The 56875-nt window shown below is 72.2% G+C and carries 54 protein-coding genes and 4 tRNA genes (1 of these 58 cut by a window edge); 43 read left to right on the top strand and 15 right to left on the bottom strand.

The annotated features are described in order from the left end of the window. The 3 genes from ACYVJ4_RS11045 to ACYVJ4_RS11055 all read right to left on the bottom strand — a co-directional run. The coding region (locus ACYVJ4_RS11045; RefSeq protein WP_460460184.1) for an alpha/beta hydrolase at positions 1-557 on the bottom strand (557 nt) is incomplete at its 3' end. A gap of 34 nt (positions 558-591) precedes the next feature. After that, positions 592-1875 carry an alpha-hydroxy-acid oxidizing protein gene (locus ACYVJ4_RS11050; protein ID WP_460460185.1) on the bottom strand — a complete coding sequence of 428 codons (1284 nt, stop codon included), beginning with the start codon at positions 1873-1875 and terminating at the stop codon, positions 592-594. Positions 1876-1882: 7 nt separating this feature from the next. After that, positions 1883-2371, bottom strand: coding sequence for a YajQ family cyclic di-GMP-binding protein (locus tag ACYVJ4_RS11055; RefSeq protein WP_460460186.1), 489 nt, complete (start codon positions 2369-2371; stop codon positions 1883-1885). A gap of 109 nt (positions 2372-2480) precedes the next feature. On the opposite strand from ACYVJ4_RS11055, the gene ACYVJ4_RS11060 reads away from it, so the two are divergent. Next, positions 2481-2561, top strand: a tRNA-Tyr gene (locus ACYVJ4_RS11060). 101 nt (positions 2562-2662) lie between these two features. Here ACYVJ4_RS11060 and ACYVJ4_RS11065 read toward each other — a convergent pair. From ACYVJ4_RS11065 to ACYVJ4_RS11080, 4 genes are all read right to left on the bottom strand, one after another. Next, positions 2663-3643, bottom strand: a complete 981-nt coding sequence (locus ACYVJ4_RS11065) for a TolB family protein (protein ID WP_460460187.1) — start codon at positions 3641-3643, stop codon at positions 2663-2665. A 259-nt stretch (positions 3644-3902) separates the two neighbouring features. Continuing rightward, positions 3903-4997 carry a S66 family peptidase gene (locus ACYVJ4_RS11070; RefSeq protein ID WP_460460188.1) on the bottom strand — a complete coding sequence of 365 codons (1095 nt, stop codon included), beginning with the start codon at positions 4995-4997 and terminating at the stop codon, positions 3903-3905. Further along, complete coding sequence (locus ACYVJ4_RS11075; protein ID WP_460460189.1) at positions 4994-5731, bottom strand: hypothetical protein; 738 nt, start codon at positions 5729-5731, stop codon at positions 4994-4996. Before ACYVJ4_RS11075 ends, ACYVJ4_RS11070 begins: the two co-directional genes overlap by 4 nt. Before the next feature lie 138 nt (positions 5732-5869). Continuing rightward, a complete protein-coding gene (locus ACYVJ4_RS11080; protein WP_460460190.1) occupies positions 5870-9058 on the bottom strand; it encodes an ATP-binding protein in 3189 nt (1062 codons plus the stop codon). A 128-nt stretch (positions 9059-9186) separates the two neighbouring features. Here ACYVJ4_RS11080 and ACYVJ4_RS11085 point away from each other — a divergent pair, with 128 nt between their 5' ends. Then, positions 9187-10005, top strand: a complete 819-nt coding sequence (locus tag ACYVJ4_RS11085) for an Fpg/Nei family DNA glycosylase (RefSeq protein WP_460460191.1) — start codon at positions 9187-9189, stop codon at positions 10003-10005. A gap of 7 nt (positions 10006-10012) precedes the next feature. On the opposite strand, the gene ACYVJ4_RS11090 is transcribed toward ACYVJ4_RS11085, so the two are convergent. Continuing rightward, complete coding sequence (locus tag ACYVJ4_RS11090; RefSeq protein ID WP_460460192.1) at positions 10013-10600, bottom strand: TetR/AcrR family transcriptional regulator; 588 nt, start codon at positions 10598-10600, stop codon at positions 10013-10015. Between the two features lie 136 nt (positions 10601-10736). Here ACYVJ4_RS11090 and ACYVJ4_RS11095 point away from each other — a divergent pair, with 136 nt between their 5' ends. Beyond that, the gene (locus ACYVJ4_RS11095) at positions 10737-12248 is read left to right on the top strand and encodes an MFS transporter (RefSeq protein WP_460460193.1); all 1512 of its coding nucleotides are present in this window, start codon (positions 10737-10739) and stop codon (positions 12246-12248) included. Here ACYVJ4_RS11095 and ACYVJ4_RS11100 read toward each other — a convergent pair. Further along, positions 12223-14109 (bottom strand): AfsR/SARP family transcriptional regulator, encoded by a 1887-nt coding sequence (locus ACYVJ4_RS11100; RefSeq protein ID WP_460460194.1) that lies wholly within the window; start codon positions 14107-14109, stop codon positions 12223-12225. The genes ACYVJ4_RS11095 and ACYVJ4_RS11100 overlap by 26 nt on opposite strands. Positions 14110-14207: 98 nt before the next feature. Beyond that, on the bottom strand, positions 14208-14459 hold the full coding sequence (locus ACYVJ4_RS11105) for a DUF4242 domain-containing protein (protein ID WP_460460195.1): 252 nt from the start codon (positions 14457-14459) through the stop codon (positions 14208-14210). Between the two features lie 102 nt (positions 14460-14561). Here ACYVJ4_RS11105 and ACYVJ4_RS11110 point away from each other — a divergent pair, with 102 nt between their 5' ends. The 15 genes from ACYVJ4_RS11110 to ACYVJ4_RS11180 all read left to right on the top strand — a co-directional run bounded on the left by ACYVJ4_RS11110 (position 14562) and on the right by ACYVJ4_RS11180 (position 26652). Next, positions 14562-15779 carry an alpha-hydroxy acid oxidase gene (locus ACYVJ4_RS11110; RefSeq protein WP_460460196.1) on the top strand — a complete coding sequence of 406 codons (1218 nt, stop codon included), beginning with the start codon at positions 14562-14564 and terminating at the stop codon, positions 15777-15779. Between the two features lie 239 nt (positions 15780-16018). After that, entirely contained in the window at positions 16019-16780 is a 762-nt protein-coding gene (locus tag ACYVJ4_RS11115; RefSeq protein WP_460460197.1) for a DeoR/GlpR family DNA-binding transcription regulator, read from the top strand. A gap of 100 nt (positions 16781-16880) precedes the next feature. Continuing rightward, positions 16881-18236 carry an ABC transporter substrate-binding protein gene (locus ACYVJ4_RS11120; protein WP_460460242.1) on the top strand — a complete coding sequence of 452 codons (1356 nt, stop codon included), beginning with the start codon at positions 16881-16883 and terminating at the stop codon, positions 18234-18236. Positions 18237-18246: 10 nt separating this feature from the next. Beyond that, complete coding sequence (locus ACYVJ4_RS11125) at positions 18247-19209, top strand: carbohydrate ABC transporter permease (RefSeq protein WP_460460198.1); 963 nt, start codon at positions 18247-18249, stop codon at positions 19207-19209. Continuing rightward, positions 19206-20078 (top strand): carbohydrate ABC transporter permease, encoded by an 873-nt coding sequence (locus tag ACYVJ4_RS11130; protein WP_460460199.1) that lies wholly within the window; start codon positions 19206-19208, stop codon positions 20076-20078. The genes ACYVJ4_RS11125 and ACYVJ4_RS11130 overlap by 4 nt, the downstream gene beginning before the upstream one ends. Then, entirely contained in the window at positions 20075-21079 is a 1005-nt protein-coding gene (locus ACYVJ4_RS11135; protein WP_460460200.1) for a zinc-dependent alcohol dehydrogenase family protein, read from the top strand. The genes ACYVJ4_RS11130 and ACYVJ4_RS11135 overlap by 4 nt, the downstream gene beginning before the upstream one ends. A 133-nt stretch (positions 21080-21212) precedes the next feature. Beyond that, positions 21213-22307 (top strand): LLM class flavin-dependent oxidoreductase, encoded by a 1095-nt coding sequence (locus ACYVJ4_RS11140; RefSeq protein WP_460460201.1) that lies wholly within the window; start codon positions 21213-21215, stop codon positions 22305-22307. Beyond that, positions 22304-22915, top strand: coding sequence for a CE1759 family FMN reductase (locus ACYVJ4_RS11145; protein WP_460460202.1), 612 nt, complete (start codon positions 22304-22306; stop codon positions 22913-22915). The genes ACYVJ4_RS11140 and ACYVJ4_RS11145 overlap by 4 nt, the downstream gene beginning before the upstream one ends. A 46-nt stretch (positions 22916-22961) precedes the next feature. Continuing rightward, positions 22962-23034, top strand: a tRNA-Thr gene (locus tag ACYVJ4_RS11150). 44 nt (positions 23035-23078) lie between these two features. Continuing rightward, a tRNA-Met gene (locus tag ACYVJ4_RS11155) sits at positions 23079-23155 on the top strand. A 93-nt stretch (positions 23156-23248) separates the two neighbouring features. Further along, positions 23249-23419 carry a 50S ribosomal protein L33 gene (gene rpmG / locus ACYVJ4_RS11160; protein ID WP_460460203.1) on the top strand — a complete coding sequence of 57 codons (171 nt, stop codon included), beginning with the start codon at positions 23249-23251 and terminating at the stop codon, positions 23417-23419. Between the two features lie 86 nt (positions 23420-23505). Continuing rightward, positions 23506-23946 (top strand): FAS1-like dehydratase domain-containing protein, encoded by a 441-nt coding sequence (locus ACYVJ4_RS11165; protein WP_460460204.1) that lies wholly within the window; start codon positions 23506-23508, stop codon positions 23944-23946. Beyond that, on the top strand, positions 23946-24395 hold the full coding sequence (locus ACYVJ4_RS11170; protein ID WP_460460205.1) for a MaoC family dehydratase: 450 nt from the start codon (positions 23946-23948) through the stop codon (positions 24393-24395). The genes ACYVJ4_RS11165 and ACYVJ4_RS11170 overlap by 1 nt, the downstream gene beginning before the upstream one ends. Continuing rightward, positions 24392-25600, top strand: a complete 1209-nt coding sequence (locus tag ACYVJ4_RS11175; protein ID WP_460460206.1) for an MFS transporter — start codon at positions 24392-24394, stop codon at positions 25598-25600. Before ACYVJ4_RS11170 ends, ACYVJ4_RS11175 begins: the two co-directional genes overlap by 4 nt. Further along, positions 25597-26652, top strand: a complete 1056-nt coding sequence (locus tag ACYVJ4_RS11180; RefSeq protein ID WP_460460207.1) for a UDP-N-acetylmuramate dehydrogenase — start codon at positions 25597-25599, stop codon at positions 26650-26652. The genes ACYVJ4_RS11175 and ACYVJ4_RS11180 overlap by 4 nt, the downstream gene beginning before the upstream one ends. On the opposite strand, the gene ACYVJ4_RS11185 is transcribed toward ACYVJ4_RS11180, so the two are convergent. Both ACYVJ4_RS11185 and ACYVJ4_RS11190 read right to left on the bottom strand, forming a co-directional pair. Beyond that, a complete protein-coding gene (locus tag ACYVJ4_RS11185; protein ID WP_460460208.1) occupies positions 26642-27343 on the bottom strand; it encodes a sirohydrochlorin chelatase in 702 nt (233 codons plus the stop codon). The two genes, ACYVJ4_RS11180 and ACYVJ4_RS11185, sit on opposite strands and share 11 nt — an antisense overlap. Positions 27344-27350: 7 nt before the next feature. After that, a complete protein-coding gene (locus ACYVJ4_RS11190; RefSeq protein WP_460460209.1) occupies positions 27351-27818 on the bottom strand; it encodes a cupin domain-containing protein in 468 nt (155 codons plus the stop codon). Between the two features lie 108 nt (positions 27819-27926). Between ACYVJ4_RS11190 and ACYVJ4_RS11195 the strand changes: the two genes are divergently transcribed. Both ACYVJ4_RS11195 and ACYVJ4_RS11200 read left to right on the top strand, forming a co-directional pair. Further along, the gene (locus ACYVJ4_RS11195) at positions 27927-28109 is read left to right on the top strand and encodes a hypothetical protein (protein ID WP_460460210.1); all 183 of its coding nucleotides are present in this window, start codon (positions 27927-27929) and stop codon (positions 28107-28109) included. Between the two features lie 75 nt (positions 28110-28184). Further along, positions 28185-28775, top strand: a complete 591-nt coding sequence (locus tag ACYVJ4_RS11200) for a dienelactone hydrolase family protein (protein WP_460460211.1) — start codon at positions 28185-28187, stop codon at positions 28773-28775. 9 nt (positions 28776-28784) lie between these two features. On the opposite strand, the gene ACYVJ4_RS11205 is transcribed toward ACYVJ4_RS11200, so the two are convergent. Genes ACYVJ4_RS11205 through ACYVJ4_RS11215 form a run of 3 tightly spaced genes read right to left on the bottom strand, consistent with a single transcriptional unit; the run spans position 28785 to position 31881 of the window. After that, positions 28785-29609, bottom strand: a complete 825-nt coding sequence (locus ACYVJ4_RS11205; RefSeq protein WP_460460212.1) for a serine/threonine protein kinase — start codon at positions 29607-29609, stop codon at positions 28785-28787. Continuing rightward, entirely contained in the window at positions 29606-30619 is a 1014-nt protein-coding gene (locus ACYVJ4_RS11210) for an adenosine deaminase (protein WP_460460213.1), read from the bottom strand. The genes ACYVJ4_RS11205 and ACYVJ4_RS11210 overlap by 4 nt, the downstream gene beginning before the upstream one ends. A 23-nt stretch (positions 30620-30642) precedes the next feature. Continuing rightward, positions 30643-31881 carry a pyridoxal phosphate-dependent aminotransferase gene (locus tag ACYVJ4_RS11215; protein WP_460460214.1) on the bottom strand — a complete coding sequence of 413 codons (1239 nt, stop codon included), beginning with the start codon at positions 31879-31881 and terminating at the stop codon, positions 30643-30645. A 155-nt stretch (positions 31882-32036) separates the two neighbouring features. Here ACYVJ4_RS11215 and ACYVJ4_RS11220 point away from each other — a divergent pair. The 23 genes from ACYVJ4_RS11220 to fusA form a co-directional block, all read left to right on the top strand. Further along, a tRNA-Trp gene (locus tag ACYVJ4_RS11220) sits at positions 32037-32109 on the top strand. Between the two features lie 121 nt (positions 32110-32230). Then, positions 32231-32488, top strand: coding sequence for a preprotein translocase subunit SecE (secE, locus tag ACYVJ4_RS11225; RefSeq protein ID WP_460460215.1), 258 nt, complete (start codon positions 32231-32233; stop codon positions 32486-32488). A gap of 89 nt (positions 32489-32577) precedes the next feature. Beyond that, positions 32578-33408, top strand: a complete 831-nt coding sequence (gene nusG / locus ACYVJ4_RS11230; RefSeq protein ID WP_460460216.1) for a transcription termination/antitermination protein NusG — start codon at positions 32578-32580, stop codon at positions 33406-33408. Positions 33409-33493: 85 nt separating this feature from the next. Beyond that, on the top strand, positions 33494-33925 hold the full coding sequence (rplK, locus tag ACYVJ4_RS11235; protein WP_460460217.1) for a 50S ribosomal protein L11: 432 nt from the start codon (positions 33494-33496) through the stop codon (positions 33923-33925). A gap of 90 nt (positions 33926-34015) precedes the next feature. Further along, positions 34016-34738, top strand: a complete 723-nt coding sequence (gene rplA / locus ACYVJ4_RS11240) for a 50S ribosomal protein L1 (protein ID WP_460460218.1) — start codon at positions 34016-34018, stop codon at positions 34736-34738. A gap of 329 nt (positions 34739-35067) precedes the next feature. Then, a complete protein-coding gene (gene rplJ / locus ACYVJ4_RS11245; protein ID WP_460460219.1) occupies positions 35068-35595 on the top strand; it encodes a 50S ribosomal protein L10 in 528 nt (175 codons plus the stop codon). Positions 35596-35682: 87 nt separating this feature from the next. Beyond that, on the top strand, positions 35683-36072 hold the full coding sequence (gene rplL / locus ACYVJ4_RS11250) for a 50S ribosomal protein L7/L12 (protein WP_460460220.1): 390 nt from the start codon (positions 35683-35685) through the stop codon (positions 36070-36072). 230 nt (positions 36073-36302) lie between these two features. After that, positions 36303-37274 carry an ABC transporter ATP-binding protein gene (locus tag ACYVJ4_RS11255; RefSeq protein WP_460460221.1) on the top strand — a complete coding sequence of 324 codons (972 nt, stop codon included), beginning with the start codon at positions 36303-36305 and terminating at the stop codon, positions 37272-37274. Further along, the gene (locus ACYVJ4_RS11260) at positions 37271-38044 is read left to right on the top strand and encodes an MlaE family ABC transporter permease (RefSeq protein WP_460460222.1); all 774 of its coding nucleotides are present in this window, start codon (positions 37271-37273) and stop codon (positions 38042-38044) included. Before ACYVJ4_RS11255 ends, ACYVJ4_RS11260 begins: the two co-directional genes overlap by 4 nt. Before the next feature lie 5 nt (positions 38045-38049). Continuing rightward, positions 38050-38892 carry an MlaE family ABC transporter permease gene (locus ACYVJ4_RS11265; RefSeq protein WP_460460223.1) on the top strand — a complete coding sequence of 281 codons (843 nt, stop codon included), beginning with the start codon at positions 38050-38052 and terminating at the stop codon, positions 38890-38892. 12 nt (positions 38893-38904) lie between these two features. Then, positions 38905-40236 (top strand): MCE family protein, encoded by a 1332-nt coding sequence (locus ACYVJ4_RS11270; protein WP_460460224.1) that lies wholly within the window; start codon positions 38905-38907, stop codon positions 40234-40236. Next, complete coding sequence (locus tag ACYVJ4_RS11275; RefSeq protein ID WP_460460225.1) at positions 40233-41285, top strand: MCE family protein; 1053 nt, start codon at positions 40233-40235, stop codon at positions 41283-41285. The genes ACYVJ4_RS11270 and ACYVJ4_RS11275 overlap by 4 nt, the downstream gene beginning before the upstream one ends. Continuing rightward, positions 41285-42268, top strand: coding sequence for an MCE family protein (locus ACYVJ4_RS11280; RefSeq protein ID WP_460460226.1), 984 nt, complete (start codon positions 41285-41287; stop codon positions 42266-42268). Before ACYVJ4_RS11275 ends, ACYVJ4_RS11280 begins: the two co-directional genes overlap by 1 nt. Continuing rightward, positions 42265-43527, top strand: a complete 1263-nt coding sequence (locus tag ACYVJ4_RS11285; RefSeq protein ID WP_460460227.1) for an MCE family protein — start codon at positions 42265-42267, stop codon at positions 43525-43527. The genes ACYVJ4_RS11280 and ACYVJ4_RS11285 overlap by 4 nt, the downstream gene beginning before the upstream one ends. Further along, the gene (locus ACYVJ4_RS11290) at positions 43524-44888 is read left to right on the top strand and encodes an MCE family protein (RefSeq protein WP_460460228.1); all 1365 of its coding nucleotides are present in this window, start codon (positions 43524-43526) and stop codon (positions 44886-44888) included. Before ACYVJ4_RS11285 ends, ACYVJ4_RS11290 begins: the two co-directional genes overlap by 4 nt. After that, the gene (locus tag ACYVJ4_RS11295) at positions 44888-46138 is read left to right on the top strand and encodes an MCE family protein (protein WP_460460229.1); all 1251 of its coding nucleotides are present in this window, start codon (positions 44888-44890) and stop codon (positions 46136-46138) included. Before ACYVJ4_RS11290 ends, ACYVJ4_RS11295 begins: the two co-directional genes overlap by 1 nt. Then, a complete protein-coding gene (locus ACYVJ4_RS11300; RefSeq protein ID WP_460460230.1) occupies positions 46135-46626 on the top strand; it encodes a hypothetical protein in 492 nt (163 codons plus the stop codon). The genes ACYVJ4_RS11295 and ACYVJ4_RS11300 overlap by 4 nt, the downstream gene beginning before the upstream one ends. Before the next feature lie 8 nt (positions 46627-46634). After that, complete coding sequence (locus ACYVJ4_RS11305; RefSeq protein WP_460460231.1) at positions 46635-47393, top strand: hypothetical protein; 759 nt, start codon at positions 46635-46637, stop codon at positions 47391-47393. 317 nt (positions 47394-47710) lie between these two features. Beyond that, positions 47711-51187 carry a DNA-directed RNA polymerase subunit beta gene (gene rpoB / locus ACYVJ4_RS11310; protein WP_460460243.1) on the top strand — a complete coding sequence of 1159 codons (3477 nt, stop codon included), beginning with the start codon at positions 47711-47713 and terminating at the stop codon, positions 51185-51187. Between the two features lie 69 nt (positions 51188-51256). Next, complete coding sequence (locus tag ACYVJ4_RS11315; protein ID WP_460460232.1) at positions 51257-55132, top strand: DNA-directed RNA polymerase subunit beta'; 3876 nt, start codon at positions 51257-51259, stop codon at positions 55130-55132. A gap of 300 nt (positions 55133-55432) precedes the next feature. Next, positions 55433-55807, top strand: a complete 375-nt coding sequence (gene rpsL / locus ACYVJ4_RS11320) for a 30S ribosomal protein S12 (RefSeq protein WP_056675708.1) — start codon at positions 55433-55435, stop codon at positions 55805-55807. Further along, the gene (gene rpsG, locus ACYVJ4_RS11325) at positions 55807-56277 is read left to right on the top strand and encodes a 30S ribosomal protein S7 (RefSeq protein ID WP_460460233.1); all 471 of its coding nucleotides are present in this window, start codon (positions 55807-55809) and stop codon (positions 56275-56277) included. The genes rpsL and rpsG overlap by 1 nt, the downstream gene beginning before the upstream one ends. 102 nt (positions 56278-56379) lie before the next feature. After that, positions 56380-56875, top strand: the start of a protein-coding gene (fusA, locus tag ACYVJ4_RS11330) for an elongation factor G (protein ID WP_460460234.1). The gene runs 1607 nt beyond the window's last position; 496 of the gene's 2103 nt are visible here — the first part of the coding sequence; it begins with the start codon at positions 56380-56382; its stop codon lies off the right edge, out of view.

A 56875-nucleotide genomic window follows, 5' to 3' on the forward strand; every position in this document is an offset into this window, starting at 1 on the left:
ACCGTCGTCGTCGACTCGATCGGCGACCTGCGCGGCGCGCTCGGCAACCTGGCCTTCTCGCGCACGCGCGGTGCGGCGCCGACCGAGCCGGCCGGCAGCCGGGGCCGAGCGGCGAGCCACAGCGCCAGGGTGCCGCCGGCCGAGTGCCCCACCGCCACGACGCGGTCGAGCGCCAGGTCGTGGTCGCGGGCGGCGTCGGCGAGACGGTCGGTGCCGGCCGCGACGTCGGCGAAGGTCGTGGGCCAGCCGCCGCCGTCGCCCACCGCGCGGTAGTCCAGGTTCCAGACCGCCCAGCCCGCGGCCACCAGGTCGGCGGCCACCTCGTCCTCCAGGTGCCGGTCGTAGCCGGCCTGCCAGTACCCGCCGTGCACCAGGACGACGACACCGGACGTCGACCCCGCCGGCACGAGCAGCTCGGCGACCTGGGCCGAGGCGTCGCCGTACCGGTACAGCTGCCGCGTCGAGCCGGTCGGGGTGCGGGCGGCGCGGGCGCAGCCGGTCAGCGCGGCGACCCCGGCGAGGGCAGCCCCCAGGGCCGCACGGCGGGTGATGATCACGTCAAGGTTCGGCGCCGCGGCGACGACGGACGGGTCACGCGCGCTGCAGGACGTCGGGCGCCAGCTCGCCGACGGACGCGTGCCCGGTCAGCCCCAGGGTGAGCTCGAGCTCGGCCGCGACGTGCTCGACCACCGCGGTCACGCCGGCCTCGCCCGCCAGCGCCAGCCCGTAGACCCACGGCCGGCCGAGCCCGACCGCCGTGGCCCCCAGCGCCAGCGCCGTCAGAACGTGCGCACCGGACCGCACCCCGCTGTCGAAGACCACCGGCACCCGGCCGTCGACGCGCTCGACGACCCCGGGGAGCGCGTCCAGCGAGGCGATCGCCCCGTCGACCTGTCGGCCGCCGTGGTTCGACACCCACACCGCGTCGACCCCGGCATCGACGGCGCGCTGGGCGTCGTCCGGGTGCTGGATCCCCTTGAGCACCAACGGCAGGCGCGTCCGCGAGCGCAGCCAGTCCAGCTCGTCCCACGTCAGCGACGGGCGGGGGAACACGTCGAGGAACGTCTCGACGGCCGCCCGCGGCAGCGGCGAGCGCAGGTTGTCGCGCGTGCTGCCCGGGTGGTGACGCGCCATCGAGAGCAGTGCGCGCACGGCGGCAGGTGTCGGTCGTGGCTGATCCCCCTGCGGCGCAACGGAAGCACCCGAGACGCGCCGCTGCACCAGCTCGGCGAACACCGGGTCGGACGTGTACTGCGCGATGCCGAGCCCGTGCGCGAACGGCAGGTAGCCCAGGTCGAGGTCGCGCGTGCGCCAGCCCAGCGTGTGGGTGTCGAGGGTGACGACGAGCGCCTCGCACCCGGCGGCCTCGGCGCGGTGCACGAAGCTCTCGGCCAGCTCGTCGACGTTGCTCCAGTACAGCTGGAACCACTGCGGCGCAGCGTCTCTGACGGCGGCGACGTCCTCCATCGGCACCGACGCCTGGCTCGACTGCACCATCGGCAGACCGAGGCCGGCGGCCGCGCGCGCCACCGCGAGGTCCGCGTCGTCGTGCGCCATCTCGAGCACGCCGACGGGGCAGAGCAGCAGGGGAGCGGGCAGCCGTCGTCCGAGCAGCTCGACCTGGGTGTCGACCGTAGCCACGTCGCGCAGCATGCGCGGCACGACCCGCCAGCGGTCGAAGGCCGAGACGTTGGCCGAGGCCGTGCGCTCCATGCCGGCCGAGCCCGCGACGTACGCGAAGCCCCGCTCGCTCATCCGGCGTCGCGCCGCCGCCTCGAGCGCCGCCGGGCTGGTCGGCACGACCGGACGACGGCCGAAGACGCCGGCCCGGTAGATGGCGACCTGCACGGCCCGGCCCGCGCTGACGGGGCTCATCGACGGGTCAGCGGCGGTTGGTGAACTGCAGGGCCACGTCGAGGTCGGCCTCCCGGAGCAGCCGCTGCACCTCCTGCAGGTCGTCGCGCGACTTGCTCGACACCCGCAGCTCGTCGCCCTGGATGTGGGCCTTCACCGACTTGGGGCCCTCGTCGCGGATCAGCTTGGCGACCTTCTTGGCGTTCTCCTGGCTGAGCCCCTCCTTGAGGGTGGACTCGATGCGGAACTCCTTGCCCGAGGGCTTGGGGTCGTCGGTGTCGAGCGCCTTGAGCGAGACGCCGCGGTGCACGAGCTTGGTCTGCAGGACGTCGAGCACGGCCTTGGCGCGCTCCTCGCTGTTGGCCTTGATGAGGATCGTCTCGCCGCTCCAGGCGACCGAGGCGTCGGTGCCCTTGAAGTCGTAGCGCTGCGAGACCTCCTTGGCGGCCTGGTTCAGCGCGTTGTCGACCTCCTGGCGGTCGACCTTGCTGACCACGTCGAAGCTGGAGTCGGCCACGGGTCCCTCCTCGGGGTTCGGAGTGCTCGGTTTCAGCACTGCTCGGCGTCCTTGCTATCCTTCCATCCGCCGGAATCCGGGGCACCTCTGGTGCGCTCGGGCCTGGCACGGCAGGTTGCCCGAGCGGCCAATGGGAGCGGACTGTAAATCCGTCGCGAAAGCTTCGAAGGTTCGAATCCTTCACCTGCCACCGACAGGCCCCGGCCGGCGCGATGCCGACCGGGGCCTTCGGCGTCCTGGCCTCTGCGCACCTGGGCTCGGACGCTGCCCGAGCTGCCCGCGCCTCAGCGCTCAGAACGACCACGCGGGGGAGAACTCGTGTCCGCTGGTCGTGACGCGCCGCTCGTGGCTGCCGTCCCACCGGCTGGTCCAGATGTCGACCAGGCCGCTGGTGTCGGGCTCCTGTGCGTAGGCGAGCTGTCGTCCGTCCGGTGACCAGGTCGCCGCGAAGCTGCTGCGGGCGCTGCCGGCGTTGTGGGTGACGAGCCGGGTGGCACGCGTGCAGGCTGCCAGCGATCGGCAGCTCAGCGGCAGCAACGCGATGTCGCCGCGGCCAGGGTGCCCGCCACCGAAGGTCTCGAACGAGACGAGCCCGGCGGTCGGGCCGTGCCGCGCTGGTGAGACGGACGGACGGTCGGCATCCAGCTCCCACGGCGTGAGCTGCTGGACTGCGGTGCCGTCGACCTGCATCCGGAACAGCGCGAAGTGCAGGACGCCGTCGACGTACTGGTCCCGGACGAACACGACGGTGTGGCCGTCTGGTGCGAACCGCGGACCGTTGTCCTCGGTCGTGCCGTGGGTGCCCGGTTCGGAGAAGCGGCGCGCGCCGGACCCGTCCAGCCGGGAGATCATGAGCAGTGCGGAGCTGGCGTCACCGGTCACCGGGTCGAAGGGACCGAGGACCCGGGTGAACAGGACGTGGCGGCCGTCAGGAGCCCAGGTCGGGTTGACGTCGTCGACGCAGTCCGGGATCGCGTCGCAGCCGGTGGTGATCACCTGGACGCCGCCTCGGCCGTCGATGCGGGCCCGGACGATGTCCACGCCGGTGGCGGACTCCCGGTTGAACAGCACCGAACGGCCGTCCGGTGACCGCACCGGTGCGGTGTCGAAGGACCCGGCGTCCGGCCGCGTCAGAACGCTCGAACGGCCGGTTCGGATGTCGCCCACCACGAGGCGGTACAGGGGCGCTGAGAGGTCGTAGCTGTTCCACACCAGCTGGGTCGCGTCGTGACCCAGCTCGGCAGCGCTGGCTGCTGGCGCTCCGGCGAGCACCGCGACCGCCGCAGCGGCTAGGGCGAGCGCGTGACGCCGCCGTCTGCCGCGCCTCGTGCTGCCCTGCGACGGGGGCGTCCTGCGATCGTTCATGGTGGGCTCCAAAGGTCGGCGTCGGAGGTCGGAGCCAGCGTGACGACCCGCTCTGGAGAAGGTCTGGACCCGACGAGATCGGTGGTGCTCGGTCGGTGGGAGTCCGTCCGAGCGGGGATCGACCCCGATCAGGCGGGTTCGCCGGCCGGTCCTGACGTCGACTCCCTCAGTAGTGCGCAGTGATGGTGCGCGCTGGGCCGTCGACCGTGAGCAGTCCGCCGTAGGGCAGGACCCATTGGGGGTCGGTGTGCCCGAAGTCGGGGCCGATCACCAGCAGAGCCCCGGGGTTGTACCGGGCCATGGCTCGCAGGACGGCGGCCGCCTGGTCCTCGCGGTAGCGCGTCCGGTCGGCGGCCGTGCGGGGCGTCTCCGTGCTGCTGGCCTTGGCGCACGCCACGACGACGGCCGCTGCCTGCGCGAGGATGCCCCGCTCACCGACGTTGCGGAGCATCCGGTGGACCTCGCGGGCGGAGGGCATGTCCGCGGAGGTCTCCAGCAGCAGGATGCACCCCGCGTACGCGCGGGCGGGGGCTATCCACCGCCCGGCGGCCAGGTTCCAGTGGAGCACCTCGAGGTTCCCGCCCCAGGTCTGTGCTGTGACCGTGGTGTCCGCGTTCACCCACCGCCACGGCGCGTGGGCGATCGCCGGGATCGTCGTGGTGGCGTACTCGGGGCTGGCCCAGTCACCGTCGTCCTCGCGGAACTCCGGCAGCGGCAGGACGGGGAGATCGACGCTCTCGAACAGCGCCGCCTGCAACGAGCGCACGGACACGGCGTCCGTGGAGCCGGCACGGCCGAGGTGGACCTGCGTCGAACCGCCGTGGTAGCTGGGCAAGCCGTGGAACCAGAGCCAGTTCAGGAGGTTGGTGTTGTCGCTGTAGCCGAAGAAGGGCTTCGGGTCCGCGAGCACGACCGCCGGATCCAGGTGGGGCAGCACCGTGATCTGGTCCTCGCCCCCGATGGTGGCCATGACCGCCCGGATCGTCGGATCGGCGAACGCGTCCATCAGGTCCTGGGCGCGGTCGCGAGGGTCCGCGTCGAGCTCTCGAGTGGTCGGGTACTCGACGGGGAGGACGCCGATCTGCTCGCGAAGCCTGTCCATGGCGATCTCGTGGACGGCGGGGAACCTTGCAGGGGCTGCCCAGGACGCAGACACCACGGCGACCCGGTCACCCCGCTTCAGCTTCGGCGGCATCCGCAGCGGTCGCGTCGGTCCCGCCAGCCGCGGGAGCGCTGATGGCCGTCGGCCGGTGGCCGTCATGACCCGGCGAGCCGCGGTGCGACCGAGGTCTCGGTCGCCGGGGCGGCGGAGGTCTCGGGCCCAGCGGCACCAGTGCGCACCAGCCGATGGCCGACCACCGCGAGGCCGACGGCCTGCCCGACCGCACCGAGGACCTCACCCCAGCTGCCGCCGAGGACGTGCAGGACCGGCCAGGCGATGACAGCCAGTCCCGCCCAGCGGGGCACGGCTCGGGACCGGAGCAGCGCCAGGCCGAGCAGGAGGGTGCCGACGATGTTGCCGAGCACGAACGTCAGGGCGACAGCGATGAAGAACGGCTGGTTGACGGTCAGGTCCAGGACGGCCACGTGGTCGGCCGTCGCACCACCGTGCTCGGCCAGCGCGATGGTCGCGAAACCCTGGAAGAGCATCCCGAAGTAGCACACGTACCCGGCGATCGTCAGCACGCCACCGATCAGGCCGAGCCTGGCGGCGCCCACCCGGACCAGGTTCATGGCACCGAGCGCTGCCGGGATGAGCAGCAGGCAGCCGAGCATCGCGGCGAAGGTCAGCCACGAGTCTGCGCGTGGGTGCGCCGCGGAGACTTCCAGCGCGCCGCGCGGGGTGGTGTCGTCCAGGCCGTCGCGGCTCATGAGCGCGTGGCCCGCGTTCGCGGCGACGAAGCACCAGGGGGCGACGAACAGGGCCAGAGCCTGTCCGACGCGCCGGGAGCTGGCCGTGCCGGTGTCTTCGGCGGCACTCGTCGTCCGGTCCATGTCGGGGCCTCCAGCGCTGGAAGTGTGCGGTCGAGACCCAGGCTGCGGTGGAGCTCTGGAGAAGCTCTGGAGCCGCGATGTCCACGCGTCGTCGGTGACCCGCGACCGGCGATCGGTACCCGGCGAGTCGGCCGGAGCTCAGATCGGCGGTCGTGGCCCGTGGGTGGTCCCGGTCAGGCACTGCCGGACGGCATCGAGGTAGCGGCGCTCGGGCAGGGGCAGCCCCAGCCCGGCGGCGTCGGCGGCCCGGCGGAGTGCGTCCACCATGTCCTGCGCGTGGGCGTTGTCGCCTCTGTGCCAGGAGCTGTACGCGGCCTCGACCAGGTAGACGACGCGATCTGGCAGCAGTCCGGTGGCCAGCGCCAGGTGGCCGACGAGCTGCAGGTGTCGCTCGGCGTCGCCCGGTCGACCGGACAGCCGAGCCAGCCGAGCCCGTCTCGGCGCCGTCTTCTCCTGGGTGAGCCGCGCGGATCCGGAGGCATCGGCGGTCTCAGCCTGATCCAGGAGGGAGTTGGCGCGCTCGAGGTCGCCGACCTCGAGCGCGATGTCGGCAGCCAACCCGGCGCACCGCACGAGGTTCAGCCTGTGGCCTGTCTCGCGAGCCAGCCGGGTCGCCGCGTCCGCCGGTCCGGCAGCGGCGCCGACCTCGCCTCTGCTCCACGACAGCCGAGCGAGCTCCTCGAGGCTGCGGGACTGGCTGCGCAACGAGGCCGCCCGGTTGGCCAGTGCCAGTGATGCGGTCAGGCGCTGCGTGGCCCGCTCCCAGTCCCCGGCGTCGGCGTCGAGCGATCCCGCGGCGCGCAGCACGAAGGAACCGGTGTAGGCGTCTGCGTCCGGGTCGCAGATGTCCAGCAGTTCCGCCATGTGACGGCGGGCCCGGGGGGCGTCGCGAAATCGGAGCAGGTCGGACAGCGTCAGCAGCGTCATCACCCGGACCGCGGAGCGGCTCGCCCAACCCCAGCGAGCCGGCTGCTCGGGCGCCCGCTCAGCCAGGGCCAACGCCTGCTCGAACATCTCGAGGTCGTGCTGGGTGGGGCCGTCCGGACGCAGCCAGGACTGCGAGTTGGCCCGCACGCACAGGCAGAGGGCCTGCAGGAGCCCTGAGCCGGCCCGTGCAGCCCAGCGGGCCGCTTCGGTGCCGCGGTGCAGCGCCGTCTCCGGTCGGCCCACGGCGTCGGCCAGGAACACGGCGACGAGGTTCGCGGCGGTCCGCAACTCAGCGGGGGTGTCGACCGGTGCTGCCTCCAGGGCGTCGGTGACGAGGTCGTAGCCCTCTCGCGTGTATCCCAGGTCCCACCACAGCGGGAGGCAGTCGACGACCAGCGAGAGCAGCCGGGCAGGGTCACCGCCACCGTGTCGGTCGGCGAGCCGGGCGAGCACGCTGCGTACCTCGTCCTGCTCCTCGCGCAGTCGCTCGACGAGTGCAGCCGCGGCGGCGGTCCGCGCCGCTCGTGAGACCTGCTCGGCCAGCTCGCAGACCAACCCGGTGTGGCGTTCGAGGGCGGCAGCGCGAGCGGTGGGACTCTCTGCCAGTCGCTCGGCCGCGTAGTCGCGGATGGTCACCAGCTGGCGGTACCGCGGAGCGTCCTGGCTGCCGGACCGGTAGAGCATGTTGCGCTGGTGGAGCTGGGCCAGCACCACGGCGGTGTCCGAGCCCAGGTCGCCGACCTGCTCGACGTGCTCGAGGCGCGCACCCGACACGAAGACGGAGAGCTGCTCGAACAGGCTGCGCTGGCTCGCCGTCAGCGTCCGGTAGCTCCAGTCCAGGGCCGCCCGCAGCGTCTGGTGTCGCGCGGGCTGGTCCCCTCCGCGGCGACGACCGCCGAGCAGCGCCACCGGGCGGTCGAGGCGTTCCAGGAGGGCCTGCAGCGTCAGCGTCGACGTGAGCGGGGCGGCGAGCTCGATGGTCAACGGCAAGCCGTCCAGGCTCCGACACACGCGTGCCAGCACAGCCACGTCCGGATCGCGCACGGCGAAGCCCGGGTCGGCGTCCTTGGCTCGCTCGACGAAGAGACGGACGGCAGGGCTACCCAGCACCCCCTCGCGACTGTCTCCCGCCTCGGGGGTGGCCAGCGGTACCACCGGGACCAGCTGCTCACCGGAGATGCCCAGCGGCTCCCGAGACGTGGACAGGACCGTCAGCAGCGGGACCCGAGCGAGAACCTCGGCAATGGTCGGGGCAGCACCGAGGAGGTGCTCCAGGTTGTCCAGGACGAGCAAGGTCGCCGGCAGGGCGTTCAGGATGCGCGCGACCGCGTCGGCCTCGGACGTGGCCGGCGTCGGCCTGCCCAGGACGCCGATCGCGGTCTGCCAGAGCAGGTCCGCATCGCGGACGGGCGCGAGGTCGACGAACGCCACCGCCCGGTCGCCCGCGGCTACGACGGCGGCTGCGACCTCGACAGCCAGCCGCGTCTTGCCGCTCCCTGCAGGCCCGGTGAGGGTGACCAGCCGATGGGTCATCAAGAGCTCGCCCACCTCGGACCGCAGCTGGTCGCGGCCGATGAACGAGGAGAGCCGCGACGGCAGCACGGGGGGATGCGGCCGGGCTGCTCCCGCGCCAGCAAGCCTCGGGCTCTGCTGCAGGATGTCCAGGTGCAGCCGGCCCAGCTCGGGGTTGGGGTCGACACCGAGCTCGTCCGCCAGGGCGTGCCGGGCTCGTTCGTAGGTGTCCAGCGCCTCGGCCTGCCGGCCCAAGCGGTAGAGGGCCAGCATCCGCAGGGCCACCAACGACTCTCGCAGCGGGTTGGCGTCGACCAGCGGATCCACCTGCGCCAGCGCGGAGTCGGGTCGACCTAGCCGCAGCTCCACGTCGGCCGACGCCTCCATCGTGGTCAGCCACTCGGCCTCGACGGTGGCTGCGGCGTCTGCCAGGACGGCCTGGGAGAACTCGACCAGCGCCGGCCCTCGCCGCTCGCCGATTGCAGCGTGCAGGAGCCGGCGAGCGCCGTACAGATCCCCGATCGCTGCGGCGTCGAGCCCTTCGCGAGCGCGGGCGCGGAAGCGCATCAGGTCGCAGTCCTGCTCGCTGACGTGCAGGCAGTAGCCCCCGCCGGTCGAGGTCAGCCGGTCGCCGGAGTCGCGACGACCGCGGCCGGGGTCGAGCACCGTTCGCCAGTGCGAGACATAACCCTGGACCAGGTTCGCGGCCGAGCTCGGTTGGTGCTGGCCCCAGAGCCCGGTCGCCAGGCTGTCGGCGCTGACGGCTCGGTTCGCCGACAGCAGCAGCATTGCCAGCAGTGCTTGTCGGCGACCCGCGCCAGCTTCGAGCACCCTGTCGGACCGGCGCACCTCGAACGGCCCCAGCACCCGGAACTCCGTGGCCTCCATGGCACCGCCTCAGGCAGCCGGTCGCGTCGAGACAACGTACCAAGCCGTAGCGAGGACTTCTGGTCGCGCGGGTGGCTCCAGAAGGCTTCCAGGACGACGGCTCGCCGCTGCGCGCCTAGGCTCGGACCGTGCCCGAGCTGCCCGAGGTCGAGTCCGCGCGCCGGGTGGTCGAGGAGCACGCGCTCGGACGACGGATCGCCGACGTCGACGACAGCGACACCTACGAGTGCCGCCCGCACCGCCCCGGTGACATCCGGGCCGCGCTGCTCGGCCGACGGCTCACCGTGGCGCACCGCCGCGGCAAGAGCATGTGGTGCGACACCAGCGGCGTCGGCCGCTCGCGCCAGCCGGGTCCGACCCTGGGGATCCACCTCGGCATGTCGGGCAAGGTCGTGGTGGTCGAGGCCGACGGCACGAGCACCGACGGCGGCGACTACTGGGCGCGCGGTCGTGCGGCGGGCGACGAGCGGTTCACCCGCTTCGCCCTGACCTTCGCCGACGGCGGGCGGATGCTGCTGCTCGACCCGCGCCGGCTGGGCCGGGTGCGCCTCGACCCGGACGTCGACGCGCTGGGTCCGGACGCCGCCGAGATCACGCTGCCCGAGCTGCGCGGCGCGCTCGCGCGCGGCACGGCAGCGGTGAAGGCCCGGCTGCTCGACCAGCACGCCGTCGCCGGAATCGGGAACCTGCTGGCCGACCAGGTGCTGTGGCAGGCGCGCGTCGACCCGCGGCGCCGGGTCGACGCGTTGGACGACGACGACGTCCGGCGGCTGCACCGCGCGGTGCGCTCGGCGATCACCGCCGCGCGCAAGGGCGGCGGCGTGCACACCTTGCGCGTGGTGCCGTTCCGCACGGCCGGCGCGCGCTGCCCGCGCTGCGGTGCCCCGATGGTGCGCGGCACCGTCGGCACCCGCACCACGTGGTGGTGCTCCGCCGAGCAGCTCTGAGGCAGGTCTAGGCGCGGATGCCGGCGAGCACGATGGTGACCACGCGCCGCTGCTGGGCGGCGTCGAGCTCGCCCATCATCGAGCACCCGCCGACCAGCCGGACGACGTCCGCGCTGTCGACGTCCGCGCGCACGTCGCCGGAGTCCTTGCCGTTCTGGACGACGCGCTCGGCCGTCCCGCGGATCACGGCCCGCGAGTGCGTCAGCAGCTCGGAGTCGCGTCCGGTGGCCTCGACCAGCTCGGCGAACAGCGCGCGCTTGGTGGCGGCATAGGAGATGAAGGCCTCGACCCAGCCCTCGAGCGCGGCCCAGGGGGTCTCGCGCTCGACGAGCTCGTCGGTGGTGACGCGCAGCGCGTCGACGTCCTCGCGGTAGACCGCCTCGAGCAGGGCCAGCCGGCTGGGGAAGCGGCGGTACAGCGTCCCGATGCCGACGCCGGCCCGGCGGGCGATGTCCTCGAGCGAGGCCGCGGCGCCGTGCTCGTGCAGCGCGTCGCGCGCGGCCGTGACGATCGCGTCGTAGTTGCGGCGCGCGTCGGCGCGCAGCGGGCGCTGGGGCCCGGCCGCAGCGGCCGGGTCGACCTCGACCGTGGACACCTCGACCTCCTGGAAATGACACGACGTGGAACCGACTTGCTAAGTGGAGGCACCCTCCGTATATTAACCGGAGGCGCCTTCCACTTCTGGAACCACCGTACCACCCCGACTCTTCCCAGGGAGCACACCTGTGTCCGTGCAGACCCTCACCCCACCGCAGTCCCCGGCCGGGCGCTCGTCCGGCCGCCCCGGACGACGCACCCTCCGCTCCACCAACCCCGCCGTGGCCCTCGGCACCGTCCTCGTGGCGCAGCTGATGGTCGTGCTCGACGCGAGCATCGTGAACGTCGCGCTGCCCGACATGGCGCAGGTGCTGCACCTGAGCCAGACCGGCCTGTCCTGGGTCATGAACGCCTACACGCTCGCCTTCGGCGGCCTGCTGCTGCTCGGCGCCCGCGCCGGCGACCTGCTCGGCCGGCGCCGCGTCTTCATCGCGGGCATGAGCGTCTTCGTCCTCGCCTCGTTCGTCGGCGGTCTGGCCACCACCGGCGAGTGGCTGATCGCCTCGCGCGCCGTGCAGGGCGTCGGTGCCGCGCTCGCGGCCCCGGCCGTTCTGGCGATGCTCACCGCCACCGTGCCCGAGGGCCGCGAGCGCAACCGCGCCCTCGGCCTGTTCACCGCCGTCTCCATCGGTGGCGCGGCCATCGGCCTGGTCGCCGGCGGCATGCTCACCCAGTGGGTGTCGTGGCGCTGGGTGATGTTCGTCAACGTGCCGATCGGCCTGGCCGTCGTCGTGGCCGCCTTCCTGGTCCTGCCCGAGACCCCGCGCCACACCGGCCGGGTCGACGTCGAGGGCGCGATCGCCTCGACGCTGGGCATGACCTCGCTGGTCTACGGGTTCGTGCACGCGGCGGACGCCGGCTGGTCCGACCCGGTCACGGTCGGCTCGTTCGCCGCGGCCGCCGTGCTGCTCGCGGCGTTCGTCGTGATCGAGCGCCGCGCCGCCGCCCCGATCACGCCGCTCGGCCTGTTCGCGGACCGCACCCGCTCGGCCGCGTACCTCGGCCGGATGCTGCTGGTCGCCGGGATGATGGGCATGTTCTTCTTCATGACCCAGCTGCTGCAGACCGAGATCGGCTACTCGCCGCTGAAGGCCGGGCTGGCGTTCCTGCCCGTCACCGCCGGGGTCTTCATCGCCTCGCAGGTGGCGGCCCGCCGGCTGGTCGAGGCCATCGGCCCTCGCACCACCATGGTCCTCGGCGCGCTCGTCTCGTCGTCCAGCGTCTTCTGGCTGAGCCACACCTCGGCCCACCCGGCGTACTGGACGATCGGCGTCCCGCTGTTCCTCATGGGGCTGGGCAACGGCACGGTGTTCGTGCCGATCACCGCGGCCGCGCTGCAGCAGGTCGAGCCCCAGCACGCCGGGGCCGCTGCCGGTCTGGTCAACGTCGCGCAGCAGGTCGGCTCGACGCTCGGCCTGGCCGTCCTGGTCACGGTGTTCGGCACCGCCAGCCGGCACGCGCTCGCCGACGGCGGCACCGGCTCGGCGGCCGAGCAGGCCCGGCAGGCGTTCGTCAGCGGCGCCGACACCGCGCTGCTCGTGGCGGCGGGCTTCATCCTGCTCACCGCCCTGGTCGCCAGCACGATGCACCGCCCGCCGCGCACGCGGCAGGCCGAGCTGGTCAGCCCGGCGGTCGTGGCCGACTGACCGCCCTGACCGCCCGGACGTCGAGGGCCCGCTCCCGCACGGGGGCGGGCCCTTCGTCCTGCCCGGGGAGCCCGGCGACGGCCACGAGCGCGGCGAGCTCGGGGTTGTCGACCTCGGCGGCCAGCAGCTGCGCCGTCTCGAGGTCGCCCGCCCGCCCGAGGGCGGCCCCGTGCACCAGCGCCCGCACCACGAGCTCCTTCATCCCGGTGCGGGCGGCGAGCACCCGCAGGTCCTCGACCCAGGTCGCGGTGCGGGGGTGGCCGTGGCGCCGTCCCAGCAGGCACTGGGCGTCCAGGATGTACGCGTCCAACCAGACGTAGGGGTCGCTGACCCGCCCGGCCCGCTGGCGGGCGTCGGCCAGCACGGCGAAGGCGCGGTCGGTGTCGCCCCCTTCCTCGGCGACCAGGGCCAGCCCGCGGGCCGACAGGCCCTCCCAGCACGGGTCGGCCAGCTGGCAGGCGCGGGCGAACGCGTGCCCGAGCACGAGCCCGGCAGCGGCCGCGTCGCCGCGCGCCAGGTGCACCTCGCCGAGCAGCGCCTGCGGCCACGGCAGGAAGGCCAGCCAGTGCGCGGCCTCGGCCAGCTCGACGGCGGCCGTCAGCTGCTGCTCGGCCCGGTCGAGCTCGCCGCGCAGCAGGTGCACCCGGCCGAGCATCGACGTCCCGTAGGCGTGCAGCCGGTCCTGCCCTCCCGCCCGGGCGGCGCTCGTCCCGCGCGCGAGGTGCTCGACGGCCTGCGGGTAGGCGGCCCGGTCGCTCGCGACGCACCCGAGGTAAGTAGCGGCCCGCGCCTCGACCAGCCCGCCGGCGTCCAGCGCCTCGGCGAGCCAGCGCTGCGCGCGGTCGTAGCGGGCGCGCAGGAAGTCGACGTACCCGAGCTCGGCCCGGGCCTGGGCCGCGTCCTGCACCTGTCCCTGCGCGACCGCGATCTCGTCGGCCTCGTGCAGGATCGCGACGCCCTCCTCGTCCAGCCCGCGCACCGAGTGGACGAGGGCCTCGGCCAGCTGCAGCCGCGCCGCCACCCGCCAGCGGGCGTGGTCGGAGCGGTCGGCCATCTCGACGCCGGTGCGCAACGAGCCGATGCCCGCCTCGGCCGCGCCGGCCTGCACCGCCGCCGTGCCCGCCTCGACGACGGCGGCGAGCGTGGTCTCGTCGGTCACGGTGCCGGCCTCGTGCGGCGCCTCGCGCAGCGCCGCCTGCACCGCCTGGCCCGGCCGGACGCCGAGCTCGTCGCCGAACCGGGCGACGCAGGCCCGGTACTGACGGGCGGCGGCCTCGTCGTCGCCGCGAAGCCGGTAGACCCGGATCAGCAGCGCCTGGTGCGTCTCGTCCAGGTCGTTCATCGCGGCCGCGCGCACGGCGAAGCCGAGGGCCGCGTCGAGGTCGCCCCGCGACGCGCAGCGCAGGGCCGCCTCGTGCAGCACGGCCTCCGTGGCCGCGGCCACCTGCTGCTGCTGCGCGAGCAGCCAGGTCTCGAAGCCCGCGGCGCCGCGCACGACCGTGCCCTCGAGCAGGCCGGCGCCCAGCCCGGGCAGGTCGACGGCGTCCTGCCACTGGCCGCCGAGCACCGTGCGCACGTCGACCCGCGCGTCGACCGGCAGGCGCAGCACCACCGGGTCGCCCTCGACCTCGACGCCCGCCCCGAGGCCGCGGCGCAGCTCCGACAGGTGCCAGCGCAGCGTGCGCAGCGGGTCGTCGGCCTCGGCCAGCAGCAACCCGGCGAGCTGCGCGCGGCTGGGGGCGCGCTCGCCGAGCAGCAGGTAGGTCAGCAGCGCCCAGCTCTTGCGGCTGCGGAGCTGGTAGCCGTCGCCGTCCGGCCGCTCCACGTGGGGGCGGCCGAGCAGGTGGATGGTCAGGCTCATGGTGGCTCACATCGTCCCGCCGGCCGGCCCGCCGGCCAAGGGGGTTGTCGCAGGGGACCGCCCCACCGCACGGCGGGTGCCGTGGGTGGGGCGGCCGCTCACGCGTGCTCGCTGACCGGGTAGATCTCGTCGGCGACCAGGCCGTGCGCCTCGCGGTGCACGACGTTGGCCGACTCGGCGTCCGGGGCCTCGACCAGGCAGAAGATCTTGCCGGCCTGCTCGTCGACCCAGTAGCGGCGGTAGTTGACGCCGTAAGCACCCTGCGTGGCCAGGTCGGCCTGGTGCGCGCCGGCGACGTCCGCCTCGGTGACCCCACCCTCGATCGTGTGCACGTCCATGAAGAGCGGCATGGTTCCTCCTCCGTGGTGGGCCGACCGCTCGTGGCCGGCCCGGTGAGCAGAGCCAACGCCCTCGCCGTGTGACGGCGCGTGTGACGCGGCATCATCGGTCCGGTGAAGCGCCAGCTGCCCCGACCGCGCGACCTCGCGCCGCTGCTGCGCTTCCAGCCACCCACGCTCGACGCCACGACCCGCCGGCTGCGCCGCGCGCACACGATCGCCGACCTGCGCGCCATCGCCCGTCGGCGCACGCCGCGCGGCCCGTTCGACTACACCGACGGCTCGGCGGACGGCGAGCTGACGCTGGCCCGCGCCCGGCAGGCCTTCCGAGACATCACCTTCCACCCGGACGTGCTGCGCGACGTCTCGGACGTCGACCCGTCGGTCGAGGTGCTCGGCGCGACGTCGGCCCTGCCGTTCGGCATCGCCCCCACCGGCTTCACGCGGATGATGCAGACGCAGGGCGAGATCGCCGGTGCGACGGCGGCCGAGGCCGCGGGCATCCCGTTCTCGCTGTCGACCATGGCGACGACGTCGATCGAGGACGTGGCCGCCGCCGCTCCGCACGGCCGGCACTGGTTCCAGCTCTACCTGTGGAACGACCGCGAGCGCTCGATGGCGCTCGTCGACCGCGCGCGGCGGGCCGGGTACGACACGCTGCTCGTCACGGTCGACACCCCGGTCGCGGGCAACCGGCTGCGAGACGTCCGCAACGGCCTCACCATCCCGCCGACCCTCACCCTGCGCACGCTGCTCGACGCCGCGCCGCGCGCCGCCTGGTGGTTCGACTTCCTGACCACCGAGCAGCTCTCGTTCGCCTCGCTCGACCGCTGGCCCGGCACCGTGGCCCAGCTGATCGACACGATGTTCGACCCGTCGGTGACATTCGAGGACCTCGCCTGGGTGCGCGAGCAGTGGCCGGGGGCGCTGGTGGTCAAGGGCGTGCAGGGCGTGGCCGACGCCCGGCGCTGCGCGGACGTCGGCGCCGACGCCGTGCTGCTGTCGAACCACGGCGGCCGCCAGCTCGACCGCGCGCCGGTGCCGTTCCACCTGCTGCCGGACGTGGTGCGCGAGGTCGGGCGCGACGTCGAGGTGCACCTCGACACCGGCATCACCAGCGGCCAGGACGTCGTCGCGGCGCTCGCGCACGGCGCCCGCTTCACCTACGTCGGCCGGGCCTACCTGTACGGCCTGATGGCCGGCGGGCGTCCCGGCGTCGACCGCGCGATCGAGATCCTGCGCACCGAGCTGGTGCGCACGATGCGGCTGCTCGGCGTCCGGTCTGTCGCCGAGCTCGAGCCCGGCCACGTCACGCGGCTGAGCCGCGGCTGAGCCCTGGCTGAGCCCGGCCGTTGACCGGACGGGCACCCGGCCCGTGCCCGGGTGGGCCGGTGCGGGCACCCGCTTGCCCGACCGAGCGGGCAGGTCACGCACAGCAACGCCGCGAACCGGGCACGAAGCGGGCACGGGCCAGCACCCGGTCGGGCTTTACGGATCGAGGGACGTGGGGTGGACTGTGACCACCGTCACAGCGAGGTGAGGGGCTCCGGCCCCGTCGGAGGGAGGCTGCCGTGGAGGCCACCGAGCGTCACCAGCGACTGCTCTCCCGTGCCCGCACCGAGGGCCGGGTGGACGTGTCGGACGCCGCCGAGGAGCTCGCGGTGGCGCCCGAGACGATCCGTCGCGACCTGCGGCACCTCGCCGACCGGGGCCTGCTGCTGCGCACCCACGGCGGCGCGTTCCCGGTCGAGAGCGCCGGCTTCGAGTCCAACCTCGCGCACCGCACGACGTCCTGGCTCGCCGAGAAGCACCGGATCGCCGCGGCCGCGGCGGACCTGCTCGACGACGCCGAGACGGTCTACGTCGACGAGGGCGTGACCCCGCAGTTCGTCGCCGAGGCGCTGCGACCCACCCACCCCATCACCGTCGTCACCTCGTCGTTGCTCACCGCCTGCGCGCTGGGCGACGCGCCCGACATCACGGTGCTGCTGCTGGGCGGACGCGTCCGGCCGCGCACCCTGGCCACCGTCGACCACTGGGCGATCAAGATGCTCAGCGAGTTCGTCATCGACCTGGCCTACCTCGGGGCCAACGGCATCTCGCGCGACCACGGGCTCACCACGCCCGACCCGGTCGTGGCCGCCGTCAAGGGGCAGGTCATGTCCGGCGCGCGCCGCAAGGTGTTCGTCGGCATCCACACCAAGTTCGGGGTGTCGAGCTTCTGCCGCTTCGCCGGCGTCCCCGACTTCGAGGTCGTCGTCACCGACACCGGGCTGCCGGCGTCGGAAGCCCACCGCTACTCGGCCCTCGGGCCGCACGTCCTGCGCGTCTAGCCCTTCTGCTGCAACCGATCTGATCCCTCACCCCTCGAGCACGTCCACCACGGCCGCGCCGCGATGCCGTGCACCCTCCGGGAGGAACGCCGTGTCCGCTCTGCCCAAGTCCGTGGTCCTCGCCGTCACCGGCCTGGCCGCCCTGTCGCTCGCCGCCTGCGCCGGTGCCGGCGGTGGTGGTGGGTCCGGCGACTCCGCCGGTGGCGGCAAGTCCGTCAACGTCCTGATGGTCAACAACCCGCAGATGCTGGCCCTGCAGAAGCTGACCGCCGACAACTTCACGAAGCAGACCGGCATCACCGTTAACTACACGGTGCTGCCGGAGAACGACGTCCGCGACAAGATCAGCCAGGAGTTCTCCAGCCAGGCCGGCCAGTACGACGTCGCCTCGATCAGCAACTACGAGGTGCCGTTCTACGCCAAGAACGGCTGGCTCGCGCCGCTGGACGACTCGGTCGCCAAGGCCGACGGCTTCGACCAGGCCGACATCCTCAAGCCGATGACGGAGTCGCTCACCGCCGACGACGGCAAGCTCTACGGCGAGCCGTTCTACGGCGAGAGCTCGTTCCTCATGTACCGCAAGGACGTCCTGGCCGCGAAGAACATCACGATGCCCGAGAAGCCGACCTGGCAGGAGGTCGCCGACATCGCCGCGAAGGTGGACGGCGCGCAGCCCGGCATGAAGGGCATCTGCCTGCGCGGCCTGCCCGGCTGGGGCGAGGTCATGGCGCCGCTCACCACGGTGGTCAACACCTTCGGCGGCACGTGGTTCACCAAGGACTGGCAGGCCTCGCTGAACTCCCCGGAGTGGAAGCAGGCGCTGCAGTTCTACGTCGACCTGGTGCAGAAGCACGGCGAGTCCGGCGCTCCCCAGTCCGGCTTCGCCGAGTGCCTGAACAACCTCGAGCAGGGCAAGGTCGCGATCTGGTACGACGCGACGTCCGCCGCGGGGTCGCTGGAGGCGCCCAACTCGCCGGTGGCCGGCAAGATCGGCTACGCGCCCGCGCCGGTCGTCAAGACGCAGTCCTCGGGCTGGCTCTACACCTGGGCCTGGGGCGTGCAGAAGGCGAGCAAGCGCCAGGACGCCGCGGCCAAGTTCGTCGCCTGGGCCTCGAGCAAGGAGTACGAGGAGCTCGTCGGGAAGACCGACGGCTGGGCGACCGTGCCCGCCGGCAAGCGCGCCTCGACGTACCAGAACGCCGAGTACCTGAAGGTCGCCAAGGCGTTCGCGGACCCGACGTTCGAGGCGATCAGCTCGGCCGACCCGCGCAACCCCGGCGTCCAGGAGCGACCGACGATCGGCATCCAGTTCGTCGACATCCCGGAGTTCTCCGCCCTCGGCACGAGCGTCTCGCAAGGCGTGAGCTCGGCCATCGCCGGCAAGACCAGCGTCGACCAGGCGCTGCAGGCCGGGCAGGGGTACGCCGAGAAGGTCGCCGAGAAGTACCGGAAGTGAGGGGCGCGCCATGAGCACCGCCCACGCCGCCCCGCCGGCGGCGTCCACCCGGACGGACCCGCGCAGGCCCCGGCCTGCGCGGGCCCCCCGGTCGGACGCCTGGCGCCGCCGCGGCCCCCTGCTGCCGGCCCTCGTCTTCATGGTCGTCGTGACCCAGCTGCCGTTCGTGGCGACGCTGGTCATCTCGTTCATGAACTGGAACGCGCTCTACCCCGACGACCGCGGCTTCGCCGGCGTCGACAACTTCACGACCGCGTTCACCGACCCCGACCTGCGCAGCTCGATCATCAACACGATCCTGCTGACCGCCTCGGTCGTCATCATCAGCCTCGTCCTCGGGATGTGCCTCGCCCTGCTGCTCGACCGCAGCTTCCGCGGCCGGGGCGTGGCACGCACGCTGCTCATCGCGCCGTTCCTCGTGGTCCCCGTCGCGGCGGCGCTGCTGTGGAAGCACGCGCTCTACAACCCGGAGTACGGGCTGCTCAACGGCGGCCTGACCTGGGTCTGGAAGCTGTTCGGCAGCGACAACCCGCCGCAGCCGGACTGGATCACGGCCTCGCCGATGCCAGCCATCGCGGCCGCGCTGATCTGGCAGTGGACGCCGTTCATGATGCTGATCCTGCTGGCGGGCCTGCAGGGTCGGCCGCTCGACGTCATCGAGGCGGCCCAGGTCGACGGTGCCAGCGCGTGGCAGGTCTTCCGCTACATGACCTTGCCGCACATGCGGCAGTACCTGGAGCTGGCCGGCCTGCTCGGCTCCATCTACGTCGTCCAGAACTTCGACGCGGTGTTCACCATCACGGCCGGCGGCCTGGGCACGCAGAACCTGCCGTACACGATCTACCAGACCTTCTACCAGGCGCACGACTACGGCCTGGCCTCCGCCGCAGGCGTCATCGTGGTGATCGGCACCATCATCATCGCGACCTTCGCCCTGCGGGCCGTCTCGACCTTGCTGCGGGAGGAGTCATGACCGCCGTCGCCACCGCGACCCGACCGGGTCGCTCGGGCAGCCCTCGCCGCCGTCGGGCCGGGACGTCGATCACCGTCCTGACCTGGTTCGTCGCCGTGCTGTTCTTCCTGCCGGTCGGCTGGATGGTGCTGACCTCGCTGCACAGCGAGCAGGACGCCGCCACCAACCCGCCGTCGCTGGGCGCGGGACTGACCCTCGACGGCTACCGCGAGTTCTTCGGCGCGTCGTCGGGCGCCAGCCCGCTGCCGCCGATCATCAACTCGATCAGCGCCAGCGTCGGCTCGACCGTGCTGGTGCTGCTGCTCGCGATCCCGGCGGCGTACGCGCTGTCGATCCGGCCGGTGCGCAAGTGGTCGGACGTCATGTTCTTCTTCCTGTCGACCAAGATGCTGCCGGCCATCGCGGGCCTGCTGCCCATCTACCTGGTCGCGCAGAACCTGAACCTCCTCGACAACATCTCGCTGATGGTGGTGCTGTACACCGCGATGAACCTGCCGATCGCGGTCTGGATGATGCGCTCGTTCCTGGCCGAGATCCCGGGGGCGATCCTCGAGGCCGCCACCATCGACGGCGCCGGGTTGCTCACGACGTTCCGGCGGATCATCCTGCCGATGTCGGCGCCCGGCATCGCGGCGACGTCCTTGATCTGCTTCATCTTCAGCTGGAACGAGATGCTGTTCGCCCGGGTGCTGACCGGCGTCCGGTCGAGCACCGCGCCGGTGTTCCTCACCAGCTTCGTCACCAGCCAGGGGCTGTTCCTCGCCAAGGTGTGCGCCGCGGCCGTGGCGGTGTCGCTCCCGGTGCTGCTGGCCGGGTTCGCGGCGCAGGACAAGCTGGTGCAGGGCCTGTCGTTGGGAGCCGTCAAGTGAGAGCCGTCGTCATCAGCGGGGTCGACCAGGTCGAGGTCACGACGGTCGACGACCCGTCGCCCGGTCCGCGCGAGGTCGTCGTGCAGGTGGCGGCCTGCGGGCTGTGCGGCACCGACCTGCACATCCTCAAGGGTGAGTTCGCCCCGACGCTGCCGGTGGTTCCGGGCCACGAGTTCGCGGGTGAGGTCGTGGCGGTCGGCTCGGCCGTCGACGCGGTCGACGGCATCGTCGTCGGCGACCGCGTGGCCGTCGACCCGTCGCTGTACTGCTTCGAGTGCCACTACTGCCGGCAGGGTCGCAACAACCTGTGCGAGCGGTGGGCGGCCATCGGGGTGTCGACGTCCGGGGGAGCGGCGGAGCTCGCGGTGGCCCCGGTGGCCAACTGCGTCAAGCTCCCGGACCACGTGCGCACCGAGGACGCCGCGCTCGTCGAGCCGCTGTCGTGCGCGGTCCGCGGGTACGACGTGCTCAAGAGCCAGCTCGGCTCGACGGTGCTGGTCTACGGCTCGGGGACGATGGGCCTGATGATGCTCGAGCTCGCCAAGCGCTCGGGCGCCGTGGACGTCGACGTCGTCGACCTCAACCCCGAGCGGCTCAAGACCGCGGTGCAGCTCGGCTGCTCGCGGACGGCGGCCTCGCCGGACGAGATCGAGCGGCCCTACGGGTGGGACCTGGTGGTCGACGCGACGGGCAACGAGAAGGCGATCCAGGACGGCCTGGGGCGCGTGGGCAAGGGCGGCACGTTCTTGCAGTTCGGCGTCTCGGACTACGCCGCCCGCGCGACCTTCGAGCCGTACAAGATCTACAACCAGGAGATCACCATCACCGGCTCGATGGCGGTGCTGCACAGCTTCGAGCGGGCCGCCGCGCTGTTCGCCGCCGGGGTGCTCGACCCCGAGGTGTTCATCAGCGACCGGCTGCCGCTCGAGCAGTACGTCGACGCGCTGGCGATGTTCGCGGCCGGGAAGGGCCGCAAGATCCAGGTGCTGCCCCAGGCGTAGCGCCCGCCCGAGACCCTGCTCCCCAGGGGCCGCGCCTCCCTCTCTGAGCCCGCCCCTGGGGAGCAGCGCGCCGCTGGAATGCGGACCCCGCCTATGTGGTTGAATCAGCAACTACCTAGACAGGGAGCGGCAGATGCAGTTCGGGATCTTCACGGTCGGCGACGTCACGCCCGACCCCACGACCGGCCGGACGCCGACCGAGGCCGAGCGGATCCAGGCCATGGTCACCATCGCGAAGAAGGCCGAGGAGGTCGGTCTCGACGTCTTCGCGACCGGCGAGCACCACAACCCGCCGTTCGTGCCGTCGTCGCCCACCACGATGCTCGGCTACCTGGCGGCGCAGACCGAGCGCATCGTGCTCTCGACGTCCACGACGCTGATCACCACCAACGACCCGGTGAAGATCGCCGAGGACTACGCGATGCTGCAGCACCTGGCCGGCGGCCGGGTCGACCTGATGCTGGGCCGCGGCAACACCGGACCGGTGTACCCCTGGTTCGGCCAGGACATCCGCGACGGCATCGCCCTCGCGGTCGAGAACTACGCGCTGCTGCGCCGGTTGTGGCGCGAGGACGTCGTCGACTGGCAGGGCCGGTTCCGCACCCCGCTGCAGGGCTTCACCTCGACGCCGCGACCGCTGGACGGCGTGCCGCCGTTCGTCTGGCACGGCTCGATCCGCAGCCCCGAGATCGCCGAGCAGGCCGCGTACTACGGCGACGGCTTCTTCCACAACAACATCTTCTGGCCGCTCGAGCACACGCGGCAGATGGTGCGGCTGTACCGCGAGCGCTGGGAGCACCACGGCCACGGGCCCGCCGACACCGCGGTCGTCGGGCTGGGCGGGCAGTTCTTCGCCCGGCGCAGCAGCCAGGACGCCGTCCGCGAGTTCCGGCCCTACTTCGACGAGGCGCCGGTCTACGGGCACGGGCCCTCGCTCGAGGACTTCACCGCGCAGACGCCGCTCACCGTCGGCAGCCCGCAGCAGGTGGTCGAGCGCTACGCCGCGATGAAGGACGAGGTCGGGCACTACCAGCGCCAGCTGTTCCTGGTCGACCACGCCGGGCTGCCGCTCAAGACGGTGCTCGAGCAGCTCGACCTGCTCGGCGAGGAGATCGTCCCCGCGCTGCGCCGCGAGCTGGAGGGCGACCGCCCGGCACACGTGCCGGACGCGCCGACCCACGCCTCGCTGGTCGCGGCCCGTGACGCCGCGCTGGTGGGCGCCCCGTGACGCGCTCGCTGGTCGTCGTCTCGGCTGGGCTGTCCGTGCCGTCGTCCACCCGGCTGCTGGCCGACCGGCTGGCCGCGGCCGCCGTCACCGCCGCGGGGGAGCGCGGCGTGGACGTCGAGGTCACCGTGGTCGAGCTGCGCGCCCTCGCGCACGAGCTGGCCGACCACCTGCTCACCGGGTTCCCGTCGGGCGCCCTGCGGACGGCGGTCGACGCCGTCCGCGGCGCCGACGCCCTGGTGGCCGTGACGCCGGTCTTCAACGCCTCCTACTCCGGCTTGTTCAAGACCTTCTTCGACGTGCTCGAGGAGGGCTCGCTCGACGGCACGCCGGTGCTGCTCGGCGCCACCGGTGGCACCGCGCGGCACTCGCTGGTGCTCGACGTCGCGCTGCGGCCGCTCATGGCCTACCTGCGCGCGGACGTCGTCGCGACCGGCGTGTACGCCGCGTCCGAGGACTGGGGCGGGGCCGGCGAGGGCGCCTCGCTGTCGAGCCGGGTGGACCGCGCGGGCCGCGAGCTGGCGGCCGCCGTGCTCGCGCGCGGACCGGTCGAGCGGCCGGACGCGTTCGCCGAGGTCACGCCGTTCGAGCAGCTCCTGGCGGGCGGCTGATCCGATTTCTCGTGAGGGCGGACGACCCTGTACGCTCGTCCGCGCTGCCCCAATAGCTCAGTCGGCAGAGCGTCTCCATGGTAAGGAGAAGGTCTACGGTTCGATTCCGTATTGGGGCTCTGGTGGGTGTTGTCGTCCGGACGTCTGGACGACGGCCCCGCATGGCGGGGTAGCTCAGGTGGTTAGAGCACACGACTCATAATCGTGGTGTCGCGGGTTCGAGTCCCGCCCTCGCTACCACGGACGGTTTGGAACGCCCGGCGTTCCTCCCGTACCCTTGTCAGGTTGCCTTCCGGCAGTTGCATCCGTAGTCCGTAGAGAGCGAGCAGTCCCGTGGCCAGCAAGAGCGCCGACGTCCGCCCCAAGATCACTCTGGCCTGCACGGAGTGCAAGGAGCGCAACTACATCACCAAGAAGAACCGGCGCAACGACCCCGACCGGCTCGAGCTGAAGAAGTTCTGCCGTCGCGACGGTCGCCACACGGTGCACCGCGAGACCCGCTGACCTGCCTCAGCGCCCCGACCTCACGCAGCGGCCGGCCCCCTCGGGGGCCGGCCGCTGCGTCGTGGGCGGGCGGTAGCGTGGTGGCCATGGTCAACGCCGAGTTCGCCGGGCGGCAGTACCCGCCCACCGCCCCCTACGAGGTCGGCCGCGAGAAGATCCGCGAGTTCGCCGAGGCGACCGGCCCGCACCCGGTGCACACCGACCCCGAGGCCGCCCGGGCCCTCGGCCACCCCGACGTCATCGCCCCGCCCACCTTCGCGGTGGTCGTGGCGCAGCGCTGCGACGCCCAGCTGGTGCTCGACCCCGAGGCGGGCATCGACTTCAGCCGGGTCGTGCACGGCGAGCAGTCCTTCACCCACCACCGTCCGGTCGTCGCCGGCGACCGCCTCGTCGCGGTGCTGCACGTCGACGCGGTGCGGTCCGCGGGCGGCCACTCGATGGTGACGACCCGCAGCGAGATCACCACCGAGGACGGCGAGGCCGTCTGCACCGCCACGTCCACGATCGTCGTCCGAGGAGGCGAGTGATGGCCGCCTCGACCACCCCGCTCTACGACGACGTCCAGGTCGGCTACGAGCTGCCCGCCGAGACGTTCACGCTCACCCGCGCCGACCTGGTGCGCTACGCCGGGGCGAGCGGTGACTTCAACCCGATCCACTGGAGCGACCGGTTCGCGCGCGAGGTCGGGCTGCCCGGCGTCATCGCCCACGGGATGCTCACCATGGCCACCGCCGTCCGCCTGGTGCAGGCCTGGTGCGGCGACCCGGGCCGCGTCGTCCAGTACGGCGTGCGCTTCACCAAGCCGGTGCCGGTCGACGACGTCGAGGGCGCCCAGGTGCAGGTCAGCGGCGTCGTCGCGGTCAAGGACGACGACGCGCGCACCGTGCGGGTCGACCTGACCGCCACCACGACCGGGCCGGAGGGGTCGGCCGTCGGCGTGCTGGGCCGCGCCCGCGCCGTGGTCCGCCTCGCGTGAGCGCGCTGCACGTCTCGCGCGCCCGCGCTGCGGTCACGACGGTCTTCGCCGTCAACGGCCTGATCATGGCCAGCTGGATCTCGCGCGTCCCGGCGATCCGCGACTCGCTGCACCTGCCGGCCAGCCGGGTGGGCCTGACCCTGCTCGCGATGAGCGGCGGCGCGGTGCTCGCGCTGCCCCTGACCGGCACCGTGCTGCAGCACATCGGGGCCTCGCGCACCGTGCGGCTCGCGTCGCTCGTGTGCGTCACCGGCCTGGTGCTGGTGGGCCTCGCGGGCTCGGTGCCGGTGCTCGTGGCCGGCCTGTTCCTCGTCGGCTTCGGCTCGGGCTCGTGGGACGTCGCGATGAACGTCGAGGGCGCCGAGGTCGAGCGCCGGCTCGGGCGGGCGATCATGCCGCACTTCCACGCGGCGTTCAGCGTGGGCACCGTGGTGGGCGCGCTGCTGGGTGCGGGCGCGAACGGCTTCGACGTCCCGACCGGCTGGCACCTGGTGACGATCGCGGTGCTCGCGGCCGTCTCGACCCAGCTCGCGTGCAACGCCTTCCTGCCGGACGACGCCGTCCACACCGGCGCGGACGCCGACGCCGGCGAGCCCGCCGCGCCCCGCCGCCACCCGCTGGCCGCCTGGCGCGAGCCGCGCACCCTGGCCGTGGGCCTGCTGGTGCTGACCTTCGCCTTCACCGAGGGCTCGGCCAACGACTGGCTCGCGCTGTCGCTCGTCGACGGCTACGACGTGTCGAACGCCCACGCCGTGCTGGGCTTCGCGGTCTTCGTCACCGCCATGACGGTCGGGCGGCTGCTCGGCACCCGGCTGCTCGACCGGTACGGGCGGGTCGTCGTCCTGCGGTCGTCCGCCGTGGTCGCCACCGCCGGCCTGCTGCTCGTGCTGCTCGGCGTCTCGGTGCCGGTGGCGACCGTCGGCGCCGTGCTGTGGGGCCTGGGCGCCTCGCTGGGCTTCCCCGTCGGCATGAGCGCCGCCGCCGACGACCCGGCGCACGCCGCGGGTCGGGTCAGCGTGGTGTCGTCGATCGGCTACACCGCCTTCCTCGGCGGGCCGCCGCTCATCGGCTTCCTGGCCGACCACGTCGGCGTCCTGCACGCGCTGTGGGTGGTGCTCGCCGTCCTGGCGCTCGCGGTGCTGGTGGCCGGCGCGGCCCGCCCGCTCGCCGACGACGTCCCGGCCGGCGCCGGGCGGGCGCCGTGACCCGGCTCGCCGACCTCACCACCCTGCGCGTCGGCGGGGAGGTCGAGCGGCTCGTGGTCGCCACCTCCACCGACGAGCTGGTCGACGCGGTCCGCGAGGTCGACGACGCCGACGAGCCGCTGCTGCTCGTGGCGGGCGGCTCCAACCTGCTGGTCGCCGATGCGCCCGTGCCCGGCACCGTCGTCCAGGTGGCGACGCGCGGGGTGTCGGTCGAGTCCGTCGACGACTGCTCGGGCGCGAGCGTGCGCGTGGCCGCGGGCGAGGGGTGGGACGACCTGGTCGCCCGCGCCGTGGCCGAGGGCTGGGTCGGCGTCGAGGCGCTGTCGGGCATCCCCGGCACGGTCGGCGCCACGCCGGTGCAGAACGTCGGCGCCTACGGCCAGGAGGTCGCGCAGACGATCGCCCAGGTGCGGGTGTGGGACCGGCTGGGCCAGCAGGTCGTCACCGTGGCCAACGCCGACTGCCGGTTCACCTACCGGCACTCGGCCTTCAAGGGCACCGACCGGTACGTCGTGCTCGACGTCCTGTTCCAGCTGCGGCTCGGCGACCGGTCGGCGCCGGTCGGGTACGCCGACCTGGCCCGCGGCCTGGACGTCGAGGTGGGCGAGCGCGTGCCGCTGGCCGACGCGCGCGAGGCCGTGCTGGCGCAGCGCCGCCGCCGCGGCATGGTGCTGGACGCCGCCGACCACGACACCTGGAGCGCCGGCTCGTTCTTCACCAACCCGCTGCTCTCGGCCGCGGCGCTCGACCGGCTGCGCGAGCGCGTGCACGAGCGGCTGGGCCCGGACGTCGAGCCACCCACCTACCCCGGCGAGGACGGCGCCACCAAGACCAGCGCCGCGTGGCTGATCGAGCGCGCGGGCTTCGGCAAGGGCCACGGCCTGCCCGGCCCGGCGGCGCTGTCGACCAAGCACAGCCTGGCCCTGACCAACCGCGGCAGCGCCACGGCCGACGACCTCGTGGCGCTCGCGCGCGAGGTGCGCGACGGCGTGCGCGACGCCTTCGGGGTCACGCTGGTCAACGAGCCGGTGCTGGTGGGCCTCAGCCTCTAGCCGCGTCGTAGCGGTCGAGCACGACCTCGACCAGGCGCGGGTCGGGACGCCCGGCGCCCAGCAGGGGCTGCGCGACGACGTCCGCGCCCGCCCGCTGCAGGCGGGTGTGGAAGTGCCCCGGTGCCAGCAGGTAGGCCGCGACCGCCACCCGCGTGCCCGGGCGCTGCGCCCGCAGGCCGGCGACGGCGTCCGGCACGGACGGCGAGGCGCTGGCGCCGTACGCCACCGCCACCGGCACGGCGTCCGGCGGCGCGACGTCGCGCAGCACGGCCTCGACGTCGGCCACCGCCGCGGGGTCGCTGGACCCCGCGGCGGCGACCACCACGGCGTCGACGTCCGCCAGGCGGGTGTCGCGCAGGCGGTCGAGCAGCCCGGCGGTGACCCGGGCGTCGGGCCCCAGCGCGGGCGCGGCGACGGCGTCGCGCCGCTCGAAGGCCGCGGCGACGTCCACGGCCACGTGGTAGCCGGCCGACAGCAGCAGCGGGACGACGACCGCCCGGCCGCCCGCGCCGGCGACCTCTGCGACGACCTGGCCGACGTCCGGCGGGTGCACGTCGACGAAGGCCGCGCGGACGTCGAGGCCCGGCCGGGCGTCCCGCACCGCCGCCACCAGCGCTCCGACCGCCTTGCGGCCGTGCGGGTCGCGCGTGCCGTGCGCGCAGGCCACGAGCACCGGGTCGGGCGAGGTCACGGCGAGCTCACAGCGGCGGTCGCGGCCCGAGCACCCGCATCCAGGCGCGGTCGGCGACCTCGGCGAAGGTCGCGGGGTCGACCGGGCCCTCGGGCAGCGCCGCCACGCCCTCGAAGAAGCGCTCCATGCCGGCGGGGGAGAACAGCACCAGCAGCTTCGCGAACCCGTCGCCGACGTTCTGGAAGCAGTGCGCCGTGGCGCGCGGGATGAACATGAACGAGCCCGGCTCGGTGTCGAACAGGTCGCCGTCGGCGCTGAAGCGCACGGTGCCGTCGAGCACGTAGTACATCTCGTCCTCGCGCACGTGCACGTGCATCGGCGGCCCCTCGCCGGGGGCGATGACGCTCTCGAGCGCGGTCACCGCGCCGTTGGTCGTGCCGGCGTGCGCCTTGATCGTCACCGGCCCGCCGACCGGGCCGCGCAGCGGCGTGCCCCCACCGGGTGGGACGACGAACGGCGGCACCGGTCCGGACACGCGTCGTTGGTAGCACGTCCGGGGGCCTCAAGGCGAGGGCCTGGTGGTCGATGAAGCAGGCAGACCACCCGACGCCGCGGGTGCGGAACCGGACCGGAGGACGACGACATGGACCTCACCACCTACGTCACCGAGCTCACGGCCGGCCTGATCGGCGCGACGACCTTCGCGGCCGCCGTCCGGCAGACGGGCCAGACCGCGGACGCCGTGCGCGTCCTCGTGCCGATCGCGGGGCACCACCCCGCCGCGGCCGAGGCCCTCGCCCGCCTCGCCCCAGGCGTCCGTCGCTGACCCGTCCGTCGCTGACCCGTCCGTCGCTGACCCGTCCCCCGGGCGGCTGTCGGAGGTGTCTGCTCTGATCGGGGCATGACGCAGATCGTGCTCTTCCACTCGGTCCTCGGGCTGCGCCCGGGGATGCAGGACGCCGCCGACCGGCTGCGCGCCGACGGCCACGAGGTGCTCGTGCCCGACCTCTACGGCGACGGGCTCACCTTCGACGAGTACGAGCCGGCCATCGCGCACTGGCAGGCGTCGTCCGAGGTGGTCGACCGGCGCACCCTGGAGGCGGTCGCCGACCTGCCCGACGGCTTCGTCAGCGGCGGCTTCTCGGCCGGCGGCGGCTCGGCCGTCCTCGCGGCGATGAACCGCCCGGTGTCGGGTGTGCTGCTGTTCTCCGGCGTCTTCCTGCCCAGCTGGCTCGGCGACGACGTCCGCTGGCCGCAGGGCGTGCCCGCCCAGGTGCACGCGATGGTCGACGACCCGTTCAGCGACGGGCCCGAGGCGTTCGCCGGGCAGCGGCAGGAGGTCGAGGCGGCGGGCGGCCAGGTCGAGATCTTCGAGTACCCCGGCGCGGCGCACCTGTTCGCCGACCCCTCGCTGCCGGCCGAGTTCGACGCCGCCACCGCCGACCTCATGTGGTCGCGCGTGCTCGGCTTCCTGCGCGGCCTGGAGGAGTAGGGCGACGTCTCAGGCCCGGGCGCCGAGCCAGGCGTCGACCAGGGCGTCGACGTCCTGGTACCGCTCGTCCGGGTCCGCGGCCGTGGCCCGCGCGACGACGGCCAGCTCGGCGGCGGTGCCGCGCCAGGCCTGCTCGTCGTCGCCGGCGTCGAGCAGCAGCCGGGCCACCCGGCCGAGCCGGTAGACCGTGGTGCGCCGGTCGACGACCTGCCCGGTGCCGCGCTCCTCGGGCGCGTAGAACCGGTTCGACCCCGGCAGCTGCTGCTGCGGCACGAACGGCCCGGGCCGGTACTCGTCGAGGTCGACCAGCCGCATCGTCGCCGTCTGCCAGTCGTACAGGAAGCACCCGTCGTAGAGGTCGACCGCCACCAGCCCGGCCGCGTCGACCGGCCGGTGCGCGTCCAGCACCACGTCGACCGCGGCCCGCACCGGCTCGACCGGCAGCGCGCGGAACCGGCGCATCGGGCTGTCCGGGTGCGTGCGCGGCCGGGTCGTCGCGCGGCCGTCCGGCCCGACCGTGGCCGGGTAGAGCACCTCGCCGTCCACCCACGGGTAGACCAGCGCCGGCCACCCGCGCGCCGTGAGCTCTCGCACCGGCGCGACGACCGCCGGGTGCCGCACCGCGGCGTGCACGCGCGCCGCGTTGGCGAGCGAGCGCCCGGCGGCCTCGGTGGTCGCCGTCTTGACGAACCAGCGCTCGCCCGCGACCTGCACGCCGTACGACACGCACCCCGAGTCCTGCTGGTCGACGACCCGGAACACGCGCCCGAGCCCGGCCAGGTCGGCCGCGGGGTCGTCCAGGGCGGTGCGGTCGAGCAGGGAGTGCTCGCTCACGCCGGCGGCTCCGCGGCCAGCCAGGCGTCGACGTCCGCCAGCAGGGCGGTGCGGACGTCGTCGGGAGCCCGCGAGCCGCTGATGGACGAGCGGGCCAGGCCGGCCAGCGCCGCGTCGTCCAGCCCGTGCACGTCGCGCGCGGTCTCGTACTGCGCGGCCAGGCGGCTGCCGAACAGCAGCGGGTCGTCGGCACCGAGCGCGATCTGCGCGCCGGCGTCGAGCAGAGGGCGCAGCGGGACGTCGGCCGGGTCGCGGTAGACGCCGAGCGAGACGTTCGAGCCGGGGCAGAGCTCGAGGGTGATGCCGCGCTCGACGACGTCCGCGAGCACGGCGGGGTCCTCGACGCTGCGCACGCCGTGCCCGATGCGGTCGGGCGAGAGGTGGTCGAGGGTGACCCGCACGTGGTCGGGGCCGAGTAGCTCGCCGCTGTGCGGCACGCTGGCCAGGCCGGCCCGCGCCGCGATCCGGAACGCCGGGGCGAACTCCGCGGTGCTGCCGCGGCGCTCGTCGTTGCTGAGCCCGAAGCCCACGACCTCGCCGACGCCCTCGCCCGCGTGCCGGGCGGCGAGCCGGGCCAGGGTGCGCGCGTCCAGCGGGTGCCGGATGCGGCTGGCGGCGACCACCACGGCGATGCCCACGCCGTGCCGGGCGGAGGCGTCGCGCACCGCGTCCAGCACCAGCTCGAGCGTTGGCGTCAGACCGCCGAGGTGCACGGCGTAGGACGTGGGGTCGACCTGGATCTCGAGCCAGCGCGAGCCGTCGCGGGCGTCGTCCTCGGCGGCCTCGTCGACCAGCCGCCGGACGTCGGCCTCGTCGCGCACGCACGAGCGCGCGATGTCGTAGAGGCGCTGGAAGCGGAACCAGCCCTTCTCGTCCGTGGCGCTCAGCTGCGGCGGCTCGCCGCTGGTCAGCGCCTCGGGCAGGTGCACGCCGTGCTTGCGGGCGAGGTCGATCACGGTGGCCGGCCGCATCGAGCCGGTGAAGTGCAGGTGCAGGTGGGCCTTCGGCAACGCCCGGAGGTCGCGCCGCCCCGTCAACGCGCTTCGGCCAGCAGCTTCTGGATCCGCCCGACGCCCTCGGCCAGGTCGGTGTCGCCGAGCGCGTACGACAGCCGCAGGTAGCCGCTGGGCCCGAACGCCTCGCCCGGCACCACGGCCACCTCGACCTCGTCGAGGATCAGCTCGGCCAGCTCGGCGGAGGTGGTCGGCGTGCGCCCGCGGATGGTGCGCCCCAGCACGCCCTCGACCGAGGGGTAGACGTAGAACGCGCCCTTGGGCACGGGGCAGACGACGCCCTCGATGTCGTTGAGCATGCCGACCACGGTGCGGCGACGGCGGTCGAACGCCGCGCGCATCTCCTCGACGGCCGACAGGTCGCCGGTCAGCGCGGCGATCGCCGCCCGCTGCGAGACGTTGGCGACGTTGGACGTTGCGTGCGACTGCAGGTTGGTCGCGGCCTTGACGACGTCGCGCGGACCGATCATCCAGCCCACCCGCCAGCCGGTCATGGCGTAGGTCTTGGCCACGCCGTTGAGCACCACGCAGGTGTCGGCCAGCTCGGGCACCTCGACCGGCATCGAGACGAAGCGGGCGTCGTCGTACACCAGGTGCTCGTAGATCTCGTCGGTGACGACCCAGATCCCGTGCTCGAGCGCCCACTCGCCGATGGCCCGCACCTGGTCGGGCGGGTAGACGGCGCCGGTGGGGTTGGACGGCGAGCAGAACAGCAGCACCTTGGTGCGGTCGGTGCGGGCGGCCTCGAGCTGGTCGACCGTGACCAGGTAGCCGGCGTCGGCCCCGGCGAAGACGTCGACCGGCACCCCGCCGGCGAGCTTGATCGCCTCGGGGTACGTCGTCCAGTACGGGGTGGGCACGAGCACCTCGTCGCCCGGGTCGAGCAGCGTCGCGAAGGCCTGGTAGACCGCCTGCTTGCCGCCGTTGGTCACCAGCACCTGCTCGGGCGCCACCCGGTAGCCGCTGTCGCGCAGCGTCTTGTCGGCGATGGCCTTCTTCAGCTCGGGCAGCCCGCCGGCCGGCGTGTAGCGGTGGTTGACCGGCTGGCCGGCGGCCTCGACCGCGGCCGCGACGACGTACCCGGGCGTGGGGAAGTCCGGCTCGCCGGCGCCGAAGCCGATGACCGGGCGGCCCTCGGCCTTGAGCGCCTTGGCCTTGGCGTCGACCGCCAGGGTCGCGGACTCGGCGATGGCACCGATCCGCGCCGAGACGCGACGGACGGTGGGTCGGGACGGGGCCGGCTGCGTCTGCTCGCTCACGGGGGCCATCCTCGCACCGGGCAGGGGGGCGGCGTCGAGCCGGTTCGACCCACCCCTCGCGCTCGCGTACACTCTTGGCCGGTGGTTGACGACCGCCATGCTGTCGCCTGCCCACGATCCGCCAGGGGGGCACCAGCGGGCGCCGTCACCGTCGAAGGGCAGTAGCTCAACTGGCAGAGCACCGGTCTCCAAAACCGGCGGTTGGGGGTTCAAGTCCCTCCTGCCCTGCGTAGCAAGCACACCGACCCGCCGCGAGGCGGCGGGACGTCCCCGGCCAGGGGGTCGTCCCGGCCCCGAGGCGCCTGACGCGCCCGTGGGTGTCTTCCGGCGACAGCGGGTGAGGGAACCAGTGAGCCAGACCAGCACGGGCGAGGCCGGGCGCAGCCGCGGCGGGTCGTCGCGTGACCGACGCGGGCCGGCCGGTCGGGTGGCGCTGTTCTTCCGCCAGGTCGTCGCCGAGCTGCGCAAGGTGGTGCGGCCGACCCGCACCGAGCTGATCACCTACACGAGCGTCTGCATGGTGTTCGTCGTCGCGGTCATGGCGCTCGTCGCCGGCCTGGACGTCGGCCTCGGCGCGATCGTCGTCCGGGTGTTCGGCGGCAACTGACCAGCACCACCCAGCGCCACCCAGCACGCCCAGCACCGCGCACGACCGGCTGCACCAGCACGAGACCACGACCAGGAAGCAGGCACCACGTGTCCGACCAGAGCGATCCGACGCAGGACTCCTTCGCGCGCGACCCGTTCGCGTCCGCCGAGGGTGCTGCCGACGCCGCCCCGGCCACCGACGAGACCGCGCAGGCCGACCTGGGCGACGCGCTCGACAGCGTCGAGAGCACCGAGACCGGTGACGCGTCCGAGGAGCCGACCGCCGAGCCGACCGACGAGGTCGTCGACCTCACCGCGGTCGAGGGCGTCGAGGGCGAGGACGACGACGTCGACCCGGTCGAGGAGTTCAAGGACGGTCTGCGCCGCGCGTTCGGCGAGTGGTACGTCATCCACTCCTACGCCGGCTACGAGAACCGCGTGAAGGCCAACCTCGAGACCCGCATCCAGAGCCTGACCATGGAGGACTTCATCTTCCAGGTCGAGGTGCCCATGGAAGAGGTCACCGAGGTCAAGAACGGCCAGCGCAAGCAGGTGCGCCGGGTGCGGATGCCCGGGTACGTCCTGGTGCGCATGGACCTCACCGACGAGTCGTGGGGCGCCGTGCGCCACACCCCGGGCGTCACGGGCTTCGTGGGCAACACCCACCAGCCGGTGCCGCTGAGCGTCGACGAGGTGTTCTCGATGCTCGCCCCGGCCATCGAGGTCAAGGAGAAGCCGGGCCAGAAGGCGGCCGCGCCGGTCAAGGTCGTCGACTTCGAGGTCGGCGAGTCGGTCACCGTCATGGAGGGTCCGTTCGAGACCCTGCCGGCCACCATCTCCGAGATCAGCGCCGACGCGCAGAAGCTCAAGGTGCTCGTGTCGATCTTCGGCCGCGAGACGCCGGTCGAGCTGTCGTTCAGCCAGGTCGCCAAGATCTGAGCCCCGAGCACCACCCGAAGACCCCGGCGTCGTCGTCCTGACCTCGCCCGGACCGCACAGATCAACCCGAGTAAGGACCCGAGAGATGCCCCCCAAGAAGAAGGTCGCAGGCCTGATCAAGCTGCAGATCCAGGCCGGCGCCGCGACGCCCGCCCCGCCGGTCGGTCCGGCGCTGGGTCAGCACGGCGTGAACATCATGGAGTTCGTCAAGGCGTACAACGCCGCGACGGAGGCCCAGCGCGGCAACGTGATCCCGGTCGAGATCACCGTGTACGAGGACCGCTCGTTCACGTTCATCACCAAGACCCCGCCGGCCGCCGAGCTGATCAAGAAGGCTGCTGGCGTGCCCAAGGGCTCGGGCGAGCCGCACAAGACGAAGGTCGCCAAGCTGACCAACGCCCAGGTGCGCGAGATCGCCCAGAGCAAGATGGAGGACCTCAACGCCAACGACGTCGACGCCGCCGCGAAGATCATCGCCGGCACCGCCCGCTCCATGGGCATCACCGTCGAGGGCTGAGAGCTCCAGCACCACCGCACCACCTGATCACGTGGCAGGGCTGCTTCGGCCCGTTCCACCACACCCCCACCAGCACCAGGGAGAACCACCATGAAGCGCAGCAAGGCCTACCGCGCAGCCGCCGGCACGATCGACGCCGACAAGCTGTACGCGCCGCTCGAGGCCGTCCGCCTCGCCAAGAGCACCAGCACCACCAAGTACGACGCCACCGTCGAGGTGGCCTTCCGCCTGGGCATCGACCCGCGCAAGGCCGACCAGATGGTCCGCGGCACCGTCAACCTCCCGCACGGCACGGGCAAGACCGCCCGGGTCCTGGTCTTCGCCACCGGTGACCGTGCGGAGCAGGCGACCGCGGCCGGCGCCGACCACGTGGGCAGCGACGACCTGCTCGAGAAGGTGCAGGGCGGCTGGCTCGACTTCGACGCCGTCGTCGCCACGCCCGACCTGATGGGCAAGGTCGGCCGGCTCGGCAAGGTGCTCGGCCCCCGCGGCCTGATGCCGAACCCGAAGACCGGCACCGTCACGATGGACGTCGCCAAGGCGGTCTCGGACATCAAGGGCGGCAAGATCGAGTTCCGCTCGGACAAGCACGCGAACCTGCACTTCATCATCGGCAAGACCTCGTTCGGCGAGCAGCAGCTGGTCGAGAACTACGCCGCCGCGCTCGAGGAGGTGCTGCGGCTCAAGCCGTCCGCCGCCAAGGGCCGCTACCTGAAGAAGGCCACCGTCGCCACGACGATGGGCCCCGGCATCCCGGTCGACCCGAACCGCACGCGCAACGTGACGGCCGACGACGCCGAGGCCGACGCCTGACCCAGGCCCCCGCGAGCTGCACCGCACCCACCGAAGGATCCTGCCCGCCCAGCGGGCAGGATCCTTCGGTGCGTCCGGGGCACCAGCACCGATTTGGTCGGACGACGGTCCGCCCCGTACCCTGGAGGCTGCCCAAGACCGCTGGTCGACCGACTGCCACCCGGCACGACGTCCGAAAGCCCGCTCCGTGCGGCGGCCCGCGCAGGTGATCGTGGAGTACGAGCCGCCGTCCTCGTGACGCGCCCTCGCAACGCCCCGAGCGCCTTGCGCCGGGGCGTTCGTCATGAGCAGGCCGGCACGACCCGCGCTTCACCCGTGGAAGGAGGCCCATGGCCAGGCCCGACAAGGCAGCCGCCGTCGCCGAGCTCACCGAGAAGTTCCGTGAGTCCAACGCGGCCGTGCTGACCGAGTACCGCGGTCTCACCGTGGCCCAGCTGACCAAGCTGCGCCGTGCGATCAGTGAGCACGCGACGTACGCCGTGGTGAAGAACACCCTCACCGACATCGCGGCGAAGGAGGCGGGTGTCTCGGCCTTCGACGGCCAGTTCGCCGGCCCGTCCGCGATCGCCTTCATCACCGGTGACCCGGTGGAGACGGCCAAGTCGATGCGGGACTTCGCCAAGGAACACCCCGCTCTCGTCATCCGCGGCGGCCTGCTCGAGGGCAAGCCGCTGTCGGCCGACGAGGTCAAGCAGCTCGCGGACCTCGAGCCGCGCGAGGTGCTGCTGGCCAAGCTGGCCGGCGCCATGAAGGCGTCGATGTCCGGCGCCGTGGCCCTGTTCGCCGCCCCGCTGTCGCAGACGGCCCGCGTGGTCGACGCCCTGCGCCAGCAGCGCGAGCAGCAGCCGCAGGACTGACCCGCCCGACCGCACCACCCCCTCGGGCGAGCCCGCCCACCACACGACCGCCCGGCACCCGGGCGTAGACAGGAAGGACACGCCGACATGGCGAAGCTCAGCACCGACGAGCTCCTCGACTCGTTCAAGGAGATGACCCTGATCGAGCTCTCCGAGTTCGTGAAGAAGTTCGAGGAGACCTTCGAGGTCACCGCCGCCGCTCCCGTCGCCGTGGCCGCTGCCCCGGCCGCCGGTGGCGCTGGTGGCGGCGAGGCCGCCGCCGAGCAGGACGAGTTCGACGTCGTCCTCGAGGCCGCTGGTGACAAGAAGATCCAGGTCATCAAGGAGGTGCGCGCCCTGACGAGCCTCGGCCTGAAGGAGGCCAAGGACCTCGTCGACGGCGCCCCCAAGGTCGTCCTGGAGAAGGTCGACAAGGCTGCCGCGGACAAGGCCAAGGAGGCCCTCGAGGGCGCCGGGGCCACCGTCACCCTCAAGTGACGACGTCCCACCCCGCCTGACCGGCTGCTCAGCAGCCACCCGCCAGGGCCGACCCGCACGCCGGGTCGGCCCTGGCGCCGTTCTCAGCCTCAGTACCGCAAGATCTCGTTCCGCGCGCGACATGGGTTACCTGCCCGTAACCTCGGCCCGTCGCGCTCGTTGAACTCTGCAGCGACCGCACGTGACGCCGGTGTCCCGTGCCCGCAGCCCGCACAGACGAGGGGTGGAACGTGGGAGTCGAGATCCGTGTCGAGGGACTGACCAAGTCCTTCGGCTCGCAGTCCATCTGGCAGGACGTCACGCTGACCCTGCCGGCGGGGGAGATCTCCGTCATGCTCGGCCCCTCGGGCACCGGCAAGTCGGTGTTCCTCAAGACGCTGGTGGGCCTGCTGAAGCCCGACCGCGGCTCGATCACCATCGAGGGCAAGGACGTCGTCACGCTGCGCGAGCACGACCTGTACGAGATCCGCAAGCTGTTCGGGGTGCTCTTCCAGGACGGCGCGCTGTTCGGCTCGATGAGCCTGTACGACAACATCGCCTTCCCGCTGCGCGAGCACACCAAGAAGTCCGAGTCCGACGTCCGCAAGATCGTCACCGAGAAGATCGAGCTCGTCGGCCTGCAGGGCGCCGAGGCCAAGCTCCCGGGCGAGATCTCCGGCGGCATGCGCAAGCGCGCGGGCCTGGCCCGGGCCCTGGTGCTCGACCCCGAGATCATCCTGTTCGACGAGCCGGACTCCGGCCTGGACCCGGTGCGGACGGCGTACCTCAACCAGCTGATCGTCGACCTGAACGCGCAGATCGACGCGACGTTCCTCATCGTCACCCACGACATCAACACCGCCCGCACGGTGCCCGACAACATCGGGCTGCTCTACCACCGGCACCTGGCGATGTTCGGGCCGCGCGAGATGCTGCTGAGCAGCGAGGAGCCCGTCGTCCGGCAGTTCCTCAACGCCCAGCGGGTCGGCCCGATCGGCATGTCGGAGGAGAAGGACGCCGAGGAGCTGGCGGCCGAGTCCGGCCAGGAGCTGCCGCCGCTGCCGCCGATCCCGGTGCAGCTCAGCACCAGCGACGGCACGCCCCGCAAGCACCAGCGCGAGGCCGGTGCCTGGTGCCGCGAGAACGGCGTGACGCCCCCGCCCGGCTCGTTCCAGGAGGCGCCCCCGGTCGAGAGCCTGGGCCACGAGGAGCTGGTCTCGTGAGCAACCCGGCGGTCGGTGCGCTGCGGCAGAGCGGCAACCTCTTCGCGCTGTTCCTCGACGTCCTGCGCTCATTGCCCCGGCGACCGTTCCAGGGCAAGGAGTTCATCCAGCAGTCGTGGTTCATCGCGAGCGTCACGATCCTGCCGACCGCCCTGGTCTCGATCCCGTTCGGCGCCGTCATCGCGCTGCAGCTCGGCACGCTGACCCGCCAGCTCGGCGCGCAGAGCTACACCGGCGCCGCCAGCGTGCTGGCGATCATCCGCGAGGCGAGCCCGATCGTCACCGCCCTGCTCATCGCCGGCGCGGGCGGCTCGGCCATCTGCGCCGACCTCGGCTCGCGCAAGATCCGCGAGGAGCTCGACGCCATGGAGGTGCTGGGCATCAGCCCGATCCAGCGCCTCGTCGTCCCGCGCGTGCTGGCCTCGATGCTCGTGGCGGTGCTGCTGAACGGCCTGGTCTCGGTGGTCGGCGTCACCGGCGGCTACTTCTTCAACGTGGTGCTGCAGGGCGGTACGCCTGGCGCCTACCTCGCCTCGTTCACGGCGCTGGCGCAGTCGGCCGACCTGTGGGCCGGTGAGCTCAAGGCGCTGATCTTCGGTGCGATCGCGGCGATCGTCGCGTCGTACAAGGGCCTGACCGCCGGCGGCGGCCCGAAGGGCGTGGGCGACGCGGTCAACCAGTCCGTCGTCATCACCTTCATGCTGCTGTTCGTCGTCAACTTCGTCCTCACGGCCGTGTACTTCCAGGTCGTCCCCCAGAAGCTCGGGTGAACGCGATGGCCACCTCCTTCACCACGCGCGTCGTCGACACGGCGCGCAAGCCCGTCGAGGGGCTCGACACCCTCGGCGGCCAGCTGCGCTTCTACACCCGGTCGCTGGCGTGGACGCCGCGCACGATCCGCCGCTACAAGAAGGAGATCATGCGGCTGCTGGCCGAGGTGAGCCTCGGCAGCGGCGCGCTCTCGGTCATCGGCGGCACCGTCGGCGTCATCACCTTCCTGGCCTTCTTCACCGGCACCGAGGTGGGTCTGCAGGGCTACTCGGCGCTCAACCAGCTCGGCACCGGCGCGTTCACCGGGTTCATCTCGGCGTACTTCAACACCCGCGAGATCGCCCCGCTCGTCGCCGGCCTGGCGCTCGCCGCCACCGTCGGCTGCGGCTTCACCGCCCAGCTCGGCGCCATGCGGATCAGCGAGGAGGTCGACGCGCTCGAGGTCATGGGCCTGCCGAGCCTGCCGTTCCTGGTGACTACGCGCATGATCGCGGGCTTCATCGCCGTGATGCCGCTGTACGTGATCGGCCTGCTGTCGTCCTACTTCGCGACCCGGTTCATCACGACCGAGTACTTCGGGCAGAGCAAGGGCACCTACGACCACTACTTCCACCTGTTCCTGCCGCCCGGCGACGTGCTGTGGTCGTTCCTCAAGGTGCTGGTCTTCGCCGTCGTCATCATCTTGATCCACTGCTACTACGGCTACACCGCCAGCGGCGGCCCGGCCGGGGTCGGCGTGGCGGTCGGCACCGCCGTCCGGACGTCGATCGTGGCCATCAACGTCATCGACTTCTTCCTGAGCCTGGCCATCTGGGGCGCCACCACCACCGTGCGGATCGCGGGGTAGCGACGCATGCACATGGCGGCCAAGCGACCGACGACAGGGTTCCTGTCGCGGTTCTCCACGCACCTGTACGGCGTCGCGTTCCTCGTCGTGCTGGCGCTGCTGCTGACGCTGTCGGTGGCGATGTTCCAGAAGCGGTTCACGCCCGTCGTGCTGGTGACGCTGAAGACCGACCGGGTCGGCAACCAGCTGCAGACGACGTCCGACGTCAAGGTGCGCGGCCTGATCGTGGGCGAGGTGCGCAAGATCGAGCACACGGCCGACGGCGCCGACATCGTGCTGGCGCTGCAGCCCGACCAGGTCGGCGCCATCCCGTCCGACGTCAGCGCCCGACTGCTGCCCAAGACGCTGTTCGGCGAGCGCTACGTCGACCTCGTGGTGCCCGACCAGCCCTCGCGCACCCCGCTGCACGCGGGCTCGGTGATCCCGCAGGACCGCACCGCGGTCGCCATCGAGCTCGAGCAGGTCTTCGACAACCTGCTGCCCCTGCTGCGCACCGTGAAGCCGGCCCAGCTGGCCACCACGCTCAACGCGATGGCCACCGCGCTCGAGGGTCGCGGCGAGGCGCTCGGCAAGAACCTCGTGCTGGCCGACCAATACTTCACGAAGTTCAACCCCAACCTGCCGGTGCTGCAGCAGGACATCAGCGGCCTGGCCGACGTCGCCTCGATCTACGCCGCGGCCGCGCCCGACCTGCTGAAGATGGCGCGCGACCTGTCGGTCACGAGCAAGACGCTGGTCGAGAAGCAGAGCGCGTACGCCGGGTTCCTGGCCGGCACGACCGGCTTCGCCCGCACCGCGACGTCCGTGCTGAACGAGAACCAGGACCGGATCATCCGCGTGGGCCGGGTCAACCGCCCCACGCTGCAGGTCCTGCAGCGCTACTCGCCGATCTACGCCTGCTTCGCCCAGGGGCTGACCGGCTGGCTGCCGCGCATCGACCAGGCGTTCGGGTCCAAGTCGTTGCACATCACCCTCGAGGTGGTGCCGCAGCGCCCGGCGTACCAGCCGGGGGAGGAGCCCGCCTGGATCGCCGACCGCGCGCCCGACTGCAAGGGGCTGCCGGGCAAGTCCGGCTCGCAGGCGCACCCGTACACCGGTGACTACATCCCGGACGGCACGCGCAACATCTACAACGCCCCGAGCGGCAGCGCGGTGCCGCCGGCGCTCGCGCAGGGCTCGTCGTTCGTCGACCCGCAGAGCGGTGACGCCGGGACGCCGCAGGAGCAGGCCGTCACCGACGCGCTGTTCGCGCCGATGCTGGGGACGTCGGCGAGCTCGGTGCCCGACATCTCGAACCTGCTGCTCGGCCCCCTCGTGCGCGGGACGCAGGTGAACCAGGGATGAGGACGACGTCGAGCCTGGTCAAGCTGCTGGTCTTCGCCGCCGCGACGATCGTCGCCTTCGGCATGCTCGCCCTGACGATCTCGCCGATCGTCGGCGGCGACCGCTCCGAGTACAAGGCCGTGCTGGTCGACGCGACCGGCCTGGCCAAGGGCGACGACGTGCGCATCGCCGGCGTCAAGGTCGGCCGGGTCAAGGACATCTCGCTCGCCTCGCGCACCCGCGCCCTGGTAACGATGGACGTCGACGCCGCCCACCCGCTGACGCAGAGCACGCAGGTCGTCGTCCGCTACCGCAACCTCATCGGCCAGCGGTACGTCGCGCTGGTGCAGGGCGCGGGCTCGGCCGCGCGTCTGGCGGACGGTGCGACGATCCCGGTCGAGCGCACCCAGCCCGCCCTCGACCTCACGGTGCTGTTCAACGGCTTCAAGCCGCTGTTCGCCGCGCTGTCGCCGCAGGACGTCAACCAGCTCAGCGGCGAGATCATCCAGGTGCTGCAGGGCGAGGGCGGCACGATCAACAGCCTGCTGGCCCACACCGCGTCGCTGACGTCGTCCGTGGCGGACCGCGACGCCGTCATCGGGCGCACCATCGACAACCTCAACGCGGTGCTCGGCACGGTCGACGCGCGCGACGACCAGCTCGACCAGCTGCTGGTGCAGCTGCAGCGCTTCGTGTCGGGGCTGTCCGAGGACCGCGTCGCGATCGGCGAGTCGCTCACCAGCATCAACGGGCTGGCCGCCGACACCGCCGGGCTGCTCTCGCAGGTGCGCCCGCCGCTCAAGGCCGACATCGCGAACCTGCGCACCCTGTCCAAGACCCTGAACGAGCCGGCCAACACCAAGACCTTCGAGCAGTTCATGGACACCTGGCCGAACAAGGTGAACACCCTGACGCGCACCGCCACCTACGGCTCGTGGTTCAACTTCTACCTCTGCAAGTTCGACGGCACGGTCGTGCTGCCGACCGGTGTGCTGGGCCTGACCAAGGACACCCGCCTGCCGGTGAACGTGGCCGACAACGGCGCCGCGCGCTGCGGAGGGGTGGGCTGATGGCGATCCCGTTCCGCGAGCGCAACCCGGTGCCCATCGGGGCGGTCGGCCTCGTCCTCATCGGCGCCATGCTGCTGCTGGCGTTCAACGTGCAGAAGCTGCCCTTCATCGGGCGCGGCACGACCTACCAGGCCGCGTTCAGCGAGGTCGGCGGGCTCAAGACGGGCGACGACGTCCTCGTCGCCGGCGTCAAGGTGGGCAAGGTCAAGAAGATCGAGCTCGACCGCGGCCACGTGCTGATCACCTTCAAGGTCACCGAGCCCGCGCATTTCGGCACCCGCACGGGCGCCCAGGTGAAGATGAAGACCGTGCTGGGGCAGAAGTACCTGGCCCTCGACCCGCAGGGCCCGGGCCAGCTCGACCCCGACACCGTCATCCCGCTCGACCGCACCATCCCGTCCTACGACGTCATCGACGCGTTCAGCGACCTGACGACGACCACCGAGGCGATCGACGTCCCGCAGCTGTCGAAGTCCCTCGACGTCCTGGCCACGGAGTTCAAGGACTCGCCGCCGCAGGTCAAGGCCTCGCTCGAGGGCCTGACCCGGCTCTCGCGCACCATCTCCTCGCGCGACCAGCAGCTGGCCGAGCTGCTCGCGCACGCCAAGGACGTGTCGGGCACGCTGGCCGCGCGCAACGGCGAGGTGCAGTCGCTGATCAAGGACGGCGACCTGCTGCTGCTGGAGCTGCAGAAGCGGCGCGAGGCGATCCACACGCTGCTGACCAACACCGCGGCGCTCTCCGAGCAGATCACCGGCCTGGTGCGCGACAACCGCGCCCAGCTCAAGCCGGCGCTGGACGAGCTGCACCAGGTGCTCGCGACGCTGCAGAAGCACCAGGACGACCTCGACGCCGGCATCAAGGCCATGGCGCCGTTCACCCGGGTGTTCGCCAACACCCTGGGCAACGGCCGCTGGTTCGACTCCTACATCCCCAACCTCGTGCCGATCGGCGGCACCGTTCCCGAGACGAGGTCCAAGTGAGCACCGCCGTCCAGCGCGTCCGGGCGCTCCCGCTGCGCACCGTCGTGGTGGCCGTCGTCGTGGTCGGCCTGCTCGCCGCGGCGGCTGTCGTCTTCTGGCCCGGCACGAAGGACCGCACGATCACCGCGCACTTCACCCGCGCCGTCGGCCTCTACCCGGGATCGCAGGTGCGCGTGCTCGGCGTGCCCGTCGGCACGGTGAAGAGCGTGAAGCCCCAGGGCCAGCAGGTCGAGGTGGTGCTCGCGGTCAAGGGCGACGTCAAGGTGCCGGCCGACGCCCAGGCGGCGATCCTGTCGCCGTCGCTGGTCAGCGACCGCTACGTGCAGCTGCTGCCGGCGTGGACGACGGGCCCGACCATGGCCGACCACGCCGACATCCCGGTCGACCGCACCGCGGTGCCGGTCGAGCTCGACCGCGTGACGCAGAGCCTGGACGACCTGAGCAAGGCCCTCGGCCCGGACGGCGCGAACTCCGGCGGTTCGCTGTCGCGCCTGCTGGCCACCAGCCGCGACAACCTGGACGGCGAGGGCGACAAGGCCAACGAGGCCGTGCGCCAGCTCTCGCTCGCGCTGGGCACGCTCTCGGGCAGCCGCGAGGACCTGTTCACGACCGTCAAGAACCTGCAGACCTTCACCACGACGCTGGCGGCGAACGACCCGCAGGTGCGCCGGCTGAACACCGACCTCGCCTCGGTCGCCGACCAGCTGAACGGCGAGAAGGACGACCTCGGCCTGGCGCTGAAGAACCTCGCGGTGGCGCTGAACGAGGTGTCGACCTTCGTGGCCGACAACCGGGGCGCGCTCAAGACCGACGTCCACCAGCTGGCGTCGGTCACCGGCACCATCGCCAAGGACCGCAACCAGCTGGCCGAGCTGCTCGACAACGCGCCGGTCGCGCTGTCGAACCTGCAGAACGCCTACAACCCGCCCTCGGGCACCCTCGACGTCCGCGACAACTTCAACCAGCTCGACCACCCGGACGAGCTGATCTGCGGCCTGGTCAACCAGCAGGTCAGCAAGGTGACGGCCTGCCAGAAGGAGCTCGGCCCGCTGCTGAAGCCGTTGAGCGGTCTGCTGTCCGGGCTGACCGGCGGGGGCACGCCCTCGCTGCCGACCGGGCTGCTGTCGGGCACGCCGTCGGCCCTGACCACGGGCGGGACGTCGTCCGGCGCCGCCGGTGGGTCCGGCACGTCCGGCACCCTGGTCGACCGGCGCGGGCCCGACCCGACGCTCGGCGGGATCCTGGGGAGCGCGCGATGACCCGCACCCGCCGCCTCGTCGTCGCGGCGCTCGCGCCGCTGCTGGTGCTGCTCGCCGGCTGCCAGGGCGCCTACGACGTCGCGCTGCCCGGCGGCGTCGCCAGCCGCGGCGACATCTACCGCGTCACCGTGCAGCTCGCCGACGTGCTCGACCTGGTGCCGCAGTCGGCGGTCAAGGTCGGCGACGTCACCGTCGGCTCGGTCGAGAAGATCACCCTCGACGGCTGGACCGCGCAGGTCGTCGTCCGGCTGAAGAACTCGGTCGAGCTGCCCGACAACGCCACGGCCGAGCTGAAGCAGACCAGCCTGCTGGGCGAGAAGTACGTCTCGCTGGAGCAGCCGGCCGACGCGGCCCCCGTGGGCCGGCTCTCGGACGGCGACGTCATCCCGCTCTCGCGCTCGGGCCGCAACCCCGAGGTCGAGGAGGTGCTCGGCGCGATGTCGATGCTGCTCAACGGCGGCGGCGTCGGCCAGCTGAAGATCATCGAGACCGAGCTGAACAAGGCGCTGACCGGCAACGAGAGCGCCGTGCGCGACCTGCTCACCCAGCTCGACACCTTCGTCGGTGCGCTGGACTCGCAGAAGGCCGAGATCAACCGCGCGATCGACAACATCGACAAGCTGTCGGCCCGGCTGGCCGCGCAGCGCCAGGACATCGCCACCGCGCTCGACCAGCTGCCCGGCGGCCTGAAGGTGCTCGCCGACCAGCGCCAGCAGCTGACGACGCTGCTGACCTCGCTGAGCCGGCTCGGCGACGTCGGCTCGCGCGTCATCCGGGCCTCCAAGGACGACACCGTCGCCAACCTCACCGCGCTGCGGCCGGTGCTGAAGTCGCTCAACGACGCGGGCGACGACCTGCCGAAGTCGCTGCAGCTGCTGCTGACGTACCCGTTCTCGGACAAGGCGCTCGAGGGCGTCAAGGGCGACTACACCAACCTGTGGATCACGGCCGACCTGGACGCGCGCTCGCTGCTCGACCTGGGCAACGGCCCCAGCGGCCCGCTGCCCGGCATCCCCGGCCTGCCGAGCCTGCCGCAACTGCCCGACGTCACCTCGATCCCGTGCACGATCCTGGGCCAGCTGGTGCAGTTCCCGGGCACCAGCTGCCCGGCGCCGATCAAGCCGGGCGACTCGACGGTGCAGTGCAAGAACGACGCGCTGCCGAGCCTGGTGCTGCCGTTCAAGGGCGTCTCGTGCCCGAAGGGCTGGACCAAGGTGTCGAAGGGCTCGACCCCGGCACCCTCGCCGTCCAGCTCGTCCGGCGGAGGTGGCGGGATCTGCCTGCCCGGCGTGCTCTGCCTCGGGGCCGAGCAGCGCTACGACCAGAACCTCGCCGGGCTGCTGATCGGAGGGGTGAGCTGATGGTCACCCGAGGAGTACGGGTCCAGCTCGTCGTCTTCGTGGCGCTCGCGCTGGCCGCGGTCAGCCTGCTCTCGGCCCGCTACGTCGGCCTGTTCGACAAGGTGGCCGGCGGCTCGTACGTCGTCACCGCCGACTTCGCGAACTCCGGCGGCATCTTCACCGGCGCCGAGGTCACCTACCGCGGCGTCACCGTCGGCAAGGTCGACCGGCTGCGGCTCACCGACGGCGGCGTCCTGGTCGACCTGCGCATGGACCGCGGCGCCGAGGTGCCGCGCGACACCCTCGCGGTGGTCGAGAACCGCTCGGCGGTCGGCGAGCAGTACGTCGACCTCCAGCCGCGCTCGGACGCCGGACCGTACCTCGCCGGCGGCTCGCGGATCCCGCGCGACGACACCCGCACGCCCACCCGCATCGACACCGTGCTGCTGGACGTCGACCGGCTGGTGCGCTCGGTCGACCGCGACGACCTGAGCACCACCGTCGACGAGCTCGGCAAGACGTTCCAGAACGGCGGGACCGACCTGCAGCGGCTGATCGACGCCGGCGACGCGCTGACCCAGTCGGCCACCGAGGCGCTGCCAGAGACCACCAAGCTGATCCAGGACGGCCACACGGTGCTCGACACCCAGAAGGCCTCCGGCACCGACATCCGCTCGTTCTCCAAGGACCTGGCCGACCTGTCCGGCCAGCTGCGCACCAGCGACCCCGACCTGCGCACCGTGCTCGACCGCGGCGTCGTCGCCAGCCAGCAGCTCGACGCGCTGCTGCAGGAGAACCGCCAGGACCTCGGCGCGCTGCTGTCGAACCTCGTGACCGTCGGCCAGGTCACCGTCACCCGCACCAAGGGCATCCGGCAGATGTTCATCACCTACCCGGACGTCGTCCGCGGCGGCTACACGGTGGTGCCCGGCGACGGCACGGCGCACTTCGGCCTGCAGCTCAACGCCGACAACCCGCCGTCCTGCACCAAGGGCTACGAGGACACCAAGCGCACCGACCCGCAGCAGACCACGGGCCTGCCCCCGGTCAACACCAGCGTGCGCTGCGCGCTGCCGCGCGGCTCGGCCAGCGACGTCCGCGGGGCGCAGAACGCGCCGTCGCCGCAGGACCCCTCGTCGTCGGCGTCCTCGATGCCGTTCGGCCTGGACGCCGCGCAGGCGTACGGCGCGGACGTCCCCACCGTCGTCACCTCGGCACCCCCGTCGACCGGTGACTCGTTCGCCTGGATGCTCCTGGGAGGTCAGGGATGAGCCGGCCCGTCGTCCGCACCGCGCTCGCCGGGGCGCTCGCGCTGCTCGTGGTCGCCGGCCTGGTCGCCGGCGTGCTGCTGGGACGCCAGGTGCTCGACCAGCGCCGCTCGGACGCCGCGGGCGAGGACGCCGTGGCCGCCGCGACCCAGCTGGGCGTGAACTTCACGACGCTGGACTACCGGACCTTCGACCGCGACGCCCAGCGCGTGCTCACCGGCTCGACCGGCAGCTTCAAGACCGAGTTCAGCGCGCAGAGCGCCGAGCTGAAGAAGCTCGTGACCACCAACAAGGCGGTCAGCAAGGGCAAGGTCGTCACCGCCGGGCTCGTCTCGCACGACGCCGACAGCGCGCGCGTCCTGCTCGTCGTCGACGCCGACGTCACCAACGCGTCCGCGACCACGCCCGTGCCGCGGCACTACCGTGTGCAGGTCGACCTGGACCGTTCCGGCGAGCAGTGGCTGGCCAGCCAGCTGCAGTTCGTCGGGTGAGGCCCGCCATGACCACCACCAAGTCCCAGGACACCCCCACCGGAGGCCCCCGCGTGAGCCCGACCAGCCGCCCGTCGTCCAGCCCGCGCCCCGGGGGCCGGCGCCGGGTGGCCGGCGAGCGCTCGCGCGGCCGGGTCGAGCAGCCGGACGTCGAGCCCGCGGTCGACACCGTCGTCGAGCCGGACGTCGAGCCGGACGTCGAGCCGACCGCTCCGGCCGAGCCGGTCGAGCCGGTCGAGCCGGTCGAGCCCGCCGAAGAGGCGCCGGCCGAGACCCGCCGCCAGCGGGTCGCGCCGACCTGGCTGCTCGCCGTCCTCGCCGCCCTGCTCGTCGTGGTGCTGGCCTGCCTGGCCGTCCTCGTAGTCGTCGACCGGCGCCACGACGCCGTCGACAGCGCCCGCGGCAACGCCGTGCGCACCGCCCGCACCTCGGCCGCCACCCTGCTCAGCTACGACTACCGCCACCTGGACGCCGACTTCGCGGCCGGCAAGGCCCTGACGACCTCGCCGTTCAGCGAGCAGTACGCGCGCACCACCGGCGACGCGGTCAAGAAGGTGGCGACCGACACCAAGGCGACGGTGCAGGCCGAGGTGGCCGCCACCAGCGTCGTGCGGGCCTCCGCCGACGAGGTCACGGTGCTGCTCTTCGTCAACCAGACGACGACGTCGTCGAGGCTGGAGCGCCCGCAGGTCGACCAGAACCGCGTCGAGATGACGCTGGTCAAGAAGGGCGACCGCTGGCTGGTGTCGCAGGTCAGAGGCCTGTAGCCGGTCCGGTCCGGCCCCCTGGGAGCCGTCGGCGCGGCGCGCCGCAGCAGCGACACCCTTGACGCAGGCCCCCCGGCGCGTCATCCTCGTGGCGCAGCGCACCGCACGGACGGTGGCAGGCCCCGGGGCTCTCCCCGAGCAGGTCGCCGTCGTCCACGGGCGGGGCGTTTCCTCGCGTGCGCGCCGTCGTGTATGCTTGCGCTTTGCGCTGCCCGTCTCCCTGCCCGTCGATCGGATGAGCACCTCTGTGCCCACCCGAGCGCCGGGGCGATCGGCATGCGTACTTACCGCATCAAAGGCCCGTGGAAGGACCCCAGTTGGCTGCCTCGCGCACCGCACGCTCGACGTCCACCGCTCGTACGGCCTCCGGCCGCATCAGCTTCGGCAAGATCCGCGAACCGCTTGAGGTCCCCGACCTCCTGGCCCTGCAGACCGACAGCTTCGACTGGCTCCTCGGCAACGAGGTCTGGCAGCAGCGCGTCCAGGCCAGCGCCGGCGACAGCCACATCCACGAGAAGTCCGGCCTCGAGGAGATCTTCGAGGAGATCTCCCCGATCGAGGACTTCTCCGGCTCGATGTCGCTGTCGTTCCGCGACCACCGGTTCGAGCCCGCCAAGTACTCGATCGACGAGTGCAAGGAGCGGGACATGACCTACGCGGCCCCGCTCTTCGTGACGGCCGAGTTCATGAACACCAACACCGGCGAGATCAAGAGCCAGACCGTGTTCATGGGCGACTTCCCGCTCATGACCGAGCGCGGCACCTTCGTCGTCAACGGCACCGAGCGCGTCGTCGTCTCCCAGCTCGTCCGCTCGCCGGGCGTGTACTTCGAGCGCACCGCCGACAAGACCTCCGACAAGGACGTCTACACCGCCAAGGTGATCCCCTCGCGCGGCGCCTGGCTCGAGTTCGAGATCGACAAGCGCGACATGGTCGGCGTCCGCATCGACCGCAAGCGCAAGCAGTCGGTCACGGTGCTGCTGAAGGCCCTGGGCTGGACCGAGGCGCAGATCCTCGAGGAGTTCGGCGACTTCGAGTCGATGCGCCAGACGCTGGAGAAGGACCACACCTCCGGCCAGGACGACGCGCTGCTCGACATCTACCGCAAGCTGCGCCCGGGCGAGCCGCCGACCCGCGAGGCCGCGCAGACGCTGCTCGAGAACCTCTACTTCAACCCCAAGCGCTACGACCTGGCGCGGGTGGGCCGCTACAAGATCAACAAGAAGCTCGGCGTCGACAAGGAGCCGTCGGCCAGCGTGCTGGACGTCGACGACGTCGTCGCCACGATCCGCTTCCTGGTGACCCTGCACGCGGGTGGCTCGACCATGCCCGGCCACAAGAACGGCGAGGCCGTCGACCTGCGCGTCGAGGTCGACGACATCGACCACTTCGGCAACCGTCGCCTGCGCACCGTCGGCGAGCTGATCCAGAACCAGGTCCGCACCGGCCTGTCCCGCATGGAGCGCGTCGTCCGCGAGCGCATGACCACGCAGGACGTCGAGGCCATCACGCCGCAGACCCTGATCAACATCCGGCCGGTCGTCGCCTCCATCAAGGAGTTCTTCGGCACCAGCCAGCTCTCGCAGTTCATGGACCAGACCAACCCGATCGCCGGTCTGACCCACAAGCGCCGCCTGTCGGCGCTCGGCCCGGGTGGTCTGTCCCGCGACCGCGCCGGCTTCGAGGTCCGCGACGTCCACCCGTCGCACTACGGCCGCATGTGCCCGATCGAGACCCCGGAAGGCCCGAACATCGGCCTGATCGGCTCGCTGTCGACCTACGCGCGCATCAACGCGTTCGGCTTCGTCGAGACCCCGTACCGCAAGGTCTCCAAGGGCAAGGTCAGCGACGAGGTCGACTACCTGACCGCCGACGAGGAGGACGAGTTCGTCATCGCCCAGGCCAACGCGCCGCTGGACGACAGCGGCAAGTTCGCCGAGGCCATGGTGACCGTCCGCCGCAAGGGCGGCGAGGTCGAGCTCGTGGCCGCCGACGCGGTCGACTACATGGACGTCGCGGCGCGCCAGATGGTCTCGGCCGCCACCGCGATGATCCCGTTCCTCGAGCACGACGACGTCAACCGCGCCCTCATGGGCTCGAACATGCAGCGCCAGGCGGTGCCGCTGGTCAAGGCCGAGGCGCCGCTCGTCGGCACCGGCATGGAGCACCGTGCGGCGCTCGACTCCGGTGACGTCGTCCGGGCCGAGAAGGCCGGCGTCGTGCAGGAGGTCTCGGCCGACACCGTCACCGTGGCCAACGACGACGCGACCTACACCACGTACCGCGTGGCCAAGTTCCGCCGCTCGAACCAGGGCACCTCGTACAACCAGCGGTCCGCCGTCGACGAGGGCGACCGCGTCGAGGTCGGCCAGCTGCTGGCCGACGGCCCGTCCACCGACGGCGGCGAGATGGCGCTCGGGCGCAACCTGCTCGTGGCGTTCATGCCGTGGGAGGGCCACAACTACGAGGACGCGATCATCCTGTCCCAGCGGGTCGTGCAGGACGACCTCCTCTCCTCGATCCACATCGAGGAGCACGAGGTCGACGCGCGCGACACCAAGCTGGGCCCGGAGGAGATCACCCGCGACATCCCGAACGTCTCCGAGGAGGTCCTCGCCGACCTCGACGAGCGCGGGATCATCCGGATCGGCGCCGAGGTGCGCGACGGCGACCTGCTGGTCGGCAAGGTCACGCCCAAGGGCGAGACCGAGCTGACGCCCGAGGAGCGCCTGCTGCGCGCCATCTTCGGCGAGAAGGCGCGCGAGGTGCGCGACACCTCGCTCAAGGTGCCCCACGGCGAGACCGGCACGGTCATCGGCGTCAAGGTCTTCGACCGCGACGAGGGCGACGAGCTGCCGCCGGGCGTCAACCAGCTGGTGCGCGTCTACGTGGCCAACAAGCGCAAGATCACCGACGGCGACAAGCTCGCCGGCCGCCACGGCAACAAGGGCGTCATCTCCAAGATCCTCCCCGTCGAGGACATGCCGTTCCTGCCGGACGGCACCCCGGTCGACGTCGTCCTGAACCCGCTCGGCGTGCCGAGCCGGATGAACGTCGGGCAGGTGCTCGAGACGCACCTCGGCTGGGTCGCCTCGCGCGGCTGGAAGGTCGAGGGCTCCCCGGAGTGGGCGCAGGACATGAAGACCGACGCGCTGGAGGCCCCGGCGGGCACCCGCGTGGCGTCGCCGGTCTTCGACGGCGCGCGCGAGGAGGAGATCACCGGTCTGCTCGACAGCACCCTGGTGACCCGCGACGGCGACCGCCTGGTCGACGGCTCGGGCAAGGGCCAGCTGTTCGACGGCCGCACCGGTGAGCCGTTCCCGGACCCGGTCTCGGTCGGCTACATGTACATCCTGAAGCTGCACCACCTGGTCGACGACAAGATCCACGCGCGCTCGACCGGCCCCTACTCGATGATCACGCAGCAGCCCCTGGGTGGTAAGGCCCAGTTCGGCGGCCAGCGGTTCGGCGAGATGGAGGTGTGGGCGCTCGAGGCGTACGGCGCGGCCTACACGCTGCAGGAGCTGCTGACCATCAAGTCCGACGACATCCAGGGTCGCGTCAAGGTCTACGAGGCGATCGTCAAGGGCGAGAACATCCCCGACTCGGGCATCCCGGAGTCGTTCAAGGTGCTCCTGAAGGAGATGCAGTCGCTGTGCCTCAACGTCGAGGTCCTCAGCAGCGACGGCACCTCCATCGAGATGCGCGACGCGGACGAGGACGTCTTCCGCGCCGCCGAGGAGCTGGGCATCGACCTGAGCCGGCGCGAGCCGAGCAGCGTCGAGGAGGTCTGACGGGTCGGTCCACGGACCGCCGTCAACCGACCGTCAGACCACACACCGAGAACTGAGAGAAGGAACCACGTGCTGGACGTCAACTTCTTTGACGAGCTGCGCATCGGCCTGGCGACCGCGGACGAGATCCGCCAGTGGTCGCACGGCGAGGTGAAGAAGCCCGAGACCATCAACTACCGCACCCTGAAGCCGGAGAAGGACGGGCTCTTCTGCGAGAAGATCTTCGGCCCCACCCGGGACTGGGAGTGCTACTGCGGCAAGTACAAGCGCGTGCGCTTCAAGGGCATCATCTGCGAGCGCTGCGGCGTCGAGGTGACCCGCGCCAAGGTGCGGCGTGAGCGCATGGGCCACATCGAGCTGGCCGCCCCGGTCACGCACATCTGGTACTTCAAGGGCGTGCCCAGCCGTCTGGGCTACCTGCTCGACCTGGCGCCGAAGGACCTCGAGAAGGTCATCTACTTCGCCGCCTACATGATCACGTCGGTCGACGACGAGGCGCGTCACCGCGACCTGCCCTCGCTCGAGGCCCAGATCGAGGTCGAGAAGAAGGAGGTCGAGAACCGCCGCGACTCCGACGTCGAGGCCCGCGCCAAGCGGCTCGAGACCGACCTGGCCCAGCTGGAGTCCGAGGGCGCCAAGGCCGACGCGCGCCGCAAGGTGCGCGAGTCGGCCGAGCGCGAGATGAACCAGCTGCGCAAGCGCGCGGACGCCGAGATCGAGCGCCTGTCGTCGGTCTGGGACCGCTTCAAGAACCTCAAGGTCCAGGACCTCGAGGGCGACGAGGTGCTCTACCGCGAGATGCGCGACCGGTTCGGCCTGTACTTCGAGGGCGGCATGGGTGCCGCGGCGATCCAGAAGCGGCTCGAGAGCTTCGACCTGGACGCCGAGGCGGCCTCGCTGCGCGAGACCATCGCCACCGGCCGCGGGCAGAAGAAGACCCGTGCGCTCAAGCGCCTCAAGGTCGTGTCCGCGTTCCTCACGACGCGCAACTCGCCCATGGGCATGGTCCTGGACTGCGTCCCGGTCATCCCGCCGGACCTGCGCCCGATGGTGCAGCTGGACGGCGGCCGGTTCGCGACGTCCGACCTGAACGACCTGTACCGCCGCGTCATCAACCGCAACAACCGCCTCAAGCGGCTGCTCGACCTCGGCGCGCCCGAGATCATCGTCAACAACGAGAAGCGGATGCTGCAGGAGGCCGTCGACGCGCTGTTCGACAACGGTCGCCGCGGCCGTCCGGTCACCGGCCCGGGCAACCGGCCGCTGAAGTCGCTGTCCGACATGCTCAAGGGCAAGCAGGGCCGGTTCCGCCAGAACCTGCTCGGCAAGCGCGTCGACTACTCGGGCCGCTCGGTCATCGTCGTCGGCCCGCAGCTCAAGCTGCACCAGTGCGGCCTGCCCAAGCAGATGGCGCTCGAGCTGTTCAAGCCGTTCGTCATGAAGCGGCTGGTCGACCTCAACCACGCGCAGAACATCAAGTCCGCCAAGCGCATGGTCGAGCGCGGCCGCGCCGTGGTGTGGGACGTGCTCGAGGAGGTCATCACCGAGCACCCGGTGCTGCTGAACCGCGCACCGACCCTGCACCGCCTGGGCATCCAGGCCTTCGAGCCGCAGCTGGTCGAGGGCAAGGCCATCCAGATCCACCCGCTCGTCTGCTCGGCGTTCAACGCCGACTTCGACGGCGACCAGATGGCCGTGCACCTGCCGCTGTCGGTCGAGGCCCAGGCCGAGGCCCGCGTCCTGATGCTCTCGAGCAACAACATCCTCAAGCCGGCCGACGGCCGTCCGGTGACCATGCCCACCCAGGACATGATCATCGGCCTGTTCCACCTCACCTCGCTCACCGAGCAGCCGGTGGGGGAGGGGCGCGTGCTCGGCTCGCTGGCCGAGGCGATCATGGCCTACGATGCCCGTGAGCTGAGCCTGGGCGCGACCGTCAAGATCCGGCTGGCCGGGGTCGCCCCGACCGCCGGGCTCGAGACCCCCGAGGACTGGACCGACGGCGAGCCGCTGCTGGTCGAGACCACGCTGGGCCGCGCGCTGTTCAACGAGACGCTGCCGGTCGACTACCCGTTCGTGAACGAGCCGGTCGACAAGAAGCGCCTCTCGGCGATCGTCAACGACCTCGCCGAGCGCTACCCCAAGGTGCAGGTCGCCGCGACGCTCGACGCGCTCAAGGAGGCCGGCTTCCACTGGGGCACCCGCTCCGGCACGACCGTCGCCATCTCGGACGTCGTCACGCCGCCGCGCAAGAAGGAGATCCTGGAGTCCTACGAGGCCAAGGCCGCGAAGGTCCAGGGCCAGTACGAGCGCGGTCTGATCACCGACGACGAGCGCCGCCAGGAGCTCATCGAGATCTGGACTCAGGCCACCAACGAGATCGCCAAGGAGATGGAGAACAACCTCCCGGCGTCCAACTCGGTGTACCGGATGGTCAACTCCGGTGCGCGTGGTAACTGGATGCAGGTCCGCCAGATCGCCGGCATGCGTGGCCTGGTCGCCAACCCGAAGGGCGAGATCATCCCCCGCCCGGTGAAGGCGAACTTCCGCGAGGGCTTCTCGGTGCTGGAGTACTTCATCTCCAGCCACGGCGCCCGCAAGGGTCTGGCCGACACCGCGCTGCGCACCGCCGACTCCGGGTACCTCACCCGTCGTCTGGTGGACGTGTCGCAGGACGTCATCGTCCGCGAGGACGACTGCGGCACCGACCGCGGGTTCGTCCTGCCGATCGCGGTCGAGGGCACCGACGGCGCACTGCGCAAGCACGACGACGTCGAGACCTCGGTCTACGCCCGCAGCCTGGCCGCGGACGTCGTCGTCGACGGCACCACGGTGCTGCCGGCCGGCACCGACCTCGGCGACGTGTCGATCGACCTGCTGATCAGCCACGGCGTGCGCGAGGTCAAGGTCCGCTCGGTCCTGACCTGCGAGTCCAAGGTCGGCACCTGCGCCCAGTGCTACGGGCGCTCGCTGGCCAGCGGCAAGCTCGTCGACATCGGCGAGGCGGTCGGCATCATCGCCGCCCAGTCGATCGGCGAGCCCGGCACGCAGCTGACGATGCGCACGTTCCACACCGGCGGCGTCGCGGGTGACGACATCACCCACGGCCTGCCGCGCGTCGTCGAGCTGTTCGAGGCCCGCACCCCCAAGGGCGTGGCCCCGATCGCCGAGGCCACCGGCCGGATCGCCGTCGAGGAGACCGACAAGACCCGTCGCGTCGTGCTCACGCCGGACGACGGCTCGGAGGAGCACGCCTACCCGGTGTCGCGCCGCTCGCGCCTGCTCGTGGCGGACGGCGACCACGTCGAGGTCGGCACCAAGCTGGTCCAGGGCGCCATCGACCCCAAGCAGGTCCTGCGCATCCTCGGCCCGCGCGCGGTGCAGACGCACCTCGTCGACGAGGTGCAGGAGGTCTACCGCAGCCAGGGCGTGTCGATCCACGACAAGCACATCGAGGTCATCGTCCGGCAGATGCTGCGCCGGGTGACGATCATCGAGTCCGGCGACGCGGACCTGCTGCCCGGCGAGCTCGCCGAGCGCACCCGCTTCGAGTCCGAGAACCGCCGGGTCGTGGCCGAGGGCGGCAGCCCGGCCTCGGGCCGCCCGGAGCTCATGGGCATCACCAAGGCCTCCCTGGCGACGGAGTCGTGGCTGTCCGCGGCCTCGTTCCAGGAGACCACCCGGGTGCTCACGGACGCGGCGATCAACGGGCGCAGCGACCCGCTGCTGGGCCTGAAGGAGAACGTCATCATCGGCAAGCTGATCCCGGCCGGCACGGGGCTCCCCCGCTACCGCAACGTCCGGGTCGAGCCCACCGAGGAGGCGCGGTCCCTCATGTACGCCATGCCGGGGTACGAGGACATCGACTACGCCCCCTTCGGCCAGGGCTCCGGCCAGGCCGTGCCGCTGGAGGACCTCGACTTCGGGGACCTGCGCGGCAGCTGATGACGCACGAGACCGGACGACGGGGCCGGTCGGCGCGAGCCGGCCGGTCCCGTGCCGGTCATTTTGACCCCGGCGAGCACGGACGGGTAAAGTTGTCCTCCGTGCCTGGGGTCACCCGGGCCGCACGCGCCCGCTGACGCCGAGCCCCGCTCATCGCGAGCTCACCGCGCAGCGACGTCGCCCGACACGCCCGACCACGGGGGCCGGACAGGCCACGGGGGGTCGGGGCGGACCGCCCGGGCGCAGCACCAGACCCAGCACGACACCAGGCAGCACGACCGCGCAAGAGACGGAGACAGAGTGCCCACGATCCAGCAGCTGGTCCGCAAGGGCCGGCAGGACAAGGTCACCAAGACCAAGACCCCTGCCCTCAAGGGGAGCCCGCAGCGGCGGGGCGTGTGCACGCGCGTCTACACGACGACCCCGAAGAAGCCGAACTCGGCGCTGCGCAAGGTGGCGCGCGTGCGCCTCACCAGCGGCATCGAGGTCACGGCGTACATCCCGGGCGTCGGCCACAACCTGCAGGAGCACTCGATCGTGCTCGTGCGCGGCGGCCGGGTGAAGGACCTCCCCGGCGTCCGCTACAAGATCGTCCGCGGCTCGCTGGACACGCAGGGTGTCCGCGGCCGCAAGCAGGCTCGCAGCCGGTACGGCGCGAAGAAGGAGAAGAGCTGATGCCTCGCAAGGGTCCCGCCCCGAAGCGACCGCTCGTCGTCGACCCGGTGTTCAACTCGCCGCTGGTCACGCAGCTGGTCAACAAGATCCTGCTCGACGGCAAGAAGGCCGTGGCCGAGCGGATCGTCTACGGCGCCCTCGAGGGCACCCGCGAGAAGACCAGCACCGACCCGGTCGTCACGCTCAAGCGCGCGCTCGACAACATCAAGCCGGCCATCGAGGTCAAGTCCCGCCGCGTCGGCGGCGCGACCTACCAGGTGCCGATCGAGGTCAAGCCGGGCCGCTCCACGACGCTGGCGCTGCGCTGGCTGGTCAACTACTCGCGCGACCGTCGCGAGAAGACCATGACCGAGCGCCTCATGAACGAGATCCTCGACGCGAGCAACGGCCTGGGGGCCGCGGTCAAGCGTCGCGAGGACACGCACAAGATGGCCGAGTCCAACAAGGCCTTCGCGCACTACCGCTGGTGAGCCGTCGGCGGGGGCCGCGCGCCCCCGCCGCGCACCGGCACGCAGAACTTTGAGACACGGGGTCGACACCGGCCCTGAATCGACGCAGAGGGCAGGAAAACCGTGGCACAGGACGTGCTGACCGACCTCACCAAGGTCCGCAACATCGGCATCATGGCGCACATCGACGCCGGCAAGACCACCACCACCGAGCGGGTCCTGTTCTACACCGGGATCAACTACAAGATCGGTGAGGTCCACGACGGCGCGGCCACGATGGACTGGATGGAGCAGGAGCAGGAGCGCGGCATCACCATCACGTCGGCCGCGACGACCTGCTTCTGGGAGGGCACCCAGTTCAACATCATCGACACCCCCGGCCACGTCGACTTCACCGTCGAGGTCGAGCGCTCGCTGCGCGTCCTCGACGGCGCGGTCGCGGTGTTCGACGGCAAGGAGGGCGTCGAGCCCCAGTCCGAGACCGTGTGGCGCCAGGCCGACAAGTACAACGTCCCGCGCATCTGCTTCGTCAACAAGATGGACAAGCTCGGCGCGGACTTCTACTTCACCGTGCAGACGATCATCGACCGCCTCGGCGCCAAGCCGCTGCCGATCCAGC

The sequence above is a fragment of the Angustibacter peucedani genome (genome assembly GCF_054779595.1).

Bases quoted from the DNA above. Each gene is read 5' to 3' on its own strand.
- ACYVJ4_RS11050 (WP_460460185.1), bottom strand. From the start codon at position 1,875: ATGAGCCCCGTCAGCGCGGGCCGGGCCGTGCAGGTCGCCATCTACCGG.
- ACYVJ4_RS11070 (WP_460460188.1), bottom strand. From the start codon at position 4,997: ATGACGGCCACCGGCCGACGGCCATCAGCGCTCCCGCGGCTGGCGGGA.
- ACYVJ4_RS11075 (WP_460460189.1), bottom strand. From the start codon at position 5,731: ATGGACCGGACGACGAGTGCCGCCGAAGACACCGGCACGGCCAGCTCC.
- ACYVJ4_RS11080 (WP_460460190.1), bottom strand. From the start codon at position 9,058: ATGGAGGCCACGGAGTTCCGGGTGCTGGGGCCGTTCGAGGTGCGCCGG.
- ACYVJ4_RS11100 (WP_460460194.1), bottom strand. From the start codon at position 14,109: ATGAGCCTGACCATCCACCTGCTCGGCCGCCCCCACGTGGAGCGGCCG.
- ACYVJ4_RS11105 (WP_460460195.1), bottom strand. From the start codon at position 14,459: ATGCCGCTCTTCATGGACGTGCACACGATCGAGGGTGGGGTCACCGAG.
- ACYVJ4_RS11125 (WP_460460198.1), top strand. From the start codon at position 18,247: ATGAGCACCGCCCACGCCGCCCCGCCGGCGGCGTCCACCCGGACGGAC.
- ACYVJ4_RS11130 (WP_460460199.1), top strand. From the start codon at position 19,206: ATGACCGCCGTCGCCACCGCGACCCGACCGGGTCGCTCGGGCAGCCCT.
- ACYVJ4_RS11140 (WP_460460201.1), top strand. From the start codon at position 21,213: ATGCAGTTCGGGATCTTCACGGTCGGCGACGTCACGCCCGACCCCACG.
- ACYVJ4_RS11165 (WP_460460204.1), top strand. From the start codon at position 23,506: ATGGTCAACGCCGAGTTCGCCGGGCGGCAGTACCCGCCCACCGCCCCC.
- ACYVJ4_RS11170 (WP_460460205.1), top strand. From the start codon at position 23,946: ATGGCCGCCTCGACCACCCCGCTCTACGACGACGTCCAGGTCGGCTAC.
- ACYVJ4_RS11195 (WP_460460210.1), top strand. From the start codon at position 27,927: ATGGACCTCACCACCTACGTCACCGAGCTCACGGCCGGCCTGATCGGC.
- ACYVJ4_RS11200 (WP_460460211.1), top strand. From the start codon at position 28,185: ATGACGCAGATCGTGCTCTTCCACTCGGTCCTCGGGCTGCGCCCGGGG.
- rplK (WP_460460217.1), top strand. From the start codon at position 33,494: ATGCCCCCCAAGAAGAAGGTCGCAGGCCTGATCAAGCTGCAGATCCAG.
- rplA (WP_460460218.1), top strand. From the start codon at position 34,016: ATGAAGCGCAGCAAGGCCTACCGCGCAGCCGCCGGCACGATCGACGCC.
- rplJ (WP_460460219.1), top strand. From the start codon at position 35,068: ATGGCCAGGCCCGACAAGGCAGCCGCCGTCGCCGAGCTCACCGAGAAG.
- rplL (WP_460460220.1), top strand. From the start codon at position 35,683: ATGGCGAAGCTCAGCACCGACGAGCTCCTCGACTCGTTCAAGGAGATG.
- ACYVJ4_RS11265 (WP_460460223.1), top strand. From the start codon at position 38,050: ATGGCCACCTCCTTCACCACGCGCGTCGTCGACACGGCGCGCAAGCCC.
- ACYVJ4_RS11270 (WP_460460224.1), top strand. From the start codon at position 38,905: ATGGCGGCCAAGCGACCGACGACAGGGTTCCTGTCGCGGTTCTCCACG.
- ACYVJ4_RS11275 (WP_460460225.1), top strand. From the start codon at position 40,233: ATGAGGACGACGTCGAGCCTGGTCAAGCTGCTGGTCTTCGCCGCCGCG.
- ACYVJ4_RS11280 (WP_460460226.1), top strand. From the start codon at position 41,285: ATGGCGATCCCGTTCCGCGAGCGCAACCCGGTGCCCATCGGGGCGGTC.
- ACYVJ4_RS11290 (WP_460460228.1), top strand. From the start codon at position 43,524: ATGACCCGCACCCGCCGCCTCGTCGTCGCGGCGCTCGCGCCGCTGCTG.
- ACYVJ4_RS11295 (WP_460460229.1), top strand. From the start codon at position 44,888: ATGGTCACCCGAGGAGTACGGGTCCAGCTCGTCGTCTTCGTGGCGCTC.
- ACYVJ4_RS11300 (WP_460460230.1), top strand. From the start codon at position 46,135: ATGAGCCGGCCCGTCGTCCGCACCGCGCTCGCCGGGGCGCTCGCGCTG.
- ACYVJ4_RS11305 (WP_460460231.1), top strand. From the start codon at position 46,635: ATGACCACCACCAAGTCCCAGGACACCCCCACCGGAGGCCCCCGCGTG.
- rpsG (WP_460460233.1), top strand. From the start codon at position 55,807: ATGCCTCGCAAGGGTCCCGCCCCGAAGCGACCGCTCGTCGTCGACCCG.